The 56,385-nt window shown below is 73.3% G+C and carries 50 protein-coding genes and 1 pseudogene (2 of these 51 only partly in view); 27 read left to right on the plus strand and 24 right to left on the minus strand.

Annotated features, from left to right (window positions below):
* On the minus strand, positions 1–678 hold the 5' portion of the coding sequence (locus tag ABZ452_RS05690) for a hypothetical protein (RefSeq protein ID WP_357939301.1). 177 nt of this gene lie to the left of the window's left edge; the window shows 678 of its 855 coding nt (coding positions 1–678); the start codon lies at positions 676–678; its stop codon lies beyond the left edge, outside the window.
* 940 nt (positions 679–1,618) lie between these two features.
* Between ABZ452_RS05690 and ABZ452_RS05695 the strand changes: the two genes are divergently transcribed.
* From ABZ452_RS05695 to ABZ452_RS05730, 8 genes and pseudogenes are all read left to right on the plus strand, one after another.
* Positions 1,619–2,449 (plus strand): hypothetical protein, encoded by an 831-nt coding sequence (locus tag ABZ452_RS05695; RefSeq protein ID WP_357939303.1) that lies wholly within the window; start codon positions 1,619–1,621, stop codon positions 2,447–2,449.
* 63 nt (positions 2,450–2,512) lie between these two features.
* A complete protein-coding gene (locus ABZ452_RS05700; protein ID WP_357939305.1) occupies positions 2,513–2,764 on the plus strand; it encodes a hypothetical protein in 252 nt (83 codons plus the stop codon).
* A complete protein-coding gene (locus ABZ452_RS05705; RefSeq protein ID WP_357939307.1) occupies positions 2,761–3,513 on the plus strand; it encodes a hypothetical protein in 753 nt (250 codons plus the stop codon). The genes ABZ452_RS05700 and ABZ452_RS05705 overlap by 4 nt, the downstream gene beginning before the upstream one ends.
* Before the next feature lie 14 nt (positions 3,514–3,527).
* Positions 3,528–4,289 (plus strand): protein phosphatase 2C domain-containing protein, encoded by a 762-nt coding sequence (locus ABZ452_RS05710; protein WP_357940034.1) that lies wholly within the window; start codon positions 3,528–3,530, stop codon positions 4,287–4,289.
* Entirely contained in the window at positions 4,286–5,332 is a 1,047-nt protein-coding gene (locus ABZ452_RS05715; RefSeq protein ID WP_357939309.1) for a hypothetical protein, read from the plus strand. Before ABZ452_RS05710 ends, ABZ452_RS05715 begins: the two co-directional genes overlap by 4 nt.
* A complete protein-coding gene (locus ABZ452_RS05720) occupies positions 5,329–5,982 on the plus strand; it encodes a 4Fe-4S single cluster domain-containing protein (RefSeq protein ID WP_357939311.1) in 654 nt (217 codons plus the stop codon). The genes ABZ452_RS05715 and ABZ452_RS05720 overlap by 4 nt, the downstream gene beginning before the upstream one ends.
* Positions 5,982–7,205: a hypothetical protein gene (locus ABZ452_RS05725; protein ID WP_357939313.1), complete on the plus strand. Its 1,224-nt coding sequence runs from the start codon at positions 5,982–5,984 to the stop codon at positions 7,203–7,205. The genes ABZ452_RS05720 and ABZ452_RS05725 overlap by 1 nt, the downstream gene beginning before the upstream one ends.
* 1,016 nt (positions 7,206–8,221) lie before the next feature.
* A pseudogene (locus ABZ452_RS05730) lies at positions 8,222–8,815 on the plus strand (AAA family ATPase); the annotation flags it as partial.
* 537 nt (positions 8,816–9,352) lie between these two features.
* On the opposite strand, the gene ABZ452_RS05735 reads toward ABZ452_RS05730, so the two are convergent.
* Genes ABZ452_RS05735 through grpE form a run of 6 tightly spaced genes read right to left on the minus strand, consistent with a single transcriptional unit; the run spans position 9,353 to position 19,560 of the window.
* A complete protein-coding gene (locus ABZ452_RS05735; RefSeq protein ID WP_357939315.1) occupies positions 9,353–10,912 on the minus strand; it encodes a hypothetical protein in 1,560 nt (519 codons plus the stop codon).
* A gap of 3 nt (positions 10,913–10,915) precedes the next feature.
* Positions 10,916–13,318 (minus strand): GTPase-associated protein 1-related protein, encoded by a 2,403-nt coding sequence (locus ABZ452_RS05740; RefSeq protein WP_357939317.1) that lies wholly within the window; start codon positions 13,316–13,318, stop codon positions 10,916–10,918.
* A complete protein-coding gene (locus ABZ452_RS05745; protein WP_357939319.1) occupies positions 13,315–14,508 on the minus strand; it encodes a hypothetical protein in 1,194 nt (397 codons plus the stop codon). Before ABZ452_RS05745 ends, ABZ452_RS05740 begins: the two co-directional genes overlap by 4 nt.
* A 1-nt stretch (position 14,509) precedes the next feature.
* Positions 14,510–17,170 (minus strand): hypothetical protein, encoded by a 2,661-nt coding sequence (locus ABZ452_RS05750; protein ID WP_357939321.1) that lies wholly within the window; start codon positions 17,168–17,170, stop codon positions 14,510–14,512.
* 5 nt (positions 17,171–17,175) lie between these two features.
* On the minus strand, positions 17,176–18,843 hold the full coding sequence (locus tag ABZ452_RS05755; protein WP_357939323.1) for an Hsp70 family protein: 1,668 nt from the start codon (positions 18,841–18,843) through the stop codon (positions 17,176–17,178).
* 30 nt (positions 18,844–18,873) lie between these two features.
* Positions 18,874–19,560 carry a nucleotide exchange factor GrpE gene (grpE, locus tag ABZ452_RS05760; protein WP_357939325.1) on the minus strand — a complete coding sequence of 229 codons (687 nt, stop codon included), beginning with the start codon at positions 19,558–19,560 and terminating at the stop codon, positions 18,874–18,876.
* 128 nt (positions 19,561–19,688) lie between these two features.
* Between grpE and ABZ452_RS05765 the strand changes: the two genes are divergently transcribed.
* From ABZ452_RS05765 to ABZ452_RS05775, 3 genes are read left to right on the plus strand one after another with little or no spacing between them, the layout of a single operon-like run.
* Positions 19,689–21,224: a vWA domain-containing protein gene (locus ABZ452_RS05765; protein ID WP_357939327.1), complete on the plus strand. Its 1,536-nt coding sequence runs from the start codon at positions 19,689–19,691 to the stop codon at positions 21,222–21,224.
* Positions 21,221–22,519, plus strand: coding sequence for a hypothetical protein (locus ABZ452_RS05770; protein WP_357939329.1), 1,299 nt, complete (start codon positions 21,221–21,223; stop codon positions 22,517–22,519). The genes ABZ452_RS05765 and ABZ452_RS05770 overlap by 4 nt, the downstream gene beginning before the upstream one ends.
* Positions 22,516–24,480: a caspase family protein gene (locus ABZ452_RS05775; RefSeq protein WP_357939331.1), complete on the plus strand. Its 1,965-nt coding sequence runs from the start codon at positions 22,516–22,518 to the stop codon at positions 24,478–24,480. Before ABZ452_RS05770 ends, ABZ452_RS05775 begins: the two co-directional genes overlap by 4 nt.
* Before the next feature lie 8 nt (positions 24,481–24,488).
* On the opposite strand, the gene ABZ452_RS05780 is transcribed toward ABZ452_RS05775, so the two are convergent.
* Together ABZ452_RS05780 and ABZ452_RS05785 are read right to left on the minus strand one after the other, a co-directional pair.
* Positions 24,489–26,561 carry a hypothetical protein gene (locus ABZ452_RS05780; RefSeq protein ID WP_357939333.1) on the minus strand — a complete coding sequence of 691 codons (2,073 nt, stop codon included), beginning with the start codon at positions 26,559–26,561 and terminating at the stop codon, positions 24,489–24,491.
* A gap of 40 nt (positions 26,562–26,601) precedes the next feature.
* Entirely contained in the window at positions 26,602–29,337 is a 2,736-nt protein-coding gene (locus ABZ452_RS05785) for a CHAT domain-containing protein (protein ID WP_357939335.1), read from the minus strand.
* Positions 29,338–29,533: 196 nt separating this feature from the next.
* Between ABZ452_RS05785 and ABZ452_RS05790 the strand changes: the two genes are divergently transcribed.
* Complete coding sequence (locus ABZ452_RS05790) at positions 29,534–29,635, plus strand: DUF5990 family protein (protein WP_357939337.1); 102 nt, start codon at positions 29,534–29,536, stop codon at positions 29,633–29,635.
* On the plus strand, positions 29,625–29,747 hold the full coding sequence (locus ABZ452_RS05795; RefSeq protein WP_357939339.1) for a hypothetical protein: 123 nt from the start codon (positions 29,625–29,627) through the stop codon (positions 29,745–29,747). The genes ABZ452_RS05790 and ABZ452_RS05795 overlap by 11 nt, the downstream gene beginning before the upstream one ends.
* 279 nt (positions 29,748–30,026) lie before the next feature.
* On the opposite strand, the gene ABZ452_RS05800 is transcribed toward ABZ452_RS05795, so the two are convergent.
* The 3 genes from ABZ452_RS05800 to ABZ452_RS05810 all read right to left on the minus strand — a co-directional run bounded on the left by ABZ452_RS05800 (position 30,027) and on the right by ABZ452_RS05810 (position 32,583).
* Entirely contained in the window at positions 30,027–30,425 is a 399-nt protein-coding gene (locus ABZ452_RS05800; protein WP_357939341.1) for a hypothetical protein, read from the minus strand.
* Positions 30,426–30,434: 9 nt separating this feature from the next.
* Positions 30,435–30,974 carry an alpha/beta hydrolase gene (locus ABZ452_RS05805; RefSeq protein ID WP_357939343.1) on the minus strand — a complete coding sequence of 180 codons (540 nt, stop codon included), beginning with the start codon at positions 30,972–30,974 and terminating at the stop codon, positions 30,435–30,437.
* 160 nt (positions 30,975–31,134) lie between these two features.
* Positions 31,135–32,583 (minus strand): endo-1,4-beta-xylanase, encoded by a 1,449-nt coding sequence (locus ABZ452_RS05810; RefSeq protein WP_357939345.1) that lies wholly within the window; start codon positions 32,581–32,583, stop codon positions 31,135–31,137.
* 389 nt (positions 32,584–32,972) lie between these two features.
* Here ABZ452_RS05810 and ABZ452_RS05815 point away from each other — a divergent pair, with 389 nt between their 5' ends.
* The 3 genes from ABZ452_RS05815 to ABZ452_RS05825 all read left to right on the plus strand — a co-directional run bounded on the left by ABZ452_RS05815 (position 32,973) and on the right by ABZ452_RS05825 (position 34,308).
* Positions 32,973–33,416, plus strand: coding sequence for a DUF5990 family protein (locus ABZ452_RS05815; RefSeq protein ID WP_357939347.1), 444 nt, complete (start codon positions 32,973–32,975; stop codon positions 33,414–33,416).
* A 63-nt stretch (positions 33,417–33,479) separates the two neighbouring features.
* Positions 33,480–33,848 carry a nucleotidyltransferase family protein gene (locus ABZ452_RS05820; RefSeq protein ID WP_357940036.1) on the plus strand — a complete coding sequence of 123 codons (369 nt, stop codon included), beginning with the start codon at positions 33,480–33,482 and terminating at the stop codon, positions 33,846–33,848.
* 70 nt (positions 33,849–33,918) lie between these two features.
* Positions 33,919–34,308, plus strand: a complete 390-nt coding sequence (locus tag ABZ452_RS05825; protein ID WP_357939349.1) for a hypothetical protein — start codon at positions 33,919–33,921, stop codon at positions 34,306–34,308.
* Positions 34,309–34,348: 40 nt separating this feature from the next.
* Here ABZ452_RS05825 and ABZ452_RS05830 read toward each other — a convergent pair whose 3' ends face one another.
* The 4 genes from ABZ452_RS05830 to ABZ452_RS05845 all read right to left on the minus strand — a co-directional run bounded on the left by ABZ452_RS05830 (position 34,349) and on the right by ABZ452_RS05845 (position 38,575).
* Entirely contained in the window at positions 34,349–35,233 is an 885-nt protein-coding gene (locus ABZ452_RS05830) for a glycine betaine ABC transporter substrate-binding protein (protein ID WP_357939351.1), read from the minus strand.
* A 79-nt stretch (positions 35,234–35,312) separates the two neighbouring features.
* Entirely contained in the window at positions 35,313–36,206 is an 894-nt protein-coding gene (locus ABZ452_RS05835; protein WP_357939353.1) for an ABC transporter permease subunit, read from the minus strand.
* Positions 36,203–37,510: a glycine betaine/L-proline ABC transporter ATP-binding protein gene (locus tag ABZ452_RS05840; protein ID WP_357940038.1), complete on the minus strand. Its 1,308-nt coding sequence runs from the start codon at positions 37,508–37,510 to the stop codon at positions 36,203–36,205. The genes ABZ452_RS05835 and ABZ452_RS05840 overlap by 4 nt, the downstream gene beginning before the upstream one ends.
* Before the next feature lie 477 nt (positions 37,511–37,987).
* Positions 37,988–38,575, minus strand: coding sequence for a TetR/AcrR family transcriptional regulator (locus tag ABZ452_RS05845; protein ID WP_357939355.1), 588 nt, complete (start codon positions 38,573–38,575; stop codon positions 37,988–37,990).
* Between the two features lie 71 nt (positions 38,576–38,646).
* On the opposite strand from ABZ452_RS05845, the gene ABZ452_RS05850 reads away from it, so the two are divergent.
* Positions 38,647–39,834 (plus strand): FAD-dependent monooxygenase, encoded by a 1,188-nt coding sequence (locus ABZ452_RS05850; RefSeq protein WP_357939357.1) that lies wholly within the window; start codon positions 38,647–38,649, stop codon positions 39,832–39,834.
* 4 nt (positions 39,835–39,838) lie between these two features.
* Here the strand turns inward: ABZ452_RS05850 and ABZ452_RS05855 are convergent, their stop codons facing one another.
* Positions 39,839–40,366, minus strand: coding sequence for an SRPBCC family protein (locus ABZ452_RS05855; protein WP_357939359.1), 528 nt, complete (start codon positions 40,364–40,366; stop codon positions 39,839–39,841).
* Positions 40,367–40,368: 2 nt separating this feature from the next.
* Entirely contained in the window at positions 40,369–40,677 is a 309-nt protein-coding gene (locus ABZ452_RS05860) for a metalloregulator ArsR/SmtB family transcription factor (RefSeq protein WP_357939361.1), read from the minus strand.
* A gap of 87 nt (positions 40,678–40,764) precedes the next feature.
* Between ABZ452_RS05860 and ABZ452_RS05865 the strand changes: the two genes are divergently transcribed.
* Positions 40,765–41,694, plus strand: a complete 930-nt coding sequence (locus ABZ452_RS05865; protein ID WP_357939363.1) for an LLM class F420-dependent oxidoreductase — start codon at positions 40,765–40,767, stop codon at positions 41,692–41,694.
* Positions 41,695–41,721: 27 nt separating this feature from the next.
* On the opposite strand, the gene ABZ452_RS05870 is transcribed toward ABZ452_RS05865, so the two are convergent.
* Positions 41,722–41,919, minus strand: coding sequence for a hypothetical protein (locus ABZ452_RS05870; RefSeq protein WP_357939365.1), 198 nt, complete (start codon positions 41,917–41,919; stop codon positions 41,722–41,724).
* Positions 41,920–42,016: 97 nt separating this feature from the next.
* Here ABZ452_RS05870 and ABZ452_RS05875 point away from each other — a divergent pair, with 97 nt between their 5' ends.
* The 4 genes from ABZ452_RS05875 (at position 42,017) to ABZ452_RS05890 (ending at position 46,244) form a co-directional block, all read left to right on the plus strand.
* Positions 42,017–42,739 carry a hypothetical protein gene (locus tag ABZ452_RS05875; protein WP_357939367.1) on the plus strand — a complete coding sequence of 241 codons (723 nt, stop codon included), beginning with the start codon at positions 42,017–42,019 and terminating at the stop codon, positions 42,737–42,739.
* Complete coding sequence (locus ABZ452_RS05880) at positions 42,736–43,962, plus strand: FAD-binding protein (RefSeq protein ID WP_357939369.1); 1,227 nt, start codon at positions 42,736–42,738, stop codon at positions 43,960–43,962. The genes ABZ452_RS05875 and ABZ452_RS05880 overlap by 4 nt, the downstream gene beginning before the upstream one ends.
* 66 nt (positions 43,963–44,028) lie before the next feature.
* Entirely contained in the window at positions 44,029–45,546 is a 1,518-nt protein-coding gene (locus ABZ452_RS05885) for a hypothetical protein (protein WP_357939371.1), read from the plus strand.
* Positions 45,543–46,244 (plus strand): NUDIX hydrolase, encoded by a 702-nt coding sequence (locus ABZ452_RS05890; RefSeq protein ID WP_357939373.1) that lies wholly within the window; start codon positions 45,543–45,545, stop codon positions 46,242–46,244. Before ABZ452_RS05885 ends, ABZ452_RS05890 begins: the two co-directional genes overlap by 4 nt.
* On the opposite strand, the gene ABZ452_RS05895 is transcribed toward ABZ452_RS05890, so the two are convergent.
* The 3 genes from ABZ452_RS05895 to ABZ452_RS05905 all read right to left on the minus strand — a co-directional run bounded on the left by ABZ452_RS05895 (position 46,241) and on the right by ABZ452_RS05905 (position 49,117).
* Positions 46,241–47,383, minus strand: a complete 1,143-nt coding sequence (locus ABZ452_RS05895) for a site-2 protease family protein (RefSeq protein ID WP_357939375.1) — start codon at positions 47,381–47,383, stop codon at positions 46,241–46,243. The genes ABZ452_RS05890 and ABZ452_RS05895 overlap by 4 nt on opposite strands.
* Positions 47,384–47,482: 99 nt before the next feature.
* Positions 47,483–48,334, minus strand: coding sequence for an alpha/beta fold hydrolase (locus ABZ452_RS05900; RefSeq protein ID WP_357939377.1), 852 nt, complete (start codon positions 48,332–48,334; stop codon positions 47,483–47,485).
* A 42-nt stretch (positions 48,335–48,376) separates the two neighbouring features.
* Positions 48,377–49,117 (minus strand): TetR/AcrR family transcriptional regulator, encoded by a 741-nt coding sequence (locus tag ABZ452_RS05905; RefSeq protein WP_357939379.1) that lies wholly within the window; start codon positions 49,115–49,117, stop codon positions 48,377–48,379.
* Positions 49,118–49,226: 109 nt separating this feature from the next.
* Here ABZ452_RS05905 and ABZ452_RS05910 point away from each other — a divergent pair, with 109 nt between their 5' ends.
* The 5 genes from ABZ452_RS05910 (at position 49,227) to ABZ452_RS05930 (ending at position 54,268) form a co-directional block, all read left to right on the plus strand.
* Entirely contained in the window at positions 49,227–50,666 is a 1,440-nt protein-coding gene (locus tag ABZ452_RS05910) for a DHA2 family efflux MFS transporter permease subunit (RefSeq protein ID WP_357939381.1), read from the plus strand.
* 78 nt (positions 50,667–50,744) lie between these two features.
* The gene (locus ABZ452_RS05915; protein WP_357939383.1) at positions 50,745–51,635 is read left to right on the plus strand and encodes an ABC transporter ATP-binding protein; all 891 of its coding nucleotides are present in this window, start codon (positions 50,745–50,747) and stop codon (positions 51,633–51,635) included.
* Positions 51,636–51,665: 30 nt separating this feature from the next.
* On the plus strand, positions 51,666–52,472 hold the full coding sequence (locus ABZ452_RS05920; RefSeq protein WP_357939385.1) for an ABC transporter permease: 807 nt from the start codon (positions 51,666–51,668) through the stop codon (positions 52,470–52,472).
* Between the two features lie 21 nt (positions 52,473–52,493).
* A complete protein-coding gene (locus ABZ452_RS05925; protein WP_357939387.1) occupies positions 52,494–53,648 on the plus strand; it encodes a sensor histidine kinase in 1,155 nt (384 codons plus the stop codon).
* Positions 53,645–54,268 carry a response regulator transcription factor gene (locus tag ABZ452_RS05930; protein WP_357939389.1) on the plus strand — a complete coding sequence of 208 codons (624 nt, stop codon included), beginning with the start codon at positions 53,645–53,647 and terminating at the stop codon, positions 54,266–54,268. The genes ABZ452_RS05925 and ABZ452_RS05930 overlap by 4 nt, the downstream gene beginning before the upstream one ends.
* A gap of 6 nt (positions 54,269–54,274) precedes the next feature.
* On the opposite strand, the gene ABZ452_RS05935 is transcribed toward ABZ452_RS05930, so the two are convergent.
* Positions 54,275–55,189 carry a L,D-transpeptidase gene (locus ABZ452_RS05935; protein WP_357939391.1) on the minus strand — a complete coding sequence of 305 codons (915 nt, stop codon included), beginning with the start codon at positions 55,187–55,189 and terminating at the stop codon, positions 54,275–54,277.
* Between the two features lie 72 nt (positions 55,190–55,261).
* On the minus strand, positions 55,262–56,385 hold the 3' portion of the coding sequence (locus tag ABZ452_RS05940; protein WP_357939393.1) for an alpha-amylase family glycosyl hydrolase. It continues 322 nt past the right edge of the window; only the last 1,124 of its 1,446 coding nucleotides appear in the window; the start codon falls outside the window, past its right edge — the gene reads right to left on this strand; it ends in the stop codon at positions 55,262–55,264.

Below are 56,385 nucleotides of genomic sequence, written 5' to 3' on the forward strand. Positions count from 1 at the left end.
CGTCCCGTACGGGTCGGCCCCACCGCGCAGGCCTCGGCTGATCGCATCCACGGCGGCGGACGCGAGGTCGGCGAGCCGGGCTTCGTCCCGTTCCTCAGGCCCGACCAGCACCAATGGCCGGGGATCGGCCACCTCGTCACCAGGGACGGCGAGGACGGGAACGTGTTTGCGGCCGAGCGGCCGCTCCACGTAGTCGGCGTACCACCGGGGCCGTCGTCGCATGGCGGCCAGCACCCTCTCGATCTCCCGGGAAAGGGCTGGGCAGTCGTCACCGGTCCGGTCGCCAGTCACGGTTTCGCGGCGCTGCGCCCAGCTGTCCAGCGGCCAGAGCTCGGTGCCGGCAGTGGCCGGGACGCCGACCCAGGTGAGTATCTGCACCGCCAGGTCGGTGAGCCAGGGGTCGTCGCCGAGTTCGCTGGCCAACCAGGCCGGGACTCGGGGCCGTTGCAGGGCACCCCGGCCACCGCGCCGACGGCGGTGACCGTCGACGGTGGCGGCGGTGAGCCGGGCGGAGAGCCAGCGCTCGACGTCGATGATCGGCACCCTGGCGTTGGCGAGCAGGTCGACCACGACCGCTTCCACGTCGTCGTGGTGCCGGTCGAGGCAGTCGTCGGTGAGCATCCGGACCGAGGTGGCACAGGCCCAGTGGCCGCGCCGGCGTTCCATCGGCCGGGTCACCCTGGCGAAGACTATCGGCCAGGCGATCGCGTACGCGGCTCTGGTGAGTCGGGAGCGAACCCCCGGTGCCGCGGATGCCACGGCGGCGGCCAGCTCGCCACGGTGGGCCAGGTCGCGAAGTTCAGTTTCGGGGGACTCGAGGCAGGAATTCGTCGGCCGGTTAAGTGTCGCGTAATTGACAGAGCTGGTGGGGAAGGATCGGGAGGCCGGATGATCCGCGTTTCTCATGACGCTCCCTCCGATTCTTGGAATGAGCCGCCGCACCGAATCTGCAAATTGCATGCGGAGAGGTGCTCTGGATGACCAGTAACAATGTCTTCAATGGACGGATATGGCGAGCCCTGGCCCGGCGAAGGAGCGGTTCGCGGCACATCGATGACGGAACCGTCGAGCCGCACGGCCGATACGGCGGCTCCACCAGCGGATCCGCCGAGGCACGCCGGCCAACCCGTCGAGCCGGACATGTCCGTCAGGGCACAAGGCGCCCGTTCCCGCTCCGGCCGATCGGCGGCTCCGCGCGCCGGCCGGTCTGTGCTATGACAATCCACTGTGTTCGAGCATTGGCGGCGCATCGGTCGCCGTTCTCCCCAGAATGCGACGTGACGGGTCCATCCTCGTGCTCGCGAGCCACGGACACTGGCCAGACAATGGCCTATTTTCTGGCCAGAAATTGGTCGCGCCCGACACGTGCGCCGGGGCGACGGGCGCGGCGGAATGGGTAGGCGTTGCGGTAGCCTCCGCACCGTCCTGACGGACCACCCACGGAAGGGAGAGCGCCCTGCCTGCCGGGATCGAACCCCGTCCCTCCTACGAGGCCGGACTCCGCCAGGAGCTGCTGGACCTCCGTCGGGGCGCGGGCCTGCAGTGCAGCCCGCTGCGTCGGCAACTCGGACCGCGGCTCGCCGACCTCTGCGGCGCCTCGCCGACGGAGCCGGAGGCGGTGACCCGGTCGAAGGTGCGGGCCATCCTGCTCGCCCTCGCCGCCGACATGCCGCGCGAGCTGCGCCGGGCCGTCGAGCTGGCGTACGCCCTCGACCCCGCCCACGCCTACCTTCGGCTGGACCGCCGCACCGACCAGCTTGCCGCGGAGCTCTCGGTCCAGCAGCGCACCGCCCGCCGCCGGATCGACGAAGCGGTCGCCCGGCTGGTCCGCGCCGCCGCTTCGGAGACCCCGGCCGAGGAGTCCGAGGCCGGTCCCGCCTGGCACGTGCACGCGATGAACGCGCTGATGCGACTCGACACACCGACTCCCGAGCTCTACGAGACGCGGGATGTCGTGGCGATCAGACCGATCGACCGGATCATCGTGCAGTTCAGCCTGCCGCGCCAACCCGGTGACGATGCGCCGGGGCACGATGTGCTCGCGGAAGTACTGTTCGGAGCACGGATCCGCGAGCTGACCCGGCACAACGCCGGCCAGGTTTTCCGGCTCACCCTCGCCCTGCCCCGGACCCTGGCACCAGGGGAGCGGCACCAGATCTGCGTGCACTACCGGGTGCCCGAGGGGCAGGCCGTCCGGGAGCACTACGTCTTCCAGCCGCTGACGCCGTGCGCGCACTGCACCGTCCGGCTGCGCTTCTCGGAGGACCGAAGGCCGGTGACCGCATGGCGGCTCGACGGCGTCCCACCCCGCGCCGTGGACGATCGGGTCCCGGGCCCGGATCGGTTGCACCCCGACGCGGTGGGCGAAGTGACGTCGGCCTTCGACGGGTTGCAGCAGGGCTACGCGTACGGCATGGCCTGGTCCTTTCGGGACGGTACGGGCAGCTGAGCCGGGTGGCGGCACCTCGGCTACGGGAGCGCCCTGCCGATCGGCGGTCCGTCAGGTAGAGACGTGGCGAGTTTCTCCGCCCGGCTTCGGGCCGGCGTCTCCCGGGCCGGGCACGCGGCCCGGCGGCCCTCGCCGTCCGGCGACGAACTCGGCACCGTGCACGCCACCTTGAAGCCGCGCGGGCTCGTCGAGACGGGCGGGGTGGTGGTTGCCGCCTGGTGGGTCGGCGACGGACCGGCACCGCCGCCCGGCGCCGTGGTTCGCCGGCGTCCCGACCCGGGCGGCCGCTGGCTGGCCGAAGCGGCCCTGCCGTGAACCCCTTCGCGCTGTTCGAGGACGAGCCGGACGAGCCGGACGGGATCCCGTTCGTCACCGACACCCACCGGCGGCGGTTCGTGGCGCTCCTCATCGACACCTCCTGGTCGATGGCGGCCACCCAGAGCAACGGTGTGCGCGCGATCGACGCGCTCAATCGGGAGCTGGCCCGGTGGCTGCCCACGGTGCGCGCCGAGGGCCGCGGACCGCTGCGAGACGTGGAGTTCGTGGTCGTCACGTTCGGCGCGGGCGGGGTCAAGGTGGTTTCCGGCGGTGGGACGTCGGCCGAGGACGGCGGCGCCTTCGTACCCGCGGCGCGGCTCGACCTGCCGGCCCTGGTCGCAGGCGGCGCGACCCCGATGATCCCGGCGGTGGAGTTGGCCCTCAACCTCGTCGAGCAGCGCCGCCAGCACGTGCAGACGGTGCACGCCCAGCAGACCGGGGGGCCTCGGCTGATCCTGGTCAGCGACGGCACCCCCACCGATGAGGAGGGCAACCCCACCGATGACTGGCGGCGGCTCGCTCGGCGGCTGGAGCAGTGGCGGTCGACCCGGCGGATGCAGCTGTTCGCGTTCGGCGTGCCCGGGGTCGACGACGAGGTGATGCGGGCCCTCGCCACCCCCAGCGGCTACTTCCCGCTGGCCGACCTCGACCTGGGCAAGCTGCTCGACCTAATCCTTGTGGCCACCTCCGACCACGTCGACTTCGACCGGGTGCGCAGCCAGGTCTACGGGGAGGACCTGCCGTGAGGGCGCATTGGTCGATGCTTGGCGGCAGCGCGGCGGGCGGTGCGCGCGCCCGCGCCGGAGTGAGCAGCCAGGATGCCTACGCGATGCAGAAACTCGACGACGCTCTGCTACTGGTCACCGCCGACGGCGCCGGCAGCCGGCGGTGCGCCGCGACCGGCGCGTCCCTGGTGGTCGCCCTCGCCATGAAGGTGTTCGTCACCCTCGCCGGCGACCCCCCACCGGCCACCGCCGCCGACTGGTCCCGACTGCTCGATATGGCGTGGGACCGGCTGTCCCGCCGGTTCCGCCGCGCCGCACGGGCGCTGGCCCGGGCCGCGGGTGACCTCCACCCGGAGGACCTGGCCACCACGGTGACCGTCGTGCTGGTCCGTCCGCCCTGGGTGGCCGTGCTCGCTGTGGGGGATGGCGCGGTCGTGGTTCGGGCCGCCGACGGCAACCTCGATCTGCTGCTCGCCCCGCCGGGCTGCGCCCATCAGCCGCCCGGCGTGACAACTCTGCTGCCCGCCGCCCGGTACCGCGGGCACGCCCGACGGCTGGTCGCCTGGCTGCCCGACCTCACCGGCCTCGCGGTGTGCACCGACGGCCTGGCCAGCCTCCTCGTCGAGTACGACGGCAGCCAACCCCGTCAGCCCGCCGCAGCGGCGTTCGCCCAGCTGTTCGCGCTGGCCGAGGTCGCTGATCCGGACCCGATGGCGCTGACCCGGGTGCTCGGCGGCCGGCGGGTCGGCGCGCTCACCGACGACGATCGGACCCTGCTGCTGGCGGTGCCCCGATGAGCCCCGACGTGTGGTTGGTTGACCGGGACGGCGGTCGGACGGCCGACAGCCTGGACCGGCCGGTCGGCTCAGTCGGCTCCCAGGGACGGGTCTTCCGGCTGCGGAACCGGCCCGACACCGTGGCGAAGGTGCTGCACCGCGTGGACCCGGCGGAGCTGGCCACGCGGATACGGGTGCTGCTCGCCGGACCGACCGGCTGGACCGGGCAGGCAGGGCGCCCGGCGGTGGCCTGGCCGTCCGCCGCGGTGCACCGGCGGGACGACGACCGGATCATCGGGTACGCAGTCCCGCGGCTCGCGCCACCGAGGTTCGCTCCGCTGGCCCTGCTGTTCAATCCGGTCGCCCGGGCCCGGATGCTGCCCGGCGCCACCTGGGCCTGGTGGCTCACCGTGGCGGAGGAGTTGGCCCGGGTCGTCGAGGCGGCGCACCAGCGTGGGCATGTCGTCGGCGACCTCGCCCCGGCCAACGTCTTCGTCACCGCCGCCGGCGGCGTCTGCCTCATCGACGTCGACGGCTGGCAGCTGCACGACCCCGCGACCGGGAAAGACCTTCCTTGCCCCTTCTCCCGTCCCGAGTACACCGCGCCGGAGGACCTCGGCGCGGCGGGGCGCCGGCGCGATCGGTCCAGTGATCACTGGGCGCTGGCCGTGCTCGCCGCCCAACTCGTCTGCCTCGGCTTCCATCCGTACGGCGGGGTGCCGCCCGACGCGACCGGGCCGGTCGAGGAGATCGACAACGTCCGGATGCGTCGCTGTCGGCTGCTCGGCGCCGACGTCCGGGCACCGGCCGCCGCCGTACCGCCGGACGTGCTGCCGGACGTGCTGCGGCGCCGGCTGGGCGAGGCCCTCGACGCCGGCTATGACGCGCCGGCGGCCCGACCCGGCCCGCGCTCCTGGGCGGCCGCGCTGGCCTACGCGCGGGACCGGTTGGTGGCGTGCCCTGTCGTTCCCACCCACGCGTACCCGCGCGGGCGCCGCGACTGCCCGTGGTGCGCGATGGTCGCCGCCGGCACACCCGACCCCTTTCCCAGAGGTGGACGATGACCACGACGTTGGAGATCAGCCGGGTCGCCGACCGGACGGCCGTGCTCGGGCCGGGCCTTCGCGCCGTGGTCTGGGTACGCGGCTGCCCGCTGCGCTGCCCCGGCTGCCTGGCCCCCGAGGACCTGCCGTTCACCGGCGGCACCACCCGTACCGTCGGCGACCTGGCCGGATGGCTCAGCGGCCTGCCACCCGAGGTCACCGGGGTGACCTTCTCCGGCGGTGAGCCCATGGCTCAGGCCGCCGGGCTCAGCGCACTCGTCGCCCGCATCCGGACCGACCGGGACTGGTCGGTGATGTCGTTCAGTGGGTGGACCGTCGAACACCTCCGGCGGCACGGCGATCCCGACCAGCTCCGCCTGCTGAGCCAGCTCGACATTCTGGTGGACGGCCCGTACGTTGCCGCTCGCCACGCCGACCTGCGCTGGCGCGGTTCCGCGAACCAACGCGTGCATTTCCTGACCGACCGGCACGCACCGCCGCCCGAGGACACCTCCGTCGGCATCGAGCTGCGGCTGGCCGACGACGGGATGCAGTGGATCGGGGTCCCGCCGGTGCCCGACTTCCGCGTCGGTTTCGAGACCGCCCTGCGGGCCCAGGGGATCATGATCGACCCGGCCGCCTCCCCATCCGACGACGAGAAAGGCCGATGATGTCCGGCAGCCCCAAGTACACGACCGTCGACTTCACCGCAGCCCGACGCGCCGAGCTGGAGGCCGCCCGGCGGCGCCGCCAGGAGGAACGCCGGCGACGCCGGGAGGAGGAGCGCAAACGGCGCCTCGCAGCGGGCATCCGGGCGGCGGACGTCCGCCGCAACGCCCTGGCCGACCGGCTGCGCCAGCTCACCGACACGTCGCGAGGGCTGCCCCAGCATGCCCAGGTGGCTGCGGAGACCACCCGCGTGGTCAACCTGAGCCACCCGACCGACGAGACCGGGCTGGGCGTGCTCGGCCGGGAGCTGCGCCGGTCCGAACGGCGCGCCGACGAGCTCACCGCCGAGGTGTCCCGGGAACTGACCCGTCAGGAACAGGGCCGTGCGGTGGAGCTGGCCGTCGCGCCGATGCGCGGGCTGGCCGACGCCGAACAGTTCGATCCGGTGGGGCACCGGGCCATCGCGGTGCTCCTGGACGAGACCCGGCGACGGGCGGGCGATCCGCGCGGCTTCGCCGACCTGCATCGCCGGCTCGGCGAGGCGGTAGGGGCGCATGTGGAGAAGGTCCGCGACCGCCAGGCCCACCTGCTGCGCCTGGCCACCGAGACCGACGAGCTGTCGGCTCAGCTTTCGGCCGTGCTGGCCGACGCGGCGGCGGCCGATGTCGTGGTCGACGGGGCGGATCAGCTGCGCGCCGAGGTCACCGGTCTGCGCCGGGAGGCCGCCGGTGGCAACGCCGACCGCTGGGAACAGCGCATCGCCGACCTGCGCGGCCGGGTCGAGGCCGTGGTCACCGCGACCGACGCCCGGCTTGACCAGCTGGAACGGGTGGCGCTCATCGTGGAGGCGGCCAGCGCCGCGCTGCCCGCCGCGGGTCTCCGCATCGTGCCGGACAGCCTGACGGAGCGGGCCGACGCCGTGGTCTTCCTCGCCGAACGTGCCGACGGTGCGGCCATCGAGCTCACCGTGCATGTCGGGGACGGCAACGGCAACCGGCTGGAGTACCGCCCCGACGGCTCCGACACCGTCGTCGAACGCACCGTGGACGGCCGGACCTCCCGCTGCGACCTGACCGAGGAGTTGCTCGAACGTTTCCACGTCGAGCTCGCCGGCCACGGGGTGGAGGCCGACGGCCTGCACTGGGAGGGTAAGCCCGCCGAACCCCGCCCGCCGGCCCGGCAGGCGCTGACCCGTCCCGTCCACGACGACCGGAGCCGGTCGTGACCGACGGGCCGACGGGTCGGCCCACGGCGCCACCGGCGGCGGCCTGGCTGGAGCGGGTCACCGCCGAGATCGCCCGCGGCCGGCACGTCGTTGTCCACGGCAACGTTCGCGACCTGGTCCGCTGGGACCGCTCGTTCCACCCGACGCGCAGCGCTGTCACCGGCCTGCTGTCGATCTTCGGCTACCAGTTGACCGGATACTACGACCCGGTCGACGGGTTGAGCTTCGCCAGCCCCGACGACCAGCGGGAGTTCCATCGGCTGGCCGGGGGCGGCACGGCGGCGGCCTCCGGTCAGCCGTCCGGCGCCACCGACCGGGCCGGCGCGACCCGGGGCCGGTTCGCCGCCGCGCTACGCGACGCGCCCCCGCCGACCCTCAGCAATCCGTACGACGCCATGGCTGCGATACGGCGGGTGCTGCGGCAGCCCGCCATCTCGTCGGCGTTCCTCGTCGACCAGGCCGACCTGCTGCTGGCGCCGCCCGACCGGGGCGGCGACGCCGAGCGGCGTCTGCTGGGCACCGTGGCCAAGGCGATGACCGAGGCGGCCCAGAGCGGTACCTTGCGCAACCTGCTCGTGCTGGTAGCCGACGACCTGGCGGCGCTGCCCGCGTGGCTCTACCGGGACCGCCCGTACGTGCAGGTCGTCGAGGCGGCCCTGCCCACCTTCGACGAACGACACGTCTACCTTCACCAACAGGCCCGTCACTTCCATGAGGCGGCCACCGCCCGCAAGGCCCCCGAGGACCTGCGGGTGCTGGCCAACCTGAGCGAGGGCATGGCGATCACCGAGCTGGACGGGCTGTGGCGGATGAGTAACCTGCAGAAGGTCCCGCTCGATGAGCCGCGGACGCTGATGAAGCGCACGCTGTTCGGCCCGCGGCAGGACCCTTGGCGTCGGGTCCGCGACCGGCTCGGCCGGTTCGGCCCGGCTGTAGGCGGACGTGTCATCGGCCAACCCGTCGCGGTCGACCGGGTCCGCCGGGCGCTGACCTCCGCCACCGTCGGCATCGACTTCGTTGCCGACCCGCACAACGCCGAGTCCCGGCCCAAGGGGATCTTCTTCTTCGTCGGGCCAACCGGCGTGGGTAAGACGGAGCTGGCCCGGGCGCTGAGCGAGTTCGTCTTCGACGACGAGACCGCGCTGGCCCGGTTCGACATGTCCACCTTCGCCGAGGCGCACTCCGCGGAGCGGCTCACCGGCGCGCCGCCCGGGTACGTGGGGCACGAGCGCGGCGGCGAGCTGACCAACCGGGTGAGCCAGCGACCGTTCAGCGTGCTGCTCTTCGACGAGATCGAGAAGGCGCACGCGTCGGTGTTCGACAAGTTTCTCCAGGTCCTCGACGACGGGCGGCTCACCGACGCGCTGGGCAACACGGCGTACTTCTCCGAGACCATCATCATCTTCACCTCGAACCTGGGCGCCGCCGAGACGTACGGCTGGCTCGACGGCGGCGAGCTGCCCGACTACGAGAAGGTCACCGCGCACTTCGAGCGCGCCGTCCGGGAACACTTCACCGCCACCCTGGGCCGCCCCGAACTGCTCGGCCGGCTCGGCGGCGGCATCACCGTCTTCGACATCCTGCGGCCGGAGTTCGTCGATCGGATCGTCCGCAAGCTGCTGGCGCAGCTTGTCGCCAGCGCCGCCCGGCAGGGGGTTCGGCTCGTCGTGGACGAGCGGGCCGTGGTGGCCCGCGTACAGGAGTTGATGCGCCGGCCGGAGGCGTTGCGGCTGGGGGTGCGCAGCATCCGCGACGCCCTGGACCGGCTGGTGCGGGAACCTCTGGTCGAGCACGTCTTCGCCCATCACGTCCAGGCGGCCCTGCACCTGTCGGTCGGGCCGCACGGCACGGTCATTCAGGCCGGCTGACGTCAGCGGGTCCGGCTGGGCTTGGGCTTGGGCTTCGGTTTCGGTTTCGGCTTCGGTCTGGTCGGAGTGGGTGTCGGCGCGGGAGGCGGCACCGGTTCTGCCCCGCCCCGCAGCGGCCCCAGGAAGTACGTGACGACCTGCGCGGCCTGGCCCCAGGCGACCCGGGCGACCCCGGCCATACCGGGCGAGGCGCTACCGGCGGCCAACGCGGCCAGCAACGCGCCGAGGATCACCAGCCGCCCCGCCCGGTGGCCCGGTGGCACCTGTCTCTGTCCCTGCTCAGCCAAGGCTGCTCCAATCCCTGCTGAGGATCCAGTTCGCCGGCCCGAAGCCGCCGTCCGGGCCGGCGTCTCGCCCGGAGACCAGGAAGAAGCGCACCTCCCGGAAGTCACGCTCGGCGGACAGCACGAGGTTGCCGAGCGCGTTCGCTCGCAACCACGCCCGCACCCCGGCGGGACCCTCCGGGCCGGCGGACATCTTCTCGAGCAGGTCGGCCTTCGACACCACGAAGGCGAGTCGCCGACGGTCGGTGCGCACGCCGTACTCCTGCAACCGCTGCACAGTCGCGTTGTAGGCGTCCTCCGGGTCGTAGGTCGCCGGGTTCGCCGCGGCGAAGACCTCCGGTGCGCCGCTCTCGAACTCGTCGCGCACCCGGCGGACCGAGAACGGGTCGAGAACGTAGATTAACGAACGCGCATGGTCCAGATAGGCGAGCCGGGCATTCTGCTCCCGGTCGACCAGGTTCTCGCCGGCCGCGTCGAAGATGTGCACCAGCGCCGTCCGTGGCCCCCGGGTCAACCGGAGGGTGACGGCTACCGGCGGCCCGGACGCCTCGGTCTTGGGCGGCGAAGCGCCCTCCCGCATGAGCCGTGCGTACATCTCGTGCCGCTGCCGGCTGTGCTCGTCGGCCAGGGACACCTCGACTCCGGTCCGTTTCGCGGCCCGCTCCAGGCCGGCCAACGCCGACATGATGAGCTGTGTCTTGCCCGCCGACGCGGCGCCGAACACCGGCAGCCGCACGTCGGTGACCACCCCGGCGCCCGCCAGCAGCGGTTCCCCACAGCTCGGGCAGCACGCCTCCACCCGGCGACTGAACGCGGCGCGCAGGACGCTGGTGGGCAGCAGCGAGCCGCAGCCGCAGCGCCGCCACAGCACGCCGAGTCGCCCGGGGCGCAGATCCCGGTGCAGGTCGGTGCCCGTCAAGCGGTGGCCGGGCGGGTGCGGGCCACGGCAACGGTACGCGGGAACGGTCGCAAGCTGGTGGCAGTGCCGGCAGCTGGCCCGGGCGCCCCGCGCCGTCTGCCAGCCCGCATCGACTCCGCGCAGCAACAGGACCACCGGAACGCCGATAAGCCAGGCGACCGTCGACACCCCGGCGGTGACCAGCCCGGCGCCCAGCAATCCGGCCACCGCACCCAGCGTCGCCCCAGCCTGCACGGCAAGGACCGGCACGTAGAACGGCCACCAGGTCCGCACCCGGTGCGCCCGGGCCCACCGGTGCGGCCGGACCCAGACCTCACGGATGATCAGCTGTACGCGCTCCACCAGCGCTCGAACGTCCAGAAGCACCTGGGCGGCGAAGTACTGCGGCCACGCCCGGTCCCGTCGGACGAAGGCCGGCGCGACCCGACCCGCCAGAGCGCCGCCGTGCACGTCGTCGGGGGTGCGTATCCGCACCCAGCCGGGACGGCCGACCAGGACGACGCCGGCGACCCCGAGAACCACGGCGACCCCGGCGGCAAGGCCGGCGATCGCCGTGAGTTCGGCCAGCGGCAGAGCGACGGCGAACAGCACAACGAGGCTGACGGCGAAGTGGAGGACACGACCGATGTACCGCACGGGTCACCGGTCCCGGAACGGGTGCGCGAGCCGGTACACGCGGCGCCGACCGCTGAACTTGTCGGAGTACCGCTGCCAACCCTTGTGCCACGCCGTGTCAAGCTGCGCGAAATGGTGAGCGGCGCGGTCGAGTGGACCGTCCGGAGATCTGGTCAACCACTGCCCAAGGGCCTGTTCGAGGCGCTTGACCTGCTGGTCCGCGGGGGCGTTCGCGCCGGCGGTCAGGTAGTAGGCGAGCACCGCGGGCGCCTCACCGTCCTCGGTGGTCAACGCGTGGACGAGCCGGTCGACAAAGGGGTCCGTCAGGACCGGATGGCGCTCGAGCACCCCGTCGAGGTTGCGGAAGGCCACCACCCGGCTGAGCGCCACGACCACGGCTGCCTGCCGCATCTCGACCAGTCGTGAGGGGAAGTCGCGCAGCCGGCGGAGCAGGACCGCCTTGCGGCGTTCGTCGGGGCCGCGACGCAGTTCGTCGATGGTGTCGGCCAGCTTGCCGTCCTCGGCCAGATCGGCGGCGACCCGCCCGGTGGGTGTCATCAAGCCACGGGCGACCAGCCGGTGACAGAGGTCGAACAGGTGCGGGTCCGCCGTCGGGCCGGCGGTCACCTCTACGTTGACCTTCCGGAAGACCCGGTCGGGCAGGCGCGCGCCGTCCGGGGCGAGGTCGAGCAGCAGTTCCAGCTCCGACGTCGTGGGCGGGGACTGGCTCCACAGAGCCCCCGCCAGCCAGGAAAACCCACGCGGATCGTCCCGGCTGCCGGTCAGGTACCGCTCGACCAGCGAGGCCCGCTCGTCGCCGTGCCGCACCGCCGCGCCCAGCACCGCCTCAGCGAGCGGGGACGACAGCCTCTCGACCCCGGGCAGCAGCCGCCGCCACCAGCCGTCGCCGACCTCCGCCCGCTCCTTCGCGCCGCGCCGGGCGCGATCGTCCAGCACCGCCAAGAGCCGCTCCTGTAGCCGGCCGCGGCACGCGAGCCCGTCGGCGCGGACATCCTGGGGGTGGTCCGCCCAGTATTCGACGAAATCTTCAGCGGCCCGGGCGATCTCCGGCCACCGCACGTCCACGTCGAACCGGGTCGCCACCCGCAGCAGCGCCTCGAACCGGTCCGGCGGCACGCTGGAGATGAGCGCCTCGGTGAGCAGATGTCGGGCCTGGTCGTCGTGGTCGGAGTGCCACTCGCCGGCGGGCAGCGGAGGCAGCCGGCGGTCGGTCACCACGCCCCGCACGCGAGCGTCCTCGACCTCGCTGATGATGAGCGCGAGCCGGACGTCGGCCGCCTTGCCGGGCACCAGGCCGTCGCAGCCCACCTCGTCGAGCAGCACCAGCACTCGCCGCTCCCAGCGTTCGGGAGTTTCGGCGAAGAGGTCCGCCACGTCGGCGCCGTACGCCCGGCGCATTCCCTCCGGCCCGGTGCGCAACCAGCCCACGATGGCCTCGGCGTGGCGGGGTTCCGGGAGGCGGTGCAGGATCGCGGCCAGGCCGAGCGCGGCGGCGGCCTCCTCCGTCGCGTCGTCGCCGGCCAGCCCGGACGCCGTCGCGACTCCCAGGGCGTCCACCACGTCCCGCGGATCCTCGGTCAGGAAGAGCTCGACCCACCGGCGGGCGGGCGTGGTCGGCTCCACCGGGGTGTGCTGGTGGCGGTTCAGGTCGAACACGGCGTAACCCAGGGCGTTGTCGATCCGGCCGGCCGGTCCCGCGAACTCCGGCAGGACCGCGACGACCGGCAGCGCCGAGCGCGCCGGGTCGGCTGAAAAAATCTTGAAGCCCAACTCCAGAGCCCGCTCGCGGGGCAGCAGGAGGGTGCCGGCGACCAGCCACGCCACGATCGAGGCGATGTCGTCGCCGACGAAGAGCACCCGAGGCTGCCCGGGTCGGCCGGCCTCGGCGAGCGCGGAGACCAGCGCCAGCAACGTCTCCCGACCGTGCGGCTGGTCCAGGACGAAGGCCTGAGCCCACACCGGGGAGTGGTCGGCCCCCACCCCGTCGCCGAGCCGCACCGGGACGGACCGGGTGGTGGGCGCGGGCTCGCTCGACCAGAATCCGGCCTGGAACAGCTGCGCTGGTCGCAGGTCGCCGTAGCTGGCCGGGTCGGTGGTGACGACGGCGTGGGTGAGCTGGTTGCCTTCCCGGGTGCCGTTCGCCTCCCGGCCCAGGTAGAGCCCGGCCGCCGTGACCAGCAGGCCGTCGGAGCTGATGTGCGCGAACGAGGGCGGGTACTGCGCGACGGACCGCCGGTCGGCCATCCACCGTGACGGCGGCTCGTAGAGAAGGTGGTCCCTTACCAGCGTCTCCGCCGTCGCGGCGGAGTCGGCCGACCGGGCCTGGAACTGTAGGCCCGCGCTGCCGCTCAGACCCTGCCCCGGTCGGCAGTCGGTGTAGATGAGCGTCTCGAAGTGACCGCTCATCGGGCCGCCTGGCGGCACGGCACCACGTTGAACTCGCTGAGGAGCCAGAGCAGCGGCTCGTCCACCCGGAACGGCTGGACCCCGCGTACGTCGATGCTGTTCGCGTCGTAGTCCGGCTCCGAGCCGAGAGCCGAGACCGCGAAGTAGCGGAAGTTCTTGTAGTTGTGGGTGAGGTGGGTGTCGATGTCGTCGGCGCCCCAGTCGTGCAGCAACGCGCGGACGTGTTCGTGAGTCTCCCGGCCGGCGGGCTCGTCGTAGTAGGGCCCGGGCTCCGGGCGGCGGACCAGGGGATGGTCGGCGCCGAGCACGTCGAAGAACGCGTCGATCTTCGCGAAGGCGACCGCCACGGGGATGGGGATGTTCCTGCGGCCCCCGAGGCGATGGCTGATCCGCAGATTCTCGGTCACCCGGTTGACCACGTCGATGGTGCTGGCGTGGGTGTCCACGGCGGAGGCCGGCAGCCGGATCCGGTCCCGCGCCTGCGGGATCATGAACGGGTCGAGCAGCAGGATGAGCGCGTCGGCCGCGCCGAGGTAGCCGAGGTTGTCGACCGTCTCCTGGTCGAGCAGATCCTCGCCCGCGGTGTCGAAGAAAGACAGGAAGGTCGTGTCGTAGCCGGTGATCCGCCGGTTCTGCCGCCACGCGAACACGATCGGCTCACGGCGACCGCGCGCCGCCTGGTTGGTGCGTTGCAGAAGGATCCCGTCCGGGAACAGTTCACCGGCCGGGTCGAGGAAATCGGTCCCGCCCCCGGTCTCCGGCCGGAACTGGCCGTCGCCGGCGAGCCGCACGTCAGCCCCGAACCGCTGTCCCATGCCACGGCGGAGCTGGTGCGACAGCACCTTGAGGTACACGCTCTTGCCAGTGTGCCGGGCCCCGGCCATGGCGATCAGGGGGCTGCGCCCCTCGCCGAACGCCGCGGGCAGCCGGCTGTGGCAGTTCGGGCAGACCCGGACCGCGGACTCGGTCCCGCAGTCCGGGCAGGGCGCGGCGTGCACCGGCCGCAGGGCGCGTCGAGGCCCGGCGAACGACGGCAGTACCAGCTCCTTGATGCCGAGCTCGCGCTCCCGCGCCTCGTCCCATTGCGGCTTGCACGGCTCCTTCCCTGGTGACCGCCGCCCGGTGCACCGGAACCACGGCCCGCGTGGGTCGATCTTCCCGTAGCAGTACGGGCAGGAGAGACTCGTCATGTCAGGACACCTTCATCTCGTCGATCGGATCGGTGACCCGCGCTCCCGGCGGCAGGATCACGAAACAGCGCAGCCAGTACGGCTTGGCCAGCCCCGCGGGCAGGGTGAACGGCAGCTGCCACGGCACGTCCGGATGCAGTGAGAGGCCGGTCACCCGGCTCACCACGCGGCCCCGCTCGGGACGCGCCGGCATCGCCACTCCGGACGCGGCCACCAGGAGCAGCTCCACCCCCTCGCACGGCTGGTCGACCTCGACGCTCAGCAACCGCTTGCGGCTGAACAGGCCACCGTCCCGCCGGATGCGGTAGACGAACGCGACCGGCATTCCGTCCACCGGCACCGACTCCGTGGTCGAGAACGTCTCCCCGCCGGCGCCGCGCTCCACCGTCCGGACCGACACCCGACCCCCGCCGGGGCCCACCCGCAGGCGGCAGCCCGCCTCGGTGAACTGCCCCCGGGTGAGTCGCCGTACGGTCGGCGCGCCCCGCGGCGGGGTGAACGTGACCTCGGCCAGGTTGACCGAGGGCGGCCACACCCACGCCACGTTCACCTCGTCGCCCGTGCGGCGGGCGACGAGCTGACGGACCGGCTCGGTCACCCCGAGCAGGAGCGGCTCGCCCACCACCGCCGTGTCCGTCGCCTCGTCGACGGTGAACGGGACGTACACGAAGCGGCCACTGGGCACGGACACCTCGAGCAGGGTCTCGGCCTCCTGCACGATCCGGTCGCTGATCAGCGCCTCGCCGTACCCCTCCATCTCGTCACGGCGGATCCGGCTGCCCGCCGTCCAGTCGGGACGCAGCTCCGCCCGGCGGATCGACACCGTGCCCGTGGCCGGAGTGAGCCAGGCGAAGTGCGCCGTCGCGGTGTGCGCATCGAGCGCGGTGACGTGCGCCCGCAGCCGCTCCACGTGCGGCGGCGGTGCGTCGCGCAGGGTGGCGCGGGCCACCACCAGGGGCGCCTCGACCTCGGTGCCGTCCTCGTCCCGGTAGACCGCGACGATGCCGTAGTAGCGGTCGGTGCTGCCGTCCCCGGTGTCGTCGGAGAGCCCCGTGCGGCTCGCGCTCACCGGCGTCCCGTCCTCGGCGGAGGCCGGTGGCCGGCCCAGAGTGCGGCGCACCCGGACGCTGTCCGTGGCCGGGTGCGCCCGCCAGGAGCAGGACAGTTCGGTTGGGCGGACCGACACCCGTACGGCAGACACCGGGGGCACGATGCGGGTCTCGACGGCGGCGGGGCGCGACCAGTCCCCGCCGAAGCTGGCGAAGACGGCGTAGTGCAGCGGCCGGGCCGGCGGTGCGGCCGGGTCCGTCGCCTCCATCAGCGAGCTCTCGGCGACGGTCTCGCCGTCGGTGGCCGAGCGGGGTGGCCGATCGGACCGGACCACCCGGTAGCGCACCTCCACTCCCTGCCCGGGCGGTGCCGTCCAGGTGAGCCGGACGCCGGTCTCCATGGCCCGGACCACCAAGTCCCGCGGGGGCGGCGGCGGAAGCGCGGCCAGCCGTTCGGCGAGGTCCTCGTCGTCGGCGGCGATCCGCAGGGCCGCGCGGAGCAGCCGGGCCGCCTCCTCCTCGCGATCCGCGCGGACCGCCTCTTCGGTGGCCCGCCGCAGTGACTCGACCTCGGCCAGCAGGGCGTCGACCTGGCCGCGCAGCTCGTCACGCTCCGGGTCGTCCGCCGGCAGCACCGCGAGGGCCTGCCGGGCCGTGTGCAGCTGACCGTCGGCGACCAGGTCGCGGACGCGATCCGCCGGACCGGTCTCTCGTTCGGCGTCGAGCGGCAGGTTGGCCACCACCGACCGGGCGTCGGAGTGCTCCAGCCCGGCGTCGGTGGCGATACGGACCAGCATTCCGTCTGCGAGCCCTCTGGCCCGCCCCGAGCGGAGCCGGTCGACCACCTGGAACAGCGCCAGCGCGTGCAGGTCCACCCCGGCGCCCGCGGCCCGCTCCAGCAGGCCGAGGGCCTCCTTGCGGTGCCGCACGGCGGTGGCGTCGGCGAGCCGGTTCGCCTCCTCCGTCCGGGCTCGCACGGTGGCCAGGTCGAGCGGCACCGCGTCGGCGCCGAGCAGCCGGAACGGCGCGCCGTCGGGATGCACCACCTGGACGACGGTGGGCACGCCGAGCAGCTCCTGGAGCCGGATCAGGGACCGGTAGGCGGTGCGTTCCATGCCGGACCCGGCCGGCAGTTCCACCGGATCGACCACGGCCAGGCCGGCGCGCCGGACCGCCGCGTCGATCTGGTCGGCGTCCAGACCCGGCCAGTGCCCGGCGATCTCCTTGAGCTGCGCCTGGGTGATCCGGCCCAGCGCGCCGTACGCCTGGGCCAGGTCCCGGGCGAACCGCTCGGACTCCGCGCGGGCCTCCCGGCCGTGTTCCTCGATTCGCTCCGCCCACCACGACGGCTCGAACATGTCCTCGCCGTGCTCGGCGCGCAGCCGCTCGTCCCGGCTGAACAGCTGTGCGCAGACCCGGGCGGCGGAGTCGACGCCGCTCGAGCGCTGGTTCCACAGTCGCCGGACCGCTGCCAGGTGCTCGCGCAGCGATGCCGCGGACATCTCGGGGGTGACCGCGTAGTGCCGGGCGAGATCGGTGGGCGACAGGCCGCCCGCTCGATCCCGCAGCGGACCGATCACGTCGCGCAGGTACGCGCGCTGGTCGAACGCCATGATCGTCAGCCCCGGACCGTGATCCCCGCGACGACCTCTCGGGCCTGCTCGACCTCCTCCTCGCTGAGCACGCTGACCTGCACCTCGATGACGAGGTCCTTGCCGGTGCCCGGCTCGACGGCGTGCAGCGTCAGCTCCCCACCACTGGAGACGGCCATGGTGATGTGGATCGGCGACTGCCGGGGGAGCGGCGGCAGTCCGCTGATCAGTCCCTTGCCCTTGTCCACCGGCTTGTTCGCCGACAGCTCCGGGCTCTCCGCAGCGCCGGCCTGCTCGTGGATCTCGATCTCGACCGCGGTCTGCCCCTCCACCACGGTGCGGGCGCTCAGCTCGCGCTTGACCGGCAGCGACTCGTTCGCGTGCACCAGGTGCTCGACGTAAAGCCGCTCCGGCTGGGTCTGCCAGTCGGGTGCCGCGGTGTCCCGGAGCTTCACCCCGAAGGACTTCGGCAGGACGGTCACGATCTGCTTCTTGACGCTCGCCGCCAGCGCCTCCTCGTCCAGCCCGGTGGCCAACGCCAGCGCCTGCAACCGCTCCCGTTGCTCCTCCTGGGTGGGGGCCTCGCCCTCGCCGTCCCAGGCCCACAGAGCCTGGCTCAGCGCGTAGCGGGCGGCGCCCTTGGCCACCGCCAGGTCGGGGTCGTGCAGCCTCGGCGTCCAGCCCCACTTCTCGGTCAACCGCCTCGCCACCGCGGGCATCTTGCTGGAACCGCCGACGAGCAGCACCTCGTCGACGGCGGCCGCCGGGTCGTCCGTCCCGAGCTTGTCGCCGAGTGTGCGCAGGATGCGTTCGGTGTACTCGACGGTGCGGTTGAGCAGGTCCCCGGTGATCTCCTCGAACGTCTCCCGGGTGACCTCCACCGAGGCGGACACCCCCGCGTACCGCATCGGCACCTTGCGCGAGGTCACCGTCGACAGCTGCCGCTTGACGTCCTCGGCGGTCAGTGCGAGGTCCTGCATGAATTCTTCGTCCAGGGCCGGGTCCTCGGCCGGCTCGGCACGGGCGACGAACTCGTCGACCAGGTACCGGACCAGGCGGGCGTCCCAGTCGGTGCCGCCGAGCTTCTGGTCACCGTCGGTGCAGAGCACCTCGACCGCGTCCGGGCCGATCCGGATGACGGTGGTGTCGAAGGTGCCGCCGCCGAGGTCGTAGACGAGCACCGTACGGGTGGCGTCGCCGCCCATCTCGTACTGGAGGGCCGCGGCGACCGGTTCCGGCACCACCTCGACCACGTCCAGCCCCGCGATCCGGCCGGCGCTCCGGGTGGCCTCCCGTTCCAGCAGGCCGAAGTACGCGGGAACCGTGATCACGGCCCTGCGGACGGGACGCTGCGTGTAGTACTCGGCGTCCTGCGTCAACTGCTTGAGGATCAGCGCCGAGATCGACTCAGGGGTGTACGTCGTCCCGTCGAACTCCCACTGCGCCTCCTTGCCCATGCTCCGCTTGACCCGCTCCACGACCCGGGACGGGTACAGGCGGGACACGTTCTTGGCGGTCTCGCCAACCACCACCTCGCCGGTGTCCTGCTCGAAGTAGACGACCGAGGGGGTGGTCTCGTTGTTGGTGATGACGTTGCGGACGACGGCGGGCCGTCCGGTCTCGTCGATGTACGACACGACCGAGTACGTGGTACCCAGGTCGATGCCGTAGAAGGTCAGGTTCTCGTCCGACATCGTGCTCCTGTTCCGCCGATGGATCGGCTGTCACGGGGTGGGCGTGGGTTGCGTGGCGAGGTGCGGCTGCGTTGCGGGCTCGACCGCGCCGGGCTTCGGGTCGGCCGTCCAGCGGTGGACCCGGACCGCGGCGGGCACCACGGTGCGTCCCGCCTCGACGTCGTGGTAGCCGTCCAGGACGACGTCGGCGACCCTGCCGTCCTGGCCCGGGTCGTCCGCCGGCACCGTCGCGGTGGCCCGCTGTGTCGAGGGGTCGAAGGTGGCGCCGACCGCGGGGGCCACCACGGTGATGCCGCCCCGCTCCAGCGTCAGCTCGAGGTTGGCGGCGTAAGTGCGCAGCATGTCCGCGGCGGCCACGGCGTCGAACGTCGGGGGCAGCCCGGCGGCGGTGCGCAGCAGATCGTGACGCAGCCGTTGCAGGTCGGTCAGGAGCGGGCGGAGCAGCAGCAGCCGCTCACCGGCCCGCAGCCGCTGGTTCTCCTCGTGCAGCCGGTCGATGACCTGCTCGCGGGCTCTCGCCCGGTCCTGACCGCGGGCGATCTCAGCCCGCAGCCCGGCCAGCTCGCCGCCGAGCCGTTCCGCCACGTCGACCAGCTCGCCAGCGAGCCGCTCGACCATCCCGGCCAGCCCGTCGTCCTGCCGCTCCGGCGGGACCTCGGTGACGGGCCCCGCCGCATCGGTGGCGATCTCCTCTGGACCGTGCGCTTCGTCGTGCACCGGTCCTCCTTCCCTGATCCAACCGGCAGCCGCGGTGGGCGTCTCGGTCTTCCCTGACGGACAGCTCCGGTGCGCGGTCGCCGTCCGTCAGAGACAGACGACGGACGGCAGGGCGGAGGACGATCAGCATGGTTCGGCGTACGGTGGCGGGCGTCGTGGCGGCCCTCACGGCGGTGGCGGTGGCCTGCTTGCCCGCCACGTCGGTGGCGGGCGCGCCGGTGGACAGCGACGAGGTCTACGCGGCGCTCGACGTGAATCAGCTGGTGGCCGACTACGTGGTGCTGGTCGACGTGTCGCGGTCGATGCGCGACGGCGGGCGGTACGAGCAGACGAAGCGGGGGCTACGGACCTTCCTGGCCGCACTCGCCCCGGATGACCGGGTCGCCCTGGTCACCTTCGCCGACTCGGCCCGGGTGGTCCACGACGGACCGGCCGGCCGCGCTCCCGACCAACTGGTGGCGAAGCTCCCGAGGACCGCGGACGGGCAGCACACCGACATCGGCGCGGCCATCGAGACCAGCCTCCGGCTGTTGGGGCGCAAGGGCGCGGCGCCGATCGCCACCGTCCTCCTGCTCACCGACGGGCGACACGACCCACCCACCGGCAGCGCCTACCCGTTCGAGCAGGGCTACTCCTGGAACCAACTGGTCCGGACCGCCCGGGCGCTCCGGAAGACCTCTCTGAACGCGTACGCGGTGCCGCTCACCGGGTCGACGGGGGCGCCGCTGCTCGCACGAGTCCTACCCGGCGCCCGTGTCCTCGCGCCCACCTCGATCAACCGGCTCGGCGCGCAGCTGGAGCAGCCGAAGGCCGCGGCTCGCGCGGCGAAGGCGCGCAGTGTCCTCGGCGACGACGCGTCCCATGGGGTCCGGGTGAGCTGGCCGGCCGACATCGGGCGGATCGGGGCCGGCCGGAGCCGGTTGGAGGTCCGACTCACCTCCACCACCACGAAGATCCCACTGGTCGTCGACCGGCTCGTCGCGCGCAGCGACCGGCCGGAGGTGCGGGTGTCCGTGCCGGCCGGTCCGGTGGAGCTGCCCCCCGGCGGCACCGTGACCGTTCCGGTGACGGTCGACTGGGACGCCGGCCCCCGGCGGGTGGCACCCCTGGCGCGGGTCACCGGGAGCGCGACGTTGACCCTCCAGGGCGAGGTCGGCTCCCCGTGGGCGGACGTGCTGACCGGTGAGCTGGGGGCGGCCTTCGCGCCCCAGATGGACGGCGGCTCGACCCGGGGCGCCCTCTCCGCTCAGCGCGGCAGCATCGTGTGGTGGTCCCTGGGCGCCGCCCTGATGATCGTCCTGGCCGCCGCCGGGTGGTGGGGGCGTGGCCGGCGGTTGCATCCGGTCCCCGCCGGCGCGGTGCGCCTCCGCGACGCCGCCGGTAACGTACGCGACCTGGCGCTCACCGGCCGCCGGACCGCGATCACCGCGGACTCGACCGGCCTGCCCGGCTACGGCGAGGTGACCGCCCGTCGGCCCTCTCTCGGCGCGTCGGAGGTCCACCTGGTGATCGCCTACTCCCGCGACGGTTCGGCGGCCACCCGGGAGGTCGGCACGTGCCACCCGGGGGAGACGGTCGAATTGGGGGGTGTCGGCTTCACCTGGCGCACCACGACCCCGGCCAGGTCCGGTCTGGTCGGCGGCGTCACCGGGCCGTCGCGGTGAACGCCCGTCCCGCCCGGGAGTCCGTCGAGCTGCTGGGCGACGCCGATCTGCTCGCCGTCGGCGAACTCGTCCCGGCCGACGGCCGGTGGCCCGGCGAGGACATCCCCGCCGAGCCGATCGGCGTACGGTGCGGGCGACCGCTGCTGTATCCGGTGCCCGCCGGGGACCTCCCGGTGCATCTGCGCCGTCGCGCCGACGCCACCGGCCGTCGGTACGTCGGTGCGCTGTTCGCCTTCGACCTCGACGCCCCACTCCGACGGCAGCGGTACACGGCCGCCCGGTTCGAGGTGACGATCGCCGACCCGGCGGCCCTGGCGGCCCGGCTCGACGGCGACGGGGGCGCGCTCGGGCTGAGCTGGCCGGAAGGACTCCCCGAGCCGGTCTCCACGATCGCGGTGCACACCGTGGCGGCGTCCCGGTCCCGGCCGGGCTGGCTGGCCCGGCTGGCCAGCCGGGCGGACGCACCGCGCGCCCACGTGTTCGGCATCCACCGGAACGAGTTCGGCTGGGTGTACGAGGATCCGCGCGGGACGCTGCTGGTGCCCCGGGTGCACGGCACGCACGCCCTGCTGGAGCTGCCTGTCGGCACGACCCGGGTGGCCGGCACCCTCGACGTGCGGGTACGTGTGGCGGGTGGCCGCGATCCGTACAGCGCGGGGTTGCGCGAGTCGGTGACCTTCGACGAGCCGCTCGAGGCCGGTGCGGCGTCGGAGGGCGCGGCGGTACGGCTCTGCATGGCCGTCGACGTCACCGGCTACAGCCGGCGCCGCACCGCCGATACCGAGCGGATCCAGCGCGACCTTGTCGAACTGTTGTCCCGGGTACGGCAGGGAGCGGGCGTCCCGGACTCCGCCGTCCGACCTCAGCCACAGGGCGACGGACAGTTCACCGTGCTGCCGGCCGGGATCGACGAGTCGACGGTGATTCCCCGCCTGGTCGGCGGGCTGGGCCGGCACCTGCGCGCGCTCAACGCCGGCCGGCCGGCGGAGGAGCGGTTACGGATGCGGGCGGCCCTGCACCGAGGGCTGGTGAAACCCGCGGCGAATGGCTGGGTGGGCGCGTCGGCCATCGCGGTGCACCGGATCCTCGACAGCGTGCCGCTGCGGGAGGCGTTGACCGCGCGTCCGGCCGTGGACTTCGTCCTGGGCCTGCCCGACGTGCTCTTTCAGGACGTCATCCGGCACGCCACCGAGCCGCCGCTGCCGGCGGACTTCGCCCCGATCACCGTGGAGCTGCCCGCCAAGGGGTTCGTCGAGCACGGCTGGCTGCACATCGGACCCGAGGAGCCGGTATGAGCACCCTGTACGCCCTGCTGGTCGGCATCGACGCGTACCGGGCACCGGCGGTGCCGGACCTGGGCGGGTGCCGAACCGACGTGCGGGAGGCGCGGGCCTTCCTGGCGACCCGCCTGGCGCCCGGCGTCACTCTCGCGCCACTGTCGCTGCACGACGGCGAGGCGACCCGGGCGGCGGTGATCGAGGCGTTCCGCTCCCATCTCGGGAAGGCCGGCCCCGCGGACACGGCGCTGTTCTGGTTCAGCGGCCACGGCTCCGAGGCGCCCGCCCCGGCCTGGTGGCACGTGGAACCGACGGGCATGCTGCAGACCCTGCTCTGCGCGGACAGCCGGGACGGCGGGGTGCCCGACCTGCTGGACAAGGAGCTGTCCGTCCTGCTCGATGAGGTCAGCCGGCGGGCTGGGCACGTGGCAGTGGTCCTCGACTGCTGTCACTCGGCGGGCGGCACCCGGGAGCTGCCGGGCATCTGGGCCCGGATGGTGCCTCCGGTGGCCGCCGCGCCGGCCCGGGAGCTGCTCCTGCCCGAGCTGGTGGACGCGGTGCCCGGAGGACCGCCAGCCCCGGAGCACGTCGCGCTCGCCGCCTGCCGCTCCCACGAACTGGCCCGGGAGATGAAGCTGGGCGGCCGGCGGCGAGGGCTGTTCAGCTGGGCGCTGCTGAGGGCCCTCGGCCGGCTCGGACCGGCGGCGACGTACCGGGACTTGCTGATCGCCGCGCAGACCGAGGTGGAGCAGAACGTCGACCGGCAGACACCGCAACTGACCCCGGCCGCCCGGGGGATCGCCGATCAGCCGTTCCTTGGCGGTCGCCTGGCCCCACCCCCTACCGGCGTGGTGCTGCGGCACGCCCGCCAGGGCTGGGAGGTCAACACCGGCAGCTGTCACGGCCTGGTCGCCGACGCCGCAGCGGACGAGATCCGGATGGCTGTGGTGGCCGAGCCGCCGGTGCGGGAGGTCCGGGTGGTCCAGGTGCTGCCGGAGCGGAGCCTGGTCGAACCGCTCGGTTGGCAGCCCGAACCGGACCGGCAGTACCGGTTGGTGCTCAGCCGGGTACCGCTGCCCGCCACCACGGTGGCGGTGGGGGCACCGGGCGAGGATTCCGCCACAGCCGGGGCCGTGGTCGCCGCGCTGCGGTCCGCCGGGCCACGGGGCGGGCCGTCGCCGCACCTGCGTCCGGTCGATCCGGCGCACGTCGACACGGTTCCGGAGCTGCGGGTACACGTTCCCCGTCGCGGGGTGGCCATGGTGCTGGACCGGCACGGCGCCCGGCTGACCGGTGAGCTGACCGACATCGACCGGGACGGGGCGCGGCGTACCGTCGAGGTCCTGGAGCACATTGCCCGATGGCGCCAGATCCGCGAACTGACCAATCCGGTGACCGGCCTGGCCGGCGCGGTGACGGTGGAGGTGGTGGCGGCGCGGCCGGGGGAGCACCTGGCGCCGTTCGACCGGCCGCCCGTCGACGCCGACGCCGACGGCGTGGTGCGGCTGCGCTACCGGCGGGGGCCGGGTGGGTGGACACCCCCGACCGTCTTCGTCCGGCTGCACAACCGAGGGGACCGGAAGCTGTTCTGCGTCCTGTTGGACCTGACCGAGCGGTTCCGGGTGCACGCGGAGCTCTTCCCGGGCGACTTCGTCGCTCCGAGGGGGCGGACCGCGGCCCTGCGGGGACGCCGGGTCGTGGCCGCCCTACCGCCCGGCAGAGTTCCCGAGCCGGGCGCCCAGGTGCGGGACTGGCTCAAGCTGGTGGTGGCCGAGGAACAGTTCAGTCCGGAACCGTTCGAGATGCCAGCGCTGGGCGGACCGCGGGGCGTGGACCGGGGCCCGCTTGCCATACGGGGCTTCCTCGACCGCGTCGGGCGTGCCGTCCAGCACCGGGACCTGGCGGCGTCCGCCGATGACGGCGCTTACGACTGGACGACGGTCGTCGTCCCGCTGACGGTGGAAGTCCCCCGGGACTGAGCGGGGGCTCAGAGCCCTCGCAGCACCATGGCGGTCCGGTACGTCGGGTCGGCGAGGTCCAGGCCGGTGCGGCCCGCGAGGGCAGGCGGCAGCTGGGCGGAGGCGATCCGTGAGGGATCCCGGAGCCGCCGGCCGACGGCCCGGACGGCGGCGGCCGGACGCAACCCGCCCCGTACCAGTTCGGTGTGCAGCAGGGTCAGCATCAGCGCGGCGATAGGGCGGGGTAGCGGGCGGGCCCAGTCCACCACCGCGGTGAAGCCGCTGGTGAGCAGAGCGTCGGCGAGCGGCCTGGATCCCGGGCCGGCGGGCGGCAGCACCGCCAGCCCCCCCTCTGGTCCGGCGTGGCTGGCCCGGCCCGCGATCGCCGTGGGCGCCAGCTCCGCCGGCCCGGCGAGCGCCAGCGACCCGCCGGCGTCGATGTCGCAGTCCAGGTGCAGCATCGACGCGCCAAGGTGGGCGAGGACCTCGTCCGGCGTGCCGGCGCCGTCGGCCCTCGACCCGATCCGGCCGAGGACGACCGCCCGTGGGTAGAGGCGACGGAGCCGCTCCACCTCGGCCGCGCCCCGGTCACCGCGCGGATCGGCAACGAGCACCGGCGATTCGGTGACCCGCAGGGGCAGCCGGGCGGCCAGCCCGGCCGCCTGGCGGGCCGAGGCGACGAGGGAGAACACCACCGCGTCGTCGTCCGGCAACGGGCCGGCGCCCACGACCACGACCCGGTTCGGCAGGGCACGGCCGGCGGGAACAAGGTCGAACCGGCCGGTCTCGGCGCACAGCAGCAGCGTGTCGTCGGGCCGGGGCCAGGCCAGCGCATCGACCCGTACGGCGCGCAGCGCCTCCGCAACCGGGGCGAAGCGGGCGTGCACGGAGTCGCGCACCGGTCCGCCGAGAAGTCCCGCCAGCTCCACGGCGAGCGGGACGACGCCCGACGGCTCGGCCGGCAGGGCGTCGGCGGCGGCTAGCAGGTGCGCCGCGGCCGACCTGGTGTCGTCGGCGTCGTCCCAGCCGTCGTCGGCGCCGTCCGTGCCGCGCAGGTACAACGCCACGGCCAGGGTGACCCGGTCGCTGGTGGTGGCCGCGGCCCCCGCCGTGTGGGCGACCGAGGTGGCCAGCCCCACCAGGTCGTCCACCAGGCCGGCTGGCGGTATCGGGGCGCCGGGGCGCAGCATGGCCGCGAGGGCGGCGTACGGTTCGCCGCCGCCGGCGACCCGTTCGCAGACGGCGCGGCGCAGCGCCGTCAGGTCGGGCGGCGCTGCCGCCGGCCGTGGGGTGCGGAGGGTGGCGTCCTCCGTCGGGTCGGGCACGGTCACGACGGTGACGGGGCGGTCCAGCGGGTCGGTGGTGGCCGTGGTCGACAGGTCGAACAGCGACGGCATCGAGAATCCGGTGAGGACCCCGCTGCTCATCCGCTGCTGCATCTCCTGGATTGTGGTCATGAGTCGCATCAGGGGTGCGAGGTCGAACGGGGCCGCCCCGGGTCTGGCGGTTCGGAGCAGGAGATCCCGTACCGCCTCGGCCAGTTCCAGCATGACGTTGGTGGCCTCGGTCAACTCGGCGGCCAGATGCTCGCCGGCGATCACCTGGCGGAAACAGTCCACCGCCTTTTCGGCCTCGGCCACAGCGTCGGGGTCCGGTGCGGCCCCGGTCAGCAGCCCCGCGACGCCCTGGGTGCCGAGGTCGCGGACCAACTTGCTGAGGTAGAGTTGACCGAGGGCGAACCGGCCGATGACCGCGGTGACCGGTGGCAGCCCCACCGCCGCCACGGCCTCCTCCAGCAGCCTGATGGCCTTCTTTCGATCGGTGTCCGGGCTGCCGTGCGCGACGTGCCGTGCGCTCAACAGCCAGCCCAGTTGGGCGGCGAGCTGCGCGCGTAGCGGGTCGGCGGCCTCGAACAGGTCATACGCCTCGGCCAGGCAGTCGATCGCGCCGTCGAGCACCGGCAACGCGGTTGCCAGCCCGGGGCCGATCCGCCAGTAACGGTCGGTCAGGATCTGGGAGAGCTCCATCAGGGGGCGGACCCGGGCGGGGCCGGTCGACCGGGTCAGCTGTGCCCGCAGCCGCGTCTCCTTGTCCTCGTTCACGATGTTCCTTTCCTGCTTGTACCTGCCGATCCGGGAAGCATCACTGCCCCCAGTGGACGAATCCGGCCCAGGCGGTGACGTGCGAGAGCTCGTCGTGTGCCAGGTGCCGGCGCAGGGGCGCCGGCATGCCCTCCGGAACGGAGCGCTGTGGGTCGAGCATCCAGCTCTGCGCCCGTCGCAGCGCCTCCCAGGCGGGCAGCCCCTCCGCGATCAAATGGTGGTGGAACATGTACATCAGCGCCGAGGTGGCCCGGTCGGGGATTGCCCACTGGGTCGACAGCACCGACCGGACCCCGCCCGCGAGGAAGGCGGTGCCCAGGCTGTACGCCTCGTCGTAACCGTTGATCGCCAAGCCCGTCCGGCAGGCGGCGAGCACGATCAGCCCGACGGCCCGCTCCGGGCAGCGTGCCGTCAGCTCGACCAGCTCGTCCGCGGTCAGGCGCCCGCCACCGGCCAGCAGGAGGTAGGAGGTGGCTACCGCCGGGTCGGTGTTGATGACGCCGTGACAGGCGAGGTGCAGCACCGCGCCAGCGCCAGGATTGTCGCTGGTCAGCCAGGCCCGCACCTCCTCGACGCTGCCCGACCCGGACCGGCTCGGCGACCCGTCGGCCCGGCGGCCGACGTACCGACCGCCGGGATAGAACGACCGGTGGATCGCGTAGGCCTCGACACGTGCTGCGGTTAGATCCGGCGCCTCGCTGCCCGGGTCGGGATCCCCGACCACGAGGCCCACCGGCGTCGGCGCGACCGGAGACAGGGCCGCCGAGTGGCACAGCATTCGAGCCGAGGCGGCCTGCGAGATCGCCACCAGTCGCACGGCGTACGTGCCGTCGGGCCTGCGGGCCGCCTGCCACGGGATCCGGGCAAGCTCCCCCATCGGAACCAGCACCATCCGGGGCGGTCGCCCCGAGTCCCGGCGGGGAAGTCCGGATAGGTACCGCTGTACCAGCGGGCCGATCGCCGCCCGCCAGGCCCAGTCACACACGGTGTCGAGGCTGCCGGCGAAGTCCGCCGGGTCGTCGAGGGCGGTCAGGTCCCGGCGCGGGTCCGCGATGACCGCGTCCCGCCGGACCAGGGCCTTCAGGTATCGCTCGACGTCCACGTCGTCGAGCAGGTGCAGGTTGGGCAGGGCCATGTACGCGGGCGGGCCCTGCGCCGGTGCGATGACGGCGTACCCGGGCACCGGCGCCGTGCCAGGCATCAGGTAGACCAGCACGTCCGCGTCGAGGGTGTGCAACGCGGCCCTGATCTCGCTGAGCGTCGGTGCGTCGAGCAGGGCTCCGGCGTTGCTCCGCTCCGTGAGCACCGTCAGCACCTCGCGTCGCAGGTCAATCGGGATCGCCGCGGCGGCGCCGGCCGCGGTGGCCATACGCCAGCGGGACGCCAGTCCGGGCCGGCCGGCCGCCTCAAGGCGGCCGGGGATCTGACGGTTCTCGGTCGCCGCGTAGAGGGCCAGGCCCCGGCCGGAGTCGAGCGCGCGGATGGCGCTGGCCGGATCGTGGAACACCAGGCACTGTCGCGCCACGTCGACGGCGTCCCGCGCCGCCCGGCGCGCGGCGGCGTTCGCCGCCCTCAGGTCGGTCTGGAGCAGCACCCGCCAGGCGTGCTCGCGTAGGCCCTCCAAGGCGACGATGTGCGGGTCCTTCGTGCCGGCGAGCCGCCGCCGCACCTGACCGAGCATTTCGTTGATCACCGACCACAGGGGATGTGCCGGCCCGCCGGCCAGCCGCTTCGCCCGTTCCAGCACCTCGTCGGCCTCAACGGCGTCCGCCACCGAACTCGTCAGCTCGCCGTGGTGGACCAGTCCCAGGGCCAGGCCGACCAGGTGCGAGGGGAGTCGCGGATCGTCGTGCGGGGCAACGGCCACCGACCTCCGGAGGTGCTCGACGGCCTCTTCGACCCGGGCCAGGTCGCTCTCCTCGCCGAGGGCGAGCAGCGCGCCGCCGATCCCCGAGTGGTACATCGCGCGGTCCCCGGGGGAGAGGTCGGGCCGTTGAACCAGGGCGGTCATGGCGGCGAGTTGCTCGGGCGTGATGGCGGCTACCGACCCGTCCTGATCCTCGCTCCGCATTGCCGTCAGCGGCGCCAGCAGCGCGTCGAGATCCGTCACGGATGCCCGAAGTAGATCTCCGGGTGGCAGCCGCCGCACCGTTTCGCGGAGCACATCGAGCGCGGGTCGTGGGTCGTCGCCCCGGTGGTTCGCCGCCACAAGCTCAGCCAGGCTGGCGAAGGCGTCGGCGAGCGGCGCCGCCGCCGGGTTGCCGGCCAGCATCTCACGCAGCTGGCGGGCCTGTCGCGGCAGCCGCTCCAGGGTGGCCTCGTCGCCGTCGTCCATCGCGCGCAGCGCGCCGAGCATGGTCCGCATCGCGTCCCGCAGTGGCGCGACCGTTTCGTCGTCCCCCCCGGTCGTCGCCACGGCGAGGAGGGACTCGACCTCCGCGAGCGTGGCCCGCGGGTCCGACATCTCCCCCTCCACCGCTGCCCGCAGCAGCGCCAACGTCCGGGCCGCTGCCCGCACCTGCGGCCACTCCGGGGTGTCGGGTGGCCTCCGGTCGGCGATCTCAAGGAGGTCATCGATCTGCCGCAGCCGGCGGGGTTCCGACGTTGGACCAACCCGCAAGAGCGCGCCGAGCAGGTCGGCGGCGAGGACACCCCGGGCGGACAGGTCGGCCGGGAGACGGTGCAGGTCATCGATCGCCGCGTCTAGGTCGCCCCGGCCGAAGGCCGCCCGGCTGATCGTCACGCACCGTTCGGTGATCTCGGCCGCCCCGTCCATCCGCGTCCCTCCCGCGTACCACGCTTCCTACCCAACCTGACGGACCGCGGCGGACAACTCGTCGGTTTCGCGCCCTAGAGTCGGAGGATGCTGATCCGGATCGAGGGCAACGTCCTGCCGGGGTGCAGTAAGCGGCCTGGCAGGCCGAGGTCGCCAGCCCCGAAGTGGACGGGTTGCTCGACGTGGGCGGGCGTGGGTGCACGGCCGTCCGGGCGCACGTTTCCTCTACCTCAGCTGGGGTGCGGTGACAGACGACCGCTTTCGAGGTGTTCCGCCGAGCAAAGCTCATGTTCGGTGACATTCCAAGGGAGCTGCTCCGCTTCGAACACCACGGCGCCGGTGTGTTGGTCGGCGGGCTCCGGCTGACCGGGCGCCGACGGGGGGCCGATATGTGCACGGGTCGGGCCTGAATGGGATCCGATCGGAGTAGCGGAGATCGCGTCGGACGAGTACGACTGCGTGCACGGACCACTGTTCGACAGGCTGCGCGCCGGTACCGGCCAGACGGAAATCCGGGAGTTCCTGCGGCGCGGGCCTCTTGGCTACGCCCGCGACATAGCCCCAGCGACATGACACCGACTGCTGACGCTTGCCGGAGGACAGGCCGGTCCGCATCTGGTCCGCAGGAGGTCGAAGGACGGCGGGGAGTGGTGTGAGACGCCGAGAGGTGCTTCCGCTGCTGACCCGCCCTAGCAGCTCTGCAGGACGCGCTCCACGTCCGCGCCCGCTTGGACGACCACGGCGTCGGCCCGAAGTTCCTCGGGAAGGTGGTGCCGCTGCCCTTCGTGCGCGAGCAGGGTGGGGCAGCCAGGTGGAAGCACGACGGCATCAGCGAGCCCGAGGTACGTGACGAGCATGTCGAGAACGGCACCGGCGGAGAACCGGCTGATCATGAGACTGCCCAGCGTGCCGCCGGCAAGGGCGGCGTGGACGTCTGCCCTGCCACCGTCATCGGCGCTGACGTGCCAGTAGTTGTGTTGAGGTTCCCGACGGTCGACGCGGGGCTCGAAGACGGCCAGGAACGCATCACCCGCCATCGGCGCCGCAGCGCCCTGCTCGAACCGCTGAACGAACATGTCGTAGCTCATCCGGGGAAGTCAGCGCCTCGGCCAGCCAATCGTGTCGAGGAACTCCTCCACGGCGACCACGACCCGGCTGAGCACCGCGATCGACTCGGTAAGCGGGCCGGGTACGTACATACCGTGGTCCGCGCCTTCCACCTCCAGCACATGGGGTGACAGCCGGCGGGCGATGTCACCGTCCCACACCTTGTCGGCGGTCCCACCCACGAGCAGGAACGGCGCGGTTGCGCGGGCCAGCGCGTCAACCACCCACGGCAGGGTGAGCAAGGGCGTGAGCCACACCGCGGGCAAGGATCTCTCGGCGGCAACGGCTGCCGCGTTCGTGCCGAGCGACTTGCCGATCAGCAGTGGGCGACCGCTGATGGTGTCGATCAGTGGACCGATCTCACCGCCGACCCAGCTCTCGATTTCTGGCTGGTCAGGCTTCGGAAACTCCGCGGACCACGAGTGTCGATGTACCGCTGCGCCCCGCTGCTCCGCCACATCGCCGGCATACATCAGCAGGGGAGCGCCCGGTCCGAACCGGGCACCGGGGATCACGACAGCGTCAGCCATGCGGCCGACCCTACCCACTGATCAAGACAGGTCCAGCGCGACAGCGACGGCATGCTGCGGTTCGGCTCGACGCTCGAACAGGTCATGGCGGCGGGCTCGGTTCCGCACCGAGCCCGCCCGTTCCATGGTCACTCTGCTCCTGATCGCGGGTCTGACGACGCTACCCGTTGGCGACGAGTCGGAATTGCTGGTTGGCCTGTCCGTTGCAGTCGTAGAGCTGGACCTGCTGCCCGTTGCCGGTGCCCCAGACGTCGAGGCAGCGGCCGGACTGGACACCCGTGATGGTGCCGTTGGAGTTGACGTTCCACTGCTGGTTGGTCTGGCCGTTGCAGCTGTAGATCTGGATCGCCGCGCCGTTGCCGGAGCCGGCGGCGTCCAGGCACCTGGTGCCGTACACGGTCAGTTGCTTGTTCGCGGTGTACGTCCACTGCTGGTTGCTCTGGCCGTGGCAGTCGTAGAGCTGCACCCGGGTGCCGTTGGTCTGCGACGCGTTGGGCACGTCGATGCACCGGCCCGACTGGCTGCCGACGATGCGGTTGGCGCCGTTGCTCGGCGGCGGCGTGGTCGGCGTCGGTGACCCGGTACCGGTCGGCGAGGGGTTGGCCGCGTTGAGGGCGTTGAGAACCGAGGTGTACGCGGCCTTCTTGTTGCCGCCGCCGTCGAACAGCAGCGGGCTCTCGTTGGAGCGCCAGGAGTCGCTGTCGCGTACGCCCCAGACGGTGATGCCGATGCAGCGCGGGACGTTCAGGCACGCCTGGGTGAGCCCGGCGTACTGGGAGGTGGAGGAGTTGGTGACGTCGACCTCGGTCAACGCGACGTCGACACCGAGCGCGGCGAAGCTGGACAGGGTGGTCTGGAAGTTGCCGGGCAGCGAGCTGCCGCCGGTGAAGTGGGTCTGCAGACCGACGCAGTCGATCGGTACGCCGCGGGACTTGAAGTCCCGGATCATGTTGTAGACGCCCTGCGTCTTGCCGTAGCTCCAGTTCTCGATGTTGTAGTCGTTGTAGCAGAGCTTGGCCGACGGGTCGGCCGTCCGGGCGGTGCGGAACGCCACCTCGATCCAGTCGTTGCCGGTGCCCTGGAGGTTGGACTGGCGGCGGCTGCCGTCCTCGTTGAACGCCTCGTTGACCACGTCCCACGCGGCGAGCTTGCCCTTGTAGTGGGCCATGACGCCGTTGATGTGGTTGATCATCGCGTTGCGCAGCGTGCTGCCGCTCATGTTCTGCATCCAGCCCGGCTGCTGAGCGTGCCACGCCAGGGTGTGCCCCCGGACCTTCATGCCGCGGCTGGTCGCCCAGTTGTAGATCTGGTCCCCGGCGGAGAAGTTGAACTGGTTCTGGTTCGGCTCCGTTGCGTCCGGCTTCATCTCGTTCTCGGCGGTGACCATGTTGAACTCGCGCGCGGCGATGGTGCTGTACGTGGAGTCGTTCAACCTGCTCGCCGCGATGGCGGTGCCGAAATACCGGCCCGACTGCGCCGCCGCGGCGCCCAGGGTGGTGGCAGCCTGGGCCAGACTCGGCACCACCAGCGCTGCCCCGGCCACCGCCAGCGCGCCGGTCGCGGCGGCCACCGCCAACCGGAAGCGGTTACGCCTCAGTAGACGTTCCATGACACTCCTCTGCATGGCCCGCGTGCCTGGTGTGGCGGCTGCCGCCACCATCGGACGCGCGGTAACTGGCTCCGAAACTTCCGAGGACTGTGCGAGAAATTCGACTGGACGATACCCGTGGTCGAGTTATCGGTCAATGTCGATAGCTCTCGTTCGCGTGGCTGCTCTTTCGGAGGCCAGCTCGGCCATCGTGCCGGTGTCCCGGCTGGCCAACCGCATCGGATCTGGCGACACGTTCCTCGATGCTCACGCCGAAACTTCCACGACCTTCCAGCCGGAATTCCACCCGCACCCGGTGCGCGCGAAACGCTCCGGGTCCGTGCGGGTGCGGCCGCGCGCGGTTCGATGACCGTCCCGACCTTGTCGGTGTGCCGTCCTACAGTCGGGGGATGCTGATCCGGATCGAGGGCAGCGACCTGCCGGGACGGCGCGCCGGTGCCGAGGCCGACCTGCTCCGGCTCCGTGACGTGCAGGTGGGGATGCAGCGCAGGGCCGAGGTGGTCGACCGGATTCCGGCCGACGCGCGGGAAGCAGCCTGGCAGGTGGAGGTCACCAGCCGAGAGGTGGACGGGCTGCTCGACGTCGGTGGGCCGTGGGTGCACGGGCGCTTGGGGGCGCGTTTCCTCTACCTGAGCTGGGGTTCGGTGACGGACGACCGCTTCGAGCTGTTCCGCCGGGCGAAGCTCATGTTCGGTGACATCCCGACCGAGGTGCTCCGCGCCGGACACGACGGTGCCGGCGTGCTGGTCGGGCGGCTCCGGTTGACCGGCGCCGACGGCGGGCCGATCTGTGCCCGGGTCCGGCCGCCCGACATCAGCTGGACGTTGGAGTGATCGCCCGGGCGGTGGGACCGGTGGGAAGCGATCTGGTGACGACCGCAGCGCGACCCCCACGATCTGACCCGGAGCGGTGACGCCGCGGCGACCGAACTGCTACGACGCCACGATCCGGCGATCCCCTGGGAGGCGACCAACCAGGCCGCCGTACACACCTGGTACGAGAGCGTGTTCGGCGCCGGTCCGGTCGACGCGCTCCGCTCCGTAGCCGAGGCGGTGACCACCTGGCCCGAGACCGCCACCGCGGTCGCGGTGCGTCTCGACGCCGCCGGGACCCTGCACGTGTGTGCCCCGCTCGGGCTGGACGACCTGCTCGACGGGATCTGGCGGCGCAACCCGCGGCGGGTGACGGTCAAGCTGTCCCGCGCCCGCCTCGCTCGTCACGACCCGGGCAGACGATGGCCCAAGGTACGGGTCCTGCCGCCGTAGCGAGCGGCCACGCCTGGAACTGAGCACGCATGCTCATTCGCGTGACTCCGCGACGCGGCAGGATCGGGGCGTGACGAAGACGACGCGTACCCTGCTCGGCGGCCTGCTCCTGGCGGCCGCGACGGTCGGCGCCTGGTGGGCGTGGCTGGGCTGGGAGTCGGGCTACACGGTCGACCTCGAGACCGGCGCGACCAGCGGCCCGTACGCCGTGTGGCAGGTGGCCGGCGCGGTGCTCACGCTGGTCGTGATCGCCGCCGCGGGTGGTTGGTTCTGGAGTCCGTGGCTCGTGGCGCCGGTGATGACGGTGGCCTTCACCGTGACGTGGGCGGCGCGGGCCGCGTCGACGGACGACACCGGGCTCTGGGCGGTGGGCGCGGCGCTGGTCGCCATCGGCACCGCCATCGGGGCGACGGTGGTCGGCGGGGGCGCGGCGTGGCTGCGCCGGCGGCGCGCGGGATGACAGTGGGGCCCGCCAGCGCGGCCGGCGGGCCCCGTTCACATCAGGCGAGCGTCTTCACGTAGTCGGGGTTGGCCTTGAGCCATTCCTCGACGGCCTTCTTCTCGTCGCCCTTGTGGGTGTTGAACATGAGGTCCTCAAGGGACGCGAGCTGCGGTCCGTCCATCTTGAACTTCTTCAGCATCGCGGTGGCCTCGGGGAAGTCCTTGCCGAAGCCCTTGCGGGCGAAGGTGTTGATCTGCTCGGCCTGGCCGAGCGTGCCCTTCGGGTCGGCCAGGTCCTTCAACTCGTACTTGGCGTAGGCCCAGTGCGGGTGCCAGAGGGTGACCGCGATCGGCTTCTTGTCGGCGATGGCGCCGTCGAGTGCGGCGAGCATGGCCGGGGTGGACGAGGTCTTCAGCTTCATGGCCCCGTCCAGGCCGTAGCTGGGGATCACCTTCTCCTGGGTGGCCTTGGTGAGGCCGGCGCCCGGCTCGATGCCGATGAGCTGCCCGCCGAAGGTGCCGGCCTTCGCGGCCAGATCGTCGAGCGAGTCGACGCCCTCCACGTACTTCGGCACCGCGATGCTCAGGCTGGCGTCGTCGTGCCAGACGCCGAGCTTCTCCAGCTTGTCGCCGTACTTCTCCAGGTAGGAGGCGTGGGTCTGGGGCAGCCAGCCGTCGAGGAACAGGTCGATGTCGCCGCTGGCGAGACCGCCGTAGACGAGACCGGCCTCCAGGTTCTTGAGCTGGACCTGGTAGCCCTTCTCCTCCAGGATGTGCTGCCACAGGTGGGACGCCGCGATGGCCTCGTCCCAGGCCATGTAGCCGATGGTGATCTTCTTGCCGCTGGCGGCGCCGCCGTCCGACTCGGAGGTGCAGGCCGCACCGGCCAGCGCCAGGGTGGCGGTCACCGCGAGCGCGAGGACCCGCTTCATGGTCGTGAACACAGGGTTGTCCTTCCGGTTGTGGAACAGGCCGGCGGACCCGCGTACGCGGGAACTGGGGTGCCGGCGCGGAGGGCGACGGTCAGGCGGCCTCGCGCGCGAGGCGCTGTGCCCGCGCGGAGGGGAACCGGTCGCCCACGGAATCGGTGAGCCGGTCGAGCACGACGGCGAGGACCACGACGGCGATGCCGCCCTCGAAGCCGCTGCCCACCTCGACCTGGGACAGCGCGAACATGATCACGTCGCCGAGGCCGCCGGCGCCGACCATGCCGGCGATGACCACCATGGACAGGGCCAGCATGATCACCTGGTTGACCCCGGTCATGATGGTCGGCAGGGCCAGCGGCAGCTTGGTGCGCAGCAGCACCATCCACGGCGGCGCGCCGAACGACTCGGCGGCCTGGACGATCTCCCGGTCGACCTGGCGCAGGCCCAGTTCGGTGAGGCGCACTCCGGGCGGCATGCTGAACACCAGCGTGGCCAGCACGCCGGGCACGGTGCCGATGCCGAAGAAGAAGATCGCCGGGATGAGGTAGACGAACGCCGGCATGGTCTGCATGAGGTCCAGCACCGGCCGGGCGATCGCGGAGGCGCGCCTGTTCTCCGCCACGAAGACGCCCAGCGGGATCGCCAGCAGCAGGGCGAGCGCGCTGGCCACGAGCACCTGGGCGAGGGTGCTCATGGTCTCCTCCCAGTAGGGCATCCCGGCCACCAGGCCGAGGCCCACGGCGGTGCCGAGGCCGAACTTCCAGCCGCGCAGCCACCAGCCGAGCGCGGCGAGGACCAGCACGACCGCCACCGCCGGTACGCCGGTGAGCAGGTCGTTGAGCGGGCGCACGAGGGCGTCGACCACGGTGGCCACGGCGTCGAAGACCGGGCCGAGGGTGGCGGTGGCCCAGTCGACGGCGGACTCGGTCCACGTGCCGAGCGGCACGCGGGGCAGCCAGGAGTCGAGCGGAGACTGCGTCTGGCTCATACCGGCTCTTCCTTCTTGCTGATCAGGTCGAGTTCGGCCGGCGTTGCCGCGTCGGCCGGCCCGCTGTCGACGGGGTCGTCCGCCGCGGGCTCGACGTCGTCCGTCGGTGAGCTGTCGGGAGCCGTGCTGGCCAGGGCGGCGAGCAGCGTGATCCGCGGGATCACGCCGGACAGCCGGCCCGTCGCGTCCAGGACGGCCACCGGATGGACGCTCTCCGCGCACTCGGCGAAGAGGTCGGCCACGGCGGTGTCCGCCGTGACCGTCCGGACCTGTTCGGTCGAGACGTACCCCGCCAGGCTCTGCCGGCCTTCGCGGAACGCCCGCAGGACCTCGTCCTCGGTGACCGTGCCGAGGAACTGCTTCCGCGGGCCGGTCACGTAGACCACCGAGGTCTGGTTCTCCCGCAGCGCGCGGGCGGCCACCCGGGGGCCGACGTTGACGTCGAGCACGGTCTGCGCCTTCTCCATGACGGACGAGGCGGTGAGGATGCGGGTGCGGTCGACGTCCGCGACGAACTGCGCGACGTAGTCGTTGGCCGGGTCGGTGAGGATCTCCTCGGCCGTGCCGATCTGCACGATCCGGCCGTCCCGCATCACCGCGATCCGGTCGCCGAGACGCATGGCCTCGTTGAGGTCGTGGGTGATGAAGATGATGGTCTTGCCCAGCTCGGCCTGGAGTTCCAGGAGCTGGTCCTGGATCTCCCGCCGGATGAGCGGGTCGAGCGCCGAGAACGCCTCGTCCATGAGCAGGATGTCCGTGCCGGCGGCGAGCGCCCGGGCCAGCCCGACCCGCTGCCGCATGCCGCCGGACAGGTCGTGGGGGAGCTTGTCCGCCCACTCGGTCAGGCCGACCATGCGCAGCGCCTCCAGGGCGCGCTCGCGCCGTTCGGCCTTCGGGAGGCCGGCGACCTCCAGCGCGTACCCGGCGTTCTCCAGCACCGTCCGGTGTGGCATCAGCGCGAAGTGCTGGAAGACCATGCTGATCTTTTCGCGGCGGAGCTTGCGCAGCGCGGCGGGCCTGAGCGTGGTCAGCTCGACCCCGTCGACCCGCACGCTGCCCTTCGTGGGGCGGAGCAGGCCGTTGAGCATCCGGATGAGGGTGGACTTGCCGGAGCCGGACAGGCCCATCACGACGAAGATCTCGCCGGGGCGTACCTCGAAGTTCGCGTCGATCACGGCGGCCGTGGCCGGCAGCCCGGCGAGAGCCTCCGCGCGGGGCGCGCCGTCCGCGAGGCGCCTCATCGCCTCGTCGGTTCGGTTACCGAATATTTTGTAGAGCGACTTCACTGCGAGTGCAGGCACGATCCCCTCTCCGATGAAAACCTCTGGCGGATCGCACCATCGGTGGCCATCTTCGCGTCTCGTCCGTCGATATCAACATCGGTCACATTATTCGGGCCGTGGGGGCCGGCCCGGAAACCTACCGACTGCACTGCGGGGAATCCAGCCCGGAGTGCGGGGATTGTGGACCTGCCCACAAAAAATCGCGGTCCCCGGAAGTCGAATTCGGTCGTCGCACGCAGCAAGGACAGCCTGAGCGGGCCGCCGACGCGGGTAATTTAGGGGTCTTTGCGCCCTTTTGCCGCCGGTCGTGGCCGTCTCACCGCCGAGGGAGTCGATTGCCGCCGCTCATCCCCGAATTTGTCGGCACTGATAGAGAACTGTCATGTGTTCGTCATATTCCGGCGCGGATCCGCCGTATCGCCGCCCGGTGCCGCGGTGTGCGTTTCCGGATCCGGTGTGGACACGAGGAATCGCCGGCGACGATACTCCGGGTCCGTTTCAGCCCTGACTCTCGCGGAACTCGGCGGCGAGGATTCGTAGCGCGTCGGTCAGCTCCCGCGCCGACGGAGCCGCCGCCGGGTCGACCAGCCACTGGGCCGCCACGCCGCCGATCAGCGCCTGGTGGAACGCGCCGAGGGTGAGCGCGGTCGACTCGTCGAGGCCCGGATCGAGCCGGTGGAAGACCTCGGCCAACCCCAGCCGGGCCTGGCGGGTGACCCCGGCGAACGCCTCCCGCAGCTCGGGCGTCCGGTCGAGCTGCGCGATCAACTCGAACTGGACGGCCCAGAGTGGCCGTAGCCGGGCGAACGACTCGATGATCCGTTCCCACGCCGCCTCGAAGCGCTGCTCGGCTGTGGCATCCGGCCCGGCGTCCTCGGCGAGGGCGCGGTGCAGCTCGTCGCCCCACTCCGCCATGGCTTCCACGAGCGCCTCGTTGAGCAGCGCCTTCGTGGTGCGGAAGTGGTAGCCGATGGCGGCCAGGCTGGTGCCGGCGGCGCCGGCCACGTCCCGTGCCGTGGTGGCCGCGTAGCCCTTCTCCATGAGGCAGCGCTTGGCCCCGGCGAGCAGGTCCTCCCGATTTCCCATGCCGGCAGCCTAGCCGATTCCTTGAACAAGCGTCTTGCACAAACGTCTAACACGCTTGTACCGCCCTCGGTATGACTGATGTGCTGATCTCCGGCGCCGGTGTCGCCGGTCCCACGCTCGCCTGGTGGCTGCGCCGCCACGGCTTCCGGCCGACCCTCGTCGAGCGCGCCCCGGCGCTGCGCGACGGTGGCTACAAGGTGGACGTCCGGGGCGCCGCGCTGACCGTGCTGGACCGGATGGGCCTGCTGGAGCAGGTGCGGCGGCGCGACACCGGGATGCGGTCGGCCCGCTTCGTGGACGCGTCCGGCGCGCGACTGGCCACCATGGACGCCGCGCTCTTCGGTGGCCGGGAGGGGGACGACGTCGAGGTGCTGCGCGGGGATCTGGCCCGGCTGCTCGTCGAGGCGACCGGCGACGTCGAATACCTCTTCGGCGACTCGATCGCCGCGCTGGATCCGGCCGCCGACGGGGTGGACGTGACCTTCGCCGGGGGCGGGCGCCGTCGCTTCGACCTGGTGGTCGGTGCCGACGGGCTGCACTCGGCGGTACGCCGGCTCGCGTTCGGCCCCGCGGCCGAGCACCTGCGCCCGCTCGGGCACCACATCGCGATCTGCGCCGTTCCCGCCGGGTTCGGCGAGGAGCGGGTCGAGCTGATGCACCCGGCGCCGGGCCGGACCGTCGGGGTCTACCGCACCGCCGGGGCGCCGGACGCCCGGGCGCTGTTCCTCTTCCCGTCGCCGGCCGAGGAGCCCGACCACCGGGACCTGCCGGCCCAACGGGCCGCGCTGGCCCGGGCGTTCGACGGGGCCGGCTGGCGGGTGCCCGAGTTGCTGGCCGCGGCCGCCGACGCGCCGGATCTCTACTTCGCGCCCATGAGCCAGGTGCGGATGGACCGCTGGTCCACCGGCCGGATCGCGCTCGTCGGCGACGCCGGTTACGGCCCGTCGCCGGCCTCCGGGCAGGGCACCAGCCTCGGGCTGGTCGGGGCGTACGTGCTGGCCGCCTCGCTGGCCGACGCCGGTGGGGACCCGGCGGCCGGGTTCGCCGGGTACGAGCGGCGGATGCGCCCGTTCGTCGAGGCGAACCAGCGGTTGGCCGAGCGCAACCTGGCCGGGATGGTGCTGTCGTCGGCGGCCCGGATCCGGTTCCAGACGTCGATGCTGCGGCTCATGCCGCGCCTGCCCGGCCGGGAGCGGATGATCCGCCGGGTCACCGAGCCGATCCGCCGGGCCGCGACCGCGATCACCCTGCCGGACTGACCCGTCAGTCCTTCAGGCGCTCGTCGTACGCGGCGCGCAGCTCGTCCCAGCCGAACTCCTTGGCCTCGGCGCCCCGGATCGGGCCGACCGGGTCGCCGTCGAGCAGGTGGCCGGCGACGTCGAGGCAGAGGTGCCAGCCGGCGGCCATGCTGGCGCCCAGCGCGCGGTCGTCGAAGCGGTGCCGCAGGGTCAGCCGGGTGCCGCCCGCCGTGGCGGCGAGCTCCCAGCGCAGCAACCCGTCGCCCCAGGTGTATTCGAGCAGGCTGGGTGGCTCGGCCCGCCGCACGGTGGCCGCGTCCGGCCAGCGCCGGTCGCCGTCGACGGTGCTCAGCGTGACCGCCCCGGGCGTGCCCAGGTCCCGGTCGGCGAGGAAGGGCGCCCACTCGGCGAGCCGGTCCGGCTCGGTGAGCGCCGCCCACACCTTCTCCGGCGAGTGCCGCAGGTCACGGACGAGGACCAGGTCCCACCGGTCGCCGGCCGGTGCCCAGGTGACGTCGGCGAGCGGGCCGGGCCGGAAGCTGTCGCGGTCCATGGTCACTCCTCACTGTCGAGATGGCGTTCGAGGGCGTCGAGGTGCTCGCCCCACATCCGCCGGTACGGGCCGAGCCAGGCGTCCACGGCGCGCAGCGGACGGACGTCGAGCCGGTAGATCCGCTGCTGGGCGGCGGTGCGGCAGCTGACCAGGCCGGCCTCGCGCAGCACCTTCAGGTGCTTGGAGACGGCCGGTTGGCTCATGCCGAGCGCGTCCACGAGGTCGCCGACGCTGCTCTCCGCCCGGCGCAGCCGGTCGAGGATGCGACGTCGGGTGGGCTCGGCCAGCACGGCGAAGGCATCCCCGGACACCTCCCCAATATGCCCCGACGCTCATATGCCTGTCAAGGAATACGAGGCGCGCACGCGGCGGGCCCGCCCGCTTTCTATGCTCGGGACATGGAACTGCGGATCTTCACCGAACCCCAGCAGGGCGCCAGCTACGACCAGCTGCTCGCCGTGGCGCGCCGCGCGGAGGAGACCGGCTTCGGCGCCTTCTTCCGCTCCGACCACTACCTGAAGATGGGCTCGGTGAGCGGCGACCCGGGTCCGACCGACGCCTGGACCACCCTCGCCGGCCTGGCCCGGGACACCAGGACGATCCGGCTCGGCACCCTCATGACCGCGGCCACCTTCCGGCTCCCCGGTCCGCTGGCCATCACCGTCGCCCAGGTCGACCAGATGAGCGGCGGCCGGGTCGAGCTGGGCATCGGCACCGGCTGGTTCGCCGGGGAGCACACCGCGTACGGCATCCCGTTCCCGCCGCTCGGCGAGCGGTTCGACCGGCTGGAGGAGCAGCTCGCGGTCATCACCGGGCTCTGGGAGACGCCGGCCGGGTCGACCTTCGACTTCCCCGGCAAGTACTACCCGGTCAGCGACTCACCGGCCCTGCCCAAGCCGATCCAGCAGCCGCGCCCACCGATCCTGCTCGGCGGCACGGGACCGAAGCGGACGCCCCGCCTCGCCGCCCGGTACGCCGACGAGTTCAACCTGCCGTTCGCCTCGGTCGAGGACTCGGCCGCGCAGTTCCAGCGGGTCCGGGACGCCTGCGCCGAGGCCGGCCGGGACCCGTCGAGCATGACCTGGTCCAACGCCCTGGTGCTCTGCTGCGGGCGGGACGACGCCGAGGTGGCCCGGCGCGCCGCGGCCATCGGCCGGGAGCCCGGCGAGCTGCGCGCGAACGGCGCCGCCGGCACGCCCGCCGAGGTCGTCGACAAGCTCGGCCGGTACGCGGAGATCGGCAGCGAGCGGGTCTACCTCCAGGTGCTCGACCTGGCCGACCTGGACCACCTGGAGCTGGTCGCCGCCGAGGTGATGCGGCAGGTCTGAGCGGGCCGGGCCCGGGCCCGGCCGCGCTCAGCGGGCCGGCCCGCCGGCGGCCCGGGGCGGCGGCCCCGGATGGGGAATCGGGTCGGGCTCGGGTTCCGGGGTCGGCGGCGGCGCCGGTGCCGTGCCGGCCATCCCGACCGGATCGGGACCGACGCCGGTCGGGTCGATCTCCTCTTCCGACGGATACACGTCGCCCCGGAGGCTCGGATCGCGGTAGCTGCTCATGCCCACAGGGTTCCCTACCCGGTGGCGGGGCAACCACGCCTTGCGCGATTGGCGGATGATGCACCCGGACACGCGCGACCGGAACGGGGGGAACGACATGGAGCTGCACCGCAACCGAGGGGTCCTGCCGCTGGCCCTCGTCTGCGTGGCGGGCGGGGTGATGGTGCTCGCCGTCGCCGGTGACGGCCCGGTGCTGCGGATGCTGGTCGCCCTGGGGATCGTGGTGATCGGCGTCAAGGTGCTGGTCGGCGCGCTGCGGCCGTTCCGCTGCGTGCTCGGCCCCGAGGGGCTGGAGGTGCGCCGGCCGGGCCTGCGCGGGACGTACCGCTGGGAGCAGTTCGCGGCGCTCGCCCTCGACGACGCCGGCCGGCTGGTCGGCGTGCCCGGGGCCGGGCTGCCGCCGGGCCTGCCGGTCACCGCCCGGTATCCGCGCGACGGCCGCCCCGCCGTCGAACTGCTCGACCTCGGCCAGGTGCGGGAGAGCCCCGACGAGGTGACGGCGGCGCTGGTCCGCTACGCGGGCGACCGGTTCACCGACGCGCGCACCCGGCCGGCCGGTGTGGACCTCGACTTCACCATCGGGCTGCGCGGCTACGACGTCCGCGAGGTCGACCGGCTGGTGCACCGCGCCCGGGAGGCGCTCGCCCGGGGCGGAACGGCCGAGCGGCGGGCCGCCCGGGCGGAGATCGAGCAGACCCGGGCCGCCGGGCTGCCGGTGGCGCTGCGCGGGTATTCCACCACTCACGTGGAGGCGGCGCTGGACAAGCTCTGCGCCGCCCTCGCCGAGGAGGCCAACACCGACCGGGAGGCCACGGCATGACCGGCACCAACTGGGCGGGCAACGTCACCTGGTCGGCCCGCGCCCGGCACGACCCCACCACCCTGGACGAGCTGCGCCGGCTGGTCGCCGGTGCGGACCGGGTCCGCGCGGTGGGCACCGGGCACTCGTTCAACCGGCTCGGCGACACCACCGGTGAGCAGGTGTCGGTGGCCGGGCTGCCGCCGACCGTCGCGCTCGACCGCGACCGGGGCACCGTCACCGTCGCCGCCGGGCTGCGCTACGGCGACCTGGCCACCGCGCTGCACGCCGAGGGGTACGCCCTGGCGAACCTCGCCTCCCTGCCGCACATCTCCGTGGCCGGGGCGGTCGCCACCGCCACCCACGGCTCGGGACCGGCGAACGGCAACCTGGCCACCGCCGTGGCCGCGCTGGAACTGGTCACCGCCGACGGCGACCTGCTCACGGTGGACCGCGGCGACCCCCGGTTCGCCGGGATGGTGGTCCACCTCGGCGCGCTGGGCGTGGTCACCCGGCTCACCCTCGACGTGGTGCCCGCCTTCGAGGTGCGGCAGTACGTCCGGCTCGGCCTGCCCCGCGCGGCACTCGACACCGCGCTCGGCGCGGCGTACAGCGTGAGTGTCTTCACCGGCTGGCGGTCGCCCCGCTTCGACCAGGTGTGGCTCAAGCAGCGGGCCGACCAGCCGCCACCCCCGGCGGACTGGCTGGACACCCGCGCGGCCGACACGCCAAACCACCCGGTGCCGGGGATGCCGGCGGAGAACTGCACGGCCCAGCTCGGCGCGCCCGGGCCGTGGCACGAGCGGCTGCCGCACTTCCGGCTCGGCTTCACCCCGAGCAGCGGCGACGAACTCCAGTCCGAGTGGCATGTGGCCCGCTCCGACGGCGCCGCGGCGCTGGCCGCGCTCGACCCGGCGGCCGGGCGGATCGCCGCCGTGCTCCAGGTCTGCGAGCTGCGTACGGTGGCCGCCGACGGGTTGTGGCTCAGCCCGAACCACGAGCGGGACACCCTGGCCGTCCACTTCACCTGGGTCGGTGACCCGGCGGCGGTGGCGCCGGTGCTGGCCGAGGTGGAGGAGCGGCTCGCCCCGTTCGCCCCGCGCCCCCACTGGGGCAAGCTCTTCGCCCGCGACCCGGGTGCCGCCTACCCGCGCCACGACGACTTCCGCGCCCTGCTGCGCGAGCTCGACCCGGCCGGCAAGTTCCGCACCGCGTTGCTGGACCGTTACTTCCCGCGATACTGACCTACCGCCGGGTCACCCGTAGCCTATGGGCCGACCATCCACGGTGGACGTCGGTGAGGGGAAACGATGGTGCAGGAGCCCTCCGGGCCGGGCGGGCTGGTTCGCGTCGACAACCGGGCGCTGTCCCGGATCAGCGTCGTCGCACAGTGCCTGGACAACCAGTGGGTCACCCGCGACCTGCTGGAGCACATGGTGAGCCGACGGCTCTCCTACGCCGAGGTGGAGCGCCGGCGCCGGCAGGACGCGCGGGCCGAGTACCTCCGCTCGATCCTCAACGCCGAGCAGGTCATCGTCAACCGGGCGTACTTCTTCAACAACCCGGTCGTCTACCAGGACTTCGCGGCGCGCGGCCCGCAACGCGACGCGGTCCGGGCCCTGCTGGACGAGAGCGTGCTGGTGCCGTTCCTGCTCCGCGAGGGCTCGCCCGCGGACGAGCCGCGGTTCACCGTCGACCGGGCCGGCTGGGACGCCTGGCGGAGCCTGCTCGGCGACCTCGACCACCTCCGGTGCCTCCGGCTGAGCTGGGACGACGCCGAGAACGAGGAGTGCACCCAGCGGCTGATGTTCGAGGAGTTCCACCGCTTCCTGCTGCAGGTGCGCGGCTTCAACCTCGACGCCCTGCGCCGCGACCTCGGTCTCGACGGCGAGAGCATCCCGACGCTGCGGGAGCGGCTGCGGGAGGTCACCCTGTGGGCCGCGGACACCGACGGGGCCGACCGGGAGGGGTTTTACCGCCAGTTCCTCGTCGAACCGGACAGCGACCCGGCGCAGGGCCGATTCCGGTCGGCGCCGCTGGTGGCGGAGCTCAAGCAGCTCATCGACCTGCGCTACAACACCACCGTGCCCGACGCGGTGGAGCGTTTCGCGCTGATCCCCACCGACTCGCTGCGGCGCACCGCCCTGCAGGAGCGGCCGCCGGTGCGGGCGGCCCGCGCCACCGAGGAGGGCGCCCCGCGAGCCGACCTCAAGCAGCTCGTGGAGCTGCTCCGGACGCTGCGACCCCAGGCCTTCGACCTGGCCCTGTCCCCGCTGCGGATCGACCTGACCGGGCTGGAACTGGCGCACGTGCGGCAGGCGCGGGACACCGACGAGTGGCGCGGCTACCTGGCCGCGCTGGAGTCGCTGCTCGACGACCCGACCGACTTCGTGGCCCGCGGCCAGCGGGTGTACGACCGCTACCTGGCCCTCGCCAGCCGGCTCGCGGAGATCGTCGGCGAGCGGCGACGCAGCCGGATGCGGGTCTGGCAGCCGGTCGTCCGGATCACCATCGAGGTCCTCGGCGCCTCCGCCTCGCTCATCTACGACGGCGACCCCCGGCTGGAGGTCATCGGCGACGTGGCCACCGAGGTCGCCTCCCGGGGCACCGACGCGGTGCTCCGCTTCGCCGTCGTCGGCCGCGACCAGCGCCGTGCCGAGAACGAGCTGGCCACCGGCATCGACGTGATGCGGGTGCGGCTGGAGCGGGCCCGCGAGGACTGGCGGGAACTCGTCGCCCGGCTGCAGGAGGGCGGCTTCCCGATGGTCGACGGCGACCTCGAGCGCGACTCCGAACCGAACATCGACCGGCCCCGGGAGGGCGAATGAGTGCGGCTCCCGACGACGCCCGCTACCGGGAGCTGCGCGAGCGGCTGCCGGAACTCTTCGTCAACCCGCCGGGCGCCGCGGTGGAGATCCTGGTCGAGCCCGCCGAGGTGGCCGCCGCGGAACGGGCCAGGGTCGAGGCGCTGCGCGCGCGGGGCCTGCCCGAGGAGTGGGGCCGCAGCGGGGTCGCGTACCAGGACGAGTGGCTCACCCTGCTGCGGGACCCCGTCCGGTTTCCCGGCGGCGCCCTCGGCACCTACCTGCGCTCGGTCTCGATGGGCGGCACGTACGGGGTGGTGGTCCTGCCGGTGCTCGACGGCGCGGTGGTGCTGATCGAGCACTTCCGGCACGCGACCCGGCGGTGGCACCTGGAGGCGCCGCGCGGATTCGGCGAGCCCGGCGTGCCGGCCGAGGAGCAGGCGGCCCGGGAGTTGCGCGAGGAGATCGGCGCGGAGGGCGTCCGCCTCGTCGACCTGGGCGTGCTGCACCCGGACACCGGCACCTGCACCGACGAGGTCCGGCTCTTCCTGGCGGAGGTGGCGGCGGTCGGGGAGCCCGAGGCGCGCGAGGGCATCCGGGGCGTGCGGCGCTGCCCGCCGGCCGAGGTCGCCGCGCTCATCCGGGACGGGGTGCTCACCGACTCGTTCACCATCGCGGCCTGGACCCGGGCGCACCTGCGTGGCCTGCTGGGCGACGGCTAGGAGCGGCCGGCGGCCATCTGCTCGCGCATGTGACCGCGCTGCACGGCGCGGCTGATGTCGCTGGGCGAGACGATCCCGACCAGCCGCTGGTCGGTCACCACGAGCGCCCGGCCGTCGGCGCACGCGCTGAGCCGGGGGAGCAGGTCGCTCAGCTGCTCGTCCGGGGTGGCGAGCACCAGCTCGTCGGCCCGGCAGGAGACCTCGGCCAGGGTGGTCGCGGCGCGCCGGTCGGCCGGGATGCCGCGGACCCGGTCGAGGGTGACGAGCCCGATCGGCCGGCCCTCCTCGGTCAGCGGCAGCGCCGAGTGCCGGTACGCGAAGAGGTAGTGGTCGACGAAGTCGGCGACGGTCATCTCCCCGGAGGCGGTCTGCGGCTGCGGGGTCATCACCTCGGCGACCCGGATGCCGCGCAGCGCGCTGCCCATCCGGGCCTGGCGCTCCTCCATGGTGGAGGCGCCGATCAGGAACCAGCCGATGAGCGCCAGCCAGAGCCCACCCACCCCGCTGCCGGCCAGGAACTGCCAGAGCCCCAGCCCGATCAGCAGCGCGCCGAGGACCCAGCCGGCCCGGGCCGCCACCACGGCCGCCTTGGTCCGGTCGCCGGTGGCCTTCCACACCGCCGCGCGCAGTACCCGGCCGCCGTCCAGTGGCGCGGCCGGCAGCACGTTGAAGATCGCCAGCAGCACGTTGATGCCGGCCAGCCAGGACAGCGCGCCGAGCAGCAGGCCGTGCGAGCCGGCCACGGCGAGCAGCACCGCGATGGCACCGAAGAAGAGCCCGATGATCAGGCTGACCAGCGGCCCCACCCCGGCGATGCGCAGCTCGGCGCCCGGGTCGCGGGCCTCGCCCTTGAGCTCGGAGACGCCGCCGAAGAGCCAGAGTGTGATCCCCTCGACCTCGATGCCGTTGCGCTTGGCGACCACCGCGTGGGCCACCTCGTGGGCGAGCAGGCCGAGGAAGAAGACCACCGCGGCGGCCAGGCCGGCGGCCCAGTACGCCACGGCCGAGTGTCCCGGGTACGCGCGGGGGAACTGGCTGGCGGACAGCGCCCACGCGATCAGCACGAAGATGACCAGGACGCTCCAGTTGACCCCGACGGGTACACCCGCGATCCGGCCAAGCCGGAAGCTCGCCCTCATGACCCCGTCATACCCCCACCCCGCCCCACCATGCGTCGCCGGGCGGTCGGGTCGGTCGCCGCGACCCGCCGGCACCACCCAGGGAGTCTTCGCCGGTTGTCAGCGGCGGTTCGGGGCCGTGCTGACCACGGTGGGGGAGTACTCGTTGGCCGCCTCCACGGCCCACTCCAGCGCGAAGTCGGCCTCCTCCTCCCAGCCCGGCTCGCCGCCGACGAAGTGCGACCGCCCCGGGAACTCCCGGTAGCTGGTGATCGCCGTCGAGCCCCGGTAGAGGTTGGCCACGGCGGACGCCAGCGCGGGCGGCACCACGTGGTCCTCGCCGCCCGCCGTCACGAGCAACGGCGCGCGGTCGGTGCGCGTGGTGTCCGTCGCCGTCGCCGAGTTCGGGTCCAGGTTGGCGAACGCCCCCTCGAAGAAGACGTGGCCGGCGGCGGGCACGGCGTACCGCTCCCAGGCGGCGTCGGATTCCTCCTGGCTGATGGTGTTGCCGAAGGTGTACCGGAAGTCCTCGGCGGTGAACGCCACGGCGCGGTGCCGGTTAGCCGGGTTGCGCAGGATGGGGAATCCGGAGCGCAGGGTGCTCAGCGGCAGCTTCAGCACGCCCTTCACGGCGGCGGGGTGCAGGGCGACGACGGCGGCGCCGAGGCCCCGGTCCATGAGCAGTTGGGCGATGAGGCCCCCGAACGAGTGCCCCATGATGATCGGCGGCCGGGGCAGGCCGCGGATGATCCCCGCGTAGTGGTCGACGATGGTGGCGATCCGCTGCGCGGCGATCGGGGTCGGGTCCTCCCGGAGCCGCTCGACGTCGACGTCCATGCCGGGCCAGGCGGGGGTGAGAACCCGGAAGCCGCGCGCCGAATACCGGTCGACCCAGTGCTCCCAGCTGCGCGACGTCATCCACAGGCCGTGGATCATCACGATGGTGTCCACCCGTGCCGTCGGTGCGCTCATCCCCAGACCTCCCGGTGCCGCGGCGACTGACGTCGGCGCTGGTTACCCGGCCCGGCCGCCCTCACTCCCGGGCGCGACGTGGGTGGCGAGGCCCCGGATCAGCAGGTCGACGCCGAACTCGAAGCGGGTGTCGCCGTCGCCGGCGAGCAGCGCGTCCACGTGCTCCCGCACGTGCGGGTACCGCCCCGCCGGCAGGTTCCGGTAGAACGTGCTGAGCTGCTCGCGCATCCGCGCCCACCACGCCGGCTGGTCCTGTCCGGCGGCCCGGACCTTCTCGGCGTACAGGGCGCCCTCGTAGGCGTCGCCCGCGATGTAGAGAAAGAGCCGGTCGAGGAACCAGGCTGCCTGCTGTGCCGGCACGCCGCCGCTGCGGAGAACGGCGAGCAGCCCGTCGGTGACCCGCAGGGCGTTCGGACCGGTGGGGATGGTGGCCAGTGAGGCCAGCGCCAGGTCGGTGTGCGCGGCGTAGACCCGGTACGCCTGCCGGGCCACCTCGCGGACCTGCTCCGTCCAGCGGCCCGGGTCGGGCTCGGGCACGGTGATGTCCGCGCTGACCCGGTCGACGAGAAGTTCGAGCAGTTCCTCGCGCCCGGAGACGTGGGCGTAGAGGGAGGCCGGTCCGGTGCCCAGCTCCTGGGCCACCCGCCGCATGCTGAGGCCGCCCAGACCTTCCCGGCCGAGCACGGCGAGGGCGGCGTCGACCACGGCCTGCTGGCTGAGCGGCAGGCGGGTCGCCCGGCTGCGCGGCCGGGTGCGCCACGGTGGCGCGGGGGTTTCGCTCACGGACGACCTCCGGGATGTGGGGACTCGAACATCGTACTTGCTGCGAACGGCGTTCGTTGATAGAACAGTGTTCGTCAACGAACAGTGTTCGCTCGAATCGGGGGACCCCATGACCACCCAACTCATCGCGGCACCACCGGCCGCAGGCCACCGCTGGCGCTGGATCGCCCTCGCGGTGATCCTCGCCGCCGAGGTGATGGACCTGCTCGACGTGCTCGTCACGAACCTCGCCGGCCCGGCGATCCGGGCCGACCTCGGCGGCTCGCCCACCGTCATCCAGTGGATCGGGGCCGGCTACACCCTCGCCATGGCCGTCGGCCTGGTCACCGGCGGCCGCCTCGGCGACCTGTACGGCCGGCGCCGGATGTTCCTGGTCGGGGTGCTCGGCTTCACCGCCGCCTCGGCCGCCTGCGCCCTCGCCGGCAGCCCCGGCACGCTGATCGCCGCCCGGGTGGCCCAGGGCCTGCTCGGCGCGCTGCTCCTCCCGCAGGGGCTGGGCCTCATCAAGGAGATGTTCCCGCCGGAGCAGCTGGCCGCCGCCTTCGGCGCGTTCGGCCCCGTGATGGGGATCTCCGCCGTCGGCGGGCCGATCCTGGCCGGCTGGCTGGTCGACGCCGACCTCGGCGGCACCGGCTGGCGCGCCATCTTCCTGATCAACGTCCCGCTCGGCCTGCTCGCCGCCCTCGGCGCGGCCCGCTTCCTGCCGGCCTCCCGACCCGGCCACGCCACCCGGCTCGACCTGCCCGGCGTCGCGCTCCTCTCGGTCGCGGTGTTCCTGCTGGTCCACCCGCTGGTGCAGGGCCGCGAGCTGGGCTGGCCGGCGTGGAGCTTCGCCATGCTGGCCGGCGCGGTCGTCGTGCTGGCGGTCTTCGCCCGCTACGAGCGGCGCCGGCAGCGGGCCGGCCGGGACCCACTGGTGGTGCCCGCCCTGTTCCGCCGCCGCGCCTTCACCGGCGGGCTGGTCGCCGGGCTCGCCTTCTTCACCGCGCTGGCCGGCTTCTCGCTGGTGTTCAGCCTCTACCTCCAGCTCGGGCTCGGCTGGTCGCCGCTGCGCGCCGGGCTGGCCGGCGTGCCCCAGGCGCTCGGCATGGTGGCCGCCTTCGTGCTCGCCGGCGCCGGCCTGGCCCAGCGGCTCGGCCGGCGGCTCATCCACCTCGGACTCGGGGTGGTGCTGGCCGGCGTCACCGGGATGCTGCTCACCCTCACCGTGGCCGGCGCCGACGTCACCCCGTGGCGGATGACGCCCGCGCTGCTGGCGGTCGGCTTCGGCATGGGCCTGGTGATGGCGCCCTTCTTCGACATCGTGCTCTCCGGGGTCGAGGAGGCGGAGACCGGCTCGGCGTCCGGCACGCTCACCGCCGTGCAGCAGCTCGGCGGCGCGCTCGGCGTGGCGCTGCTCGGCACGGTCTTCTTCGACGGGCTGGCCGAGTCGGTGTCGCACGCCGTGCGGGTCACCCTCCTCGCCGAGCTGGGACTGCTGCTGGTCACCGTGGCCGGCGCGTTCCTGCTGCCCCGCCGGGCCCGGGAGGGGGCCGGCGGCGGCCACTGACCGCCCTGACAAATGTCACGGTCGGAAGGTGACGCCCGCTCCGGGGACCGGCCCGCCGGTCCCCGGAGCATCGTTGTCATGACCGACACCCCACCGGCCGTCGAGCTGGCCGGACTCACCAAGACCTTCGGCCCGGTGACCGCCGTCGACGGGCTCAGCCTCCGGATCGAACCGGGCGAGGTGGTCGCCTTCCTCGGCCCCAACGGCGCCGGCAAGACCACCACCGTGGACATGCTGCTCGGGCTGGCCCGCCCGGACGCCGGCACCGTCCGGCTCTTCGGCGGCACGCCCGGCGACGCCGTCCGGCTCGGCCGGGTCGCCGCCGTGATGCAGACCGGCGGCCTGCTCAAGGACCTCACCGTCGCCGAGACGGTACGGATGACCGCGCACTTCTACGGCCAGTCCCGGCCGGCGTCCGAGGTGCTGGAGCGGGCCGGCATCGCCGACATCGCCGACCGCGCGGTGGGCAAGTGCTCCGGCGGCCAGCAGCAGCGGCTGCGCTTCGCCCTGGCGCTGCTGCCCGACCCCGACCTCATGGTGCTCGACGAGCCGACCACCGGGATGGACGTCGAGGGGCGGCGGGACTTCTGGCAGGCCATCCGTGCCGACGCCCGCTCCGGCCGGACCGTCCTGTTCGCCACCCACTACCTGGACGAGGCCGACGCGTACGCAGACCGGATCGTGCTGGTCCGCCAGGGCCGGGTGGTCGCCGACGGCACCACCGCCGAGATCAAGAACCTGGCCGCCGGCCGGGTCGTGCGGGCCACCCTCCCGGGCGCCGACCAGACCGCGCTCGCGGCGCTGCCCGGCGTGCAGTCCGTCGAGGTGCGCGGCGACGCCGTGCTGGTCCACACCGAGGACTCCGACGTGGTCGCCCGGCACCTGCTGACCCGGACCGACGCCCGCGACCTGGAGATCACCTCGCGCAACCTCGAGGACGCCTTCCTCGCCCTGACCGCCGCCGCCTGACGCCGACCGCGAACGACCCCGGAGCCTGAGATGACCGTCACCGCCTCGTCCGCCACCACCACGCCCGACCGGGCCGGAAACCGCCGGCCTCCCGCGCTGGGCGGCTTCTCCGCCCCCGTGCTCGGCATCGAGATCCGCCGGGTGCTGCGCAACCGCCGCACGCTGGTGTTCATCCTGGTCATGCCGGCGGTGTTCTTCCTGCTGTTCGGCCTGCCGCAGCGCGGGCAGAACCTGGACAACGGCCTGCCCGTGATGGGCTGGATCATGATCAGCCTGGCCGTCTACGCGGCCATGGTCGCCACCACCAGCGCCGGCGCGTCGGTCGCCACCGAGCGGGCGCTGGGCTGGAGCCGGCAGCTGCGGCTCACTCCGCTGCGCCCGGCCGCGTACGTGGCCACGAAGGTGGCCACCGCCATGGTGCTCGGCCTGCTCGGCGTGCTGGTCGAGTTCGCCGTGGGCGCCGCCTCCGGGGTCCGGATGCCGGTGCACGTCTGGATCGAGTCCGGCCTGACCGCCTGGATCGGCTCGCTCGTCTTCGCCGCCCTCGGTCTCTTCGTCGGCTACCTCGCCCCGGCCGAGAACGTCATGCAGTTCATGGGACCGGCGCTCGCCATCCTGGCCATGCTCGGCGGGCTGTTCGTCCCGCTCGACATCCTGCCCCACGCGATGCAGCAGATCGCCAAGTTCACCCCGGTGTACGGCGTCGGCCAGCTCGCCCGGGCGCCGCTGACCGGGGCCGGGCTGGACTGGGTGGCCGTCGGCAACGTGGTCGCCTGGACCGCCTTCTTCGGCTTCGGCGCGGCCCGGCTGTTCCGCCGCGACACCACCCGCGTCTGAGGCGCGGCGGCGGAGGTTAGCGTGTTCACCGTGGGCCTGCCGCACCAGCCGAGCCAGCCGGTGAGCCGCCGTTGGCGGATCACCGGCTGGCTCCTGGCCGCGGTCTGGCTCTTCTTCCTCAACATCCCGCTGCTCACCGCCCTGCACCAACCCGAGGTGTGGCGCCGGGTGCTCGGCGCGGTCACCCTGATCGCCTTCGGCGTGCTCTACGTCTGGGTGTTCGAGTGGGCGCGCGGCCGGCGGCAGGCGCACCGGAACATCCCGCGCGGTCGGGCGTGGACGGTCCTGGCGGCGCTGCTCGGGCTCGGCCTCGCGGGCATTCCGGGCACCGAGGGGGACTGGCTGACCACACTGGTCTTCGTGGCGGCCGCGGCGGTGTTCCTGCTGCCGATCTGGGAGTCCCTGCTGGTGGTCGTGCTGGCCGCGCTGACCCCGCCGGTCACGGCGGCGCTGGTGCCCGGCTGGGAGGCCGAGGGGACCGTGGTCTTCGCCGTCGTGCTCGCCTCGTTCGCCATGTTCGGGGTGACCCGGCTGGCGCAGCGCAACGCCGAACTCCAGGGCGCCCAGCAGGAGATCCGCCGGCTGGCGGTGGCCGAGGAGCGGGCCCGCACCGCACGGGACCTGCACGACATCCTCGGGCACTCGCTGACCGTGGTGGCGGTCAAGGCGGAGCTGGCCGGCCGGCTGCTGGAGCTGGACCCGGCCCGGGCGGCCACCGAGGTCGCGGACATCGAGCGGCTGGCCCGGCAGGCCCTGGCCGACGTGCGGGGCACCGTCGGGGCGTACCGCGGGGTGAGCCTGGCGGCGGAGCTGGCGGGCGCCCGCTCGGCGCTGGCCGCCGCGGGCATCGCCGCGGACCTGCCGGAGACGGCGCCGTCGCTGCCGGCGGAGCGGGACGAGCTGTTCGGCTGGACGGTCCGCGAGGGGGTGACCAACGTGGTCCGGCACAGCGGGGCCCGGCGCTGCGAGATCCGGATCGACCCGACGGCCGTGGAGATCCGCGACGACGGCCGGGGGCCGGCCGGCGAGCCGGAGGCGACCGGCCACGGCCTGGTCGGGCTCCGGGAGCGGGCCCGGCGGCTGGACGCCACGGTCGTCGTCGGCCGCCCGCGCGCCGGGCGCGGCTTCCTGCTCCGGGTGACGCTGCCCGACGCCGAACGGGGGACGACCGGATGAGCGAGCCGATCCGGCTGCTGCTCGCGGACGACCAGGCGCTGGTCCGTGGCGCGCTCGCCGCGTTGCTGTCGCTGGAGCCGGACCTGACCGTGGTGGCCGAGGTGGGGCGGGGCGACGAGGTGGTGCCGGAGGCGCTGCGCACCCGGCCCGACGTGGCCCTGCTCGACGTGGAGATGCCCGGCCTGGACGGGGTCGCGGCGGCCGCGGCGGTGCGGGCCGCGCTGCCCGGCTGCCGGGTGCTGATGGTGACCACCTTCGGCCGGCCCGGCTACCTGCGGCGGGCCATGGAGGCGGGCGCGAACGGCTTCGTGGTCAAGGACACCCCGGCCCGGCAGCTCGCCGACGCGGTCCGCCGGGTGCACGCCGGGCTGCGGGTGGTCGACCCGACGCTCGCCGCGGAGACCCTGGCCACCGGGCCGAGCCCGCTCACCGACCGGGAGACCGAGGTGCTGCGTACGGCCCGGGGCGGCGGCACGGTGGCGGAGCTGGCGGCGACGCTGCACCTCTCCGAGGGGACGGTGCGCAACCACCTGTCGGCGGCGATCGGCAAGACCGGTGCCCGCAACCGGGCCGACGCGGTCCGGATCGCCGAGGAGAACGGCTGGCTGCTCGGCGACTGAGCCGGCTCAGGCGGTGGCCGGCGGGGCCGGGAGCTGGTCCACGACCACGACCGCGGTGCCCGGGCGCAGCTCGGCGAGGAGCTGCCGCTGGCCGCTGCGGGTGAGCCGGATGCAGCCATTGGTGACGTTCTTGCCGAGCGTTGCGTCGGTGTACCAGCTGTGCAGTCCGATGTGGGCGCCGCGCAAGCCGGTCGGCACCGCGTCCGGGTCGTCGGGGATCGCGCCCAGGGCGAAGATGTCCACCCCGCCGTAGACGTCCTGCGGGGGCGGGGTGCGGCCCAGGACGAAGGTGCGGCCGAGCGGGGTCAGCTGCCCGGACATGCCGAGGCTGACCTCCCAGGAGCGCACGGCGCTGCCGTCCCGGTACCAGGTGAGCCGGTGCGGGCGGCGTTCCACCACGATCTGGTCGCGCAGCGCGACGATGCTCCAGCCGCCGGCCGGCAGCCAGGCGATCCGCCGGTTGGCCGAGGGGAGCAGGACGGCGGTCCAGCCCACCCGCCGCTCGACGATCGGCACGGTCAGCTCGACGCCGCTGATGGTGGGCGCGAGGAAGGCCAGCGGCCGGCCGCCCGGCGCGTCGTACGCGGCCACGTTGCGGGTCGGCGTGAGCCCCTCGGCCAGCGGGCGGGTGTCGGCCGCACCGGGGTCGGCGGGGAATCCGCCGGGCGCCGGGTCGTAGGTGACCACCGGCAGGTCGTCCGGGGCGGGTGCGGCGGCCGGCACGGACTCCTCGGGGGACGGGCTCGGCTCCTCCGGAGCGGGCGGCACCGCCGCGGTGGGTGCGCCGGCGACCGGCGCCGGGGCCGGACCGCCGGTGAGGCCGCGCCCGACCAGCAGCGCGGCCGCCAGCAGCACCGGTACGCCGACCGCGGCGAGCAGCCAGCCGAACGTCCAGCGCGAGAACAATCGGTCAAACAGCACGATCGACACTGTAATCGGGCGCACGGCCCCCGGGCCGCGAAACGGCGGCGCGGGGGCCGATGTCGTCCCAGGTCAGGGCAGCTTCGCGCCGATGTGGATGGCGATCGCGTCGTGCGCGTTGACGGTGGCGGGGAACCAGCCGCCGGCGTCCACGGTGATCACCGGACCGCTGCACGAGCCGTTGCTGAAGTCGCCGTGGATGACGTCGCAGTAGCGCCCGGCCGGCAGGCCGGTGTAGTAGGACCGGCCGCTGATCGCGAAGTCCTCGTCGTTGACGGTGAGGTAGCCCCTACCGGCCCGGCTGAACGCGATGTGCTGCCAGCCGTTGTCGTACCAGTTGGCGACGCCGGCGCCCTGGGTGGCGTTGGCGAAGCCGACCATGTTGGCGATCACCCGCCAGCGGTGCTCGCACTCCCAGCCCGAGTAGCAGGTGGTGTTCGACGTCTTGTTGCTGGCGTCCGAGGGCGGGCCCTGGTCCTTGTTGCCGAACGTGTAGCTGGACATCACCGCCGGGGTGCCGTACGGCCAGGCGAGCATGAAGGCGTTCGCGAGGGCGTACTCGCCGCGGTCGCGGTAGGTCAGCACGCCGCCGTCGCGCTGGGTGTCGTGGTTGTCGGTGAAGACCACCGCCGAGCCGCCGGGCAGGTAACCCCAGGCCTCGCCGAAGTTGCGCAGGTACGCCAGCCGCTCGCTGTTGAACATCCGGGCCAGGTCCTTGCCGTAGCGGAACTCGTGCACGTCGCCGTTGCCGGTGTACTCGGTCGGCTGGATCGGCTCGCCGGCGCCGTAGATGACCTCCTGCACCAGGTACGCCGAGCGGGACAGCTTCCCCTTGATCGCGGCGATGTCGGCGGCCGGCATGTGCTTGCTGGCGTCCAGCCGGAAGCCGTCGACCCCGAGCGAGAGCAGGTCGTTGAGGTACGCGGCGAGCCGGGTGCGTACGTAGTCCGACTCGGTCTTCAGGTCGGCCAGGTTGACCAGCTCGCAGTTCTGCACCTCGTACCGGTCGCCGTAGTTGGCGATGTCGTTGTTGCCGTTGCGGCCGCAGTAGTGGAAGTCCTGGCTGGAGTAGGTGCCGGGGTAGTCGTAGTGGCCGAAGCCGCTGCCGGCCCAGCCGGTGCCGCCGTTGTCCTGGCCGGACATGTGGTTGACCACGGCGTCGACGATGACCTTCACGCCGGCGTTGTGGCAGGTGT

This window comes from Micromonospora sp. NPDC005707, from assembly GCF_040631005.1.
In the GTDB taxonomy this organism is placed as follows: domain Bacteria; phylum Actinomycetota; class Actinomycetes; order Mycobacteriales; family Micromonosporaceae; genus Micromonospora.

What these genes read in the sequence shown, in the direction of transcription:
- ABZ452_RS05710 (WP_357940034.1), top strand. Translation starts at nt 3,528, where the DNA reads ATGCTTGGCGGCAGCGCGGCGGGCGGTGCGCGCGCCCGCGCCGGAGTG.
- ABZ452_RS05715 (WP_357939309.1), top strand. Translation starts at nt 4,286, where the DNA reads ATGAGCCCCGACGTGTGGTTGGTTGACCGGGACGGCGGTCGGACGGCC.
- ABZ452_RS05720 (WP_357939311.1), top strand. Translation starts at nt 5,329, where the DNA reads ATGACCACGACGTTGGAGATCAGCCGGGTCGCCGACCGGACGGCCGTG.
- ABZ452_RS05725 (WP_357939313.1), top strand. Translation starts at nt 5,982, where the DNA reads ATGTCCGGCAGCCCCAAGTACACGACCGTCGACTTCACCGCAGCCCGA.
- ABZ452_RS05740 (WP_357939317.1), bottom strand. Translation starts at nt 13,318, where the DNA reads ATGAGCGGTCACTTCGAGACGCTCATCTACACCGACTGCCGACCGGGG.
- ABZ452_RS05745 (WP_357939319.1), bottom strand. Translation starts at nt 14,508, where the DNA reads ATGACGAGTCTCTCCTGCCCGTACTGCTACGGGAAGATCGACCCACGC.
- ABZ452_RS05750 (WP_357939321.1), bottom strand. Translation starts at nt 17,170, where the DNA reads ATGGCGTTCGACCAGCGCGCGTACCTGCGCGACGTGATCGGTCCGCTG.
- ABZ452_RS05755 (WP_357939323.1), bottom strand. Translation starts at nt 18,843, where the DNA reads ATGTCGGACGAGAACCTGACCTTCTACGGCATCGACCTGGGTACCACG.
- ABZ452_RS05765 (WP_357939327.1), top strand. Translation starts at nt 19,689, where the DNA reads ATGGTTCGGCGTACGGTGGCGGGCGTCGTGGCGGCCCTCACGGCGGTG.
- ABZ452_RS05775 (WP_357939331.1), top strand. Translation starts at nt 22,516, where the DNA reads ATGAGCACCCTGTACGCCCTGCTGGTCGGCATCGACGCGTACCGGGCA.
- ABZ452_RS05785 (WP_357939335.1), bottom strand. Translation starts at nt 29,337, where the DNA reads ATGGACGGGGCGGCCGAGATCACCGAACGGTGCGTGACGATCAGCCGG.
- ABZ452_RS05795 (WP_357939339.1), top strand. Translation starts at nt 29,625, where the DNA reads ATGTTCGGTGACATTCCAAGGGAGCTGCTCCGCTTCGAACACCACGGC.
- ABZ452_RS05800 (WP_357939341.1), bottom strand. Translation starts at nt 30,425, where the DNA reads ATGAGCTACGACATGTTCGTTCAGCGGTTCGAGCAGGGCGCTGCGGCG.
- ABZ452_RS05805 (WP_357939343.1), bottom strand. Translation starts at nt 30,974, where the DNA reads ATGGCTGACGCTGTCGTGATCCCCGGTGCCCGGTTCGGACCGGGCGCT.
- ABZ452_RS05810 (WP_357939345.1), bottom strand. Translation starts at nt 32,583, where the DNA reads ATGGAACGTCTACTGAGGCGTAACCGCTTCCGGTTGGCGGTGGCCGCC.
- ABZ452_RS05815 (WP_357939347.1), top strand. Translation starts at nt 32,973, where the DNA reads ATGCTGATCCGGATCGAGGGCAGCGACCTGCCGGGACGGCGCGCCGGT.
- ABZ452_RS05835 (WP_357939353.1), bottom strand. Translation starts at nt 36,206, where the DNA reads ATGAGCCAGACGCAGTCTCCGCTCGACTCCTGGCTGCCCCGCGTGCCG.
- ABZ452_RS05845 (WP_357939355.1), bottom strand. Translation starts at nt 38,575, where the DNA reads ATGGGAAATCGGGAGGACCTGCTCGCCGGGGCCAAGCGCTGCCTCATG.
- ABZ452_RS05850 (WP_357939357.1), top strand. Translation starts at nt 38,647, where the DNA reads ATGACTGATGTGCTGATCTCCGGCGCCGGTGTCGCCGGTCCCACGCTC.
- ABZ452_RS05855 (WP_357939359.1), bottom strand. Translation starts at nt 40,366, where the DNA reads ATGGACCGCGACAGCTTCCGGCCCGGCCCGCTCGCCGACGTCACCTGG.
- ABZ452_RS05865 (WP_357939363.1), top strand. Translation starts at nt 40,765, where the DNA reads ATGGAACTGCGGATCTTCACCGAACCCCAGCAGGGCGCCAGCTACGAC.
- ABZ452_RS05870 (WP_357939365.1), bottom strand. Translation starts at nt 41,919, where the DNA reads ATGAGCAGCTACCGCGATCCGAGCCTCCGGGGCGACGTGTATCCGTCG.
- ABZ452_RS05875 (WP_357939367.1), top strand. Translation starts at nt 42,017, where the DNA reads ATGGAGCTGCACCGCAACCGAGGGGTCCTGCCGCTGGCCCTCGTCTGC.
- ABZ452_RS05880 (WP_357939369.1), top strand. Translation starts at nt 42,736, where the DNA reads ATGACCGGCACCAACTGGGCGGGCAACGTCACCTGGTCGGCCCGCGCC.
- ABZ452_RS05885 (WP_357939371.1), top strand. Translation starts at nt 44,029, where the DNA reads ATGGTGCAGGAGCCCTCCGGGCCGGGCGGGCTGGTTCGCGTCGACAAC.
- ABZ452_RS05890 (WP_357939373.1), top strand. Translation starts at nt 45,543, where the DNA reads ATGAGTGCGGCTCCCGACGACGCCCGCTACCGGGAGCTGCGCGAGCGG.
- ABZ452_RS05895 (WP_357939375.1), bottom strand. Translation starts at nt 47,383, where the DNA reads ATGAGGGCGAGCTTCCGGCTTGGCCGGATCGCGGGTGTACCCGTCGGG.
- ABZ452_RS05900 (WP_357939377.1), bottom strand. Translation starts at nt 48,334, where the DNA reads ATGAGCGCACCGACGGCACGGGTGGACACCATCGTGATGATCCACGGC.
- ABZ452_RS05910 (WP_357939381.1), top strand. Translation starts at nt 49,227, where the DNA reads ATGACCACCCAACTCATCGCGGCACCACCGGCCGCAGGCCACCGCTGG.
- ABZ452_RS05915 (WP_357939383.1), top strand. Translation starts at nt 50,745, where the DNA reads ATGACCGACACCCCACCGGCCGTCGAGCTGGCCGGACTCACCAAGACC.
- ABZ452_RS05920 (WP_357939385.1), top strand. Translation starts at nt 51,666, where the DNA reads ATGACCGTCACCGCCTCGTCCGCCACCACCACGCCCGACCGGGCCGGA.
- ABZ452_RS05930 (WP_357939389.1), top strand. Translation starts at nt 53,645, where the DNA reads ATGAGCGAGCCGATCCGGCTGCTGCTCGCGGACGACCAGGCGCTGGTC.